This window comes from Chryseobacterium rhizosphaerae (assembly GCF_003385455.1).
Lineage (GTDB): Bacteria > Bacteroidota > Bacteroidia > Flavobacteriales > Weeksellaceae > Chryseobacterium > Chryseobacterium rhizosphaerae.
In genome coordinates this window covers 57,672-115,342 of the sequence record NZ_QNUF01000009.1, presented here as the reverse complement: position 1 = coordinate 115,342, position 57,671 = coordinate 57,672, and the positions used below count along the sequence as shown (strand labels likewise).

Below are 57,671 nucleotides of genomic sequence, written 5' to 3'. Positions count from 1 at the left end.
GCTCAAACCAAGCATGCCCGCGATATCCGTTCCGTGCCCAATTCCAGTTTTGGCTAAAGAGCCAAAGAATTCAAGAAAAACTTCTTTTACCTCTGCGATTGATCTTTCCCTTTTTATAATTCTGATAAATGCAGCCGCTGCATTCCAAGGTCCCATTGTATGTGAACTGGATGGGCCTATTCCTACTTTGATAATCTCAAAAACCGATATTGATTCCATAAATGGCTCTTCATTTTGCTTTTACAAAGATACGTGATAAATCTAATAAACAGCATAGCAGAATCGGGTATTAATAACTATTCATACCCATTAGAAATAAGATTTCACAATTATATTTTTTAAATTAGCAGTGAACAATAATTTCGTATGCCATCCTATTAAATTCACATTCTTTATCTTCATCATTCTAAATGGAAGCATTAATTAAAAATATTTCGCAGCATGTCAGATTAAGTCCGGAGGAAATTTCGGTTTTCAAAAACATCTGGACAGAAAGGACATTGGAAAAAGGTGAATTTCTTTTAAGAAATGGCGATATCTGCCGCTATGACAATTATGTTGTATCCGGTACTTTAAAAGCCTTCTGCATCAATCCTGAAAATGGCAACGAAGAAATCCTTTTTTTAGCGATTGACGATTGGTGGGCAACCGATATCTATAGCTTTTCCAGGCAAAAAGCCTCTATTTATAATATACAGGCGATAGAGAAAACAAAGCTGTTGCAGATCAGCCATGGCTCTTTTCAAAAACTGTTAGAGCAAATACCTTCACTGGAAAGATATTTTAGAATTATTTTAGAAGGATATCTTGGAACCCTGGAGAAAAGAATTGTATTTAATAATATGTATAAGGCTGAACAGAAATATCTTTATTTCCTGGAGTCCTATCCTGATATAGCTGCCAAAGTTCCACAGTATTTAATAGCTTCTTATTTAGGTGTCTCTGCAGAGTTTATCAGCAGAATTCGAAAAAAAAATAAATCCTCTTGAACTAGATCAATTTTTCCGGACTTAATAATCGAGAATTTTGAGGTATAAAATTTACCATTATGAAAGTATTGATTATTAATGCCAGTGTAAGAGGCAAAAGATCTTACAGCCGAAGGCTAACCGACCTGTTTGTTGAAAACTGGAAAACCAAACACCCCAATGATGTATTTACGTACAGAGAAACCGGAATTGGGCACATCCCCAATATTAATGAATCCTGGATTGCAGGAGCATTTAAAAAGCCCTCAGACAGGACGGAGGAAAGCCAAAAAGAACTGCAACTGAGCGATGAGCTTGTAAAAGAGCTTAAAGAAAATGACATCTATGTGATTGGCACTCCCATGTACAACTGGTCTATTCCCTCCGGCTTAAAAGCCTATATAGATCAGGTCATGCGAATCAATGAGACCTGGAAATTCAGGTCAGGTTTTCCAGACGGTGACTATGTAGGTCTTCTGGAAAATAAGAAAGTATTTATACTCTCAAGCAGAGGAGATACAGGGTATGGAGAAAATGAGAAGAATGGCCATATGAATTTCCAGACCACCTATTTAAAACATATTTTAGGAATAATGGGAATAAAAGATATCACCGTTATCTCATTAGATAATGAAGAATTTGGTGGTGAAATATTCGAGGAGTCAAAAAAAAGGATCTTTAAGGCTATTACCTCCATTGCATAAAATCTCAAAACAGTATTTTGAAATTCTATTTAAATCAGGGTATTCCGGAAGCAACCGTGTTATACCCTGTTTTTTTCTGTTACTAATTGAGACTCTCATCGTGCTGGGAAAGATCAAGCCCCATATTTTCAGACTCTTCGGAAACCCTTAATGTAATCATGGCATCTGTAATTTTATATAAAAGCAGTGATCCGAAAAATGTAAAAGCAGAAACCAGAACCAAAGCTGCCATATGATGAAGAAATACTTCTACTCCACCATGAAGAAGACTGGCGTTTTCCCCGTGAGCAAAAATAGCTGTCAGGATCATCCCCATAATTCCTCCTACCCCATGACAGGCGAAAACATCCAAGGTATCATCTACTTTCTTCAAAGCTTTCCAGTTGACCATCACGTTAGAAACGATTGCTGAAATAAATCCTATAAAAAGACTCTCCTGAATACTGACAAAACCACATCCGGGAGTGATCGCCACCAATCCTACTACTGCTCCAATGCAAGCTCCCAATGCAGAAATACTCCGTCCATTGATTCTATCAAAAAATATCCAGGTCATCATGGCAGAAGCGGAAGCAATGGTCGTTGTTCCAAAGGCAGTAGCTGCAGAGGCGGAAGCACTCAATGCCGATCCTGCATTAAACCCAAACCAGCCAAACCACAGCATTCCCGTTCCCAAAAGAACATAGGGAATATTTGAAGGTTCATGATGCGGATTTTTTCTCCGCCCTAATACTAAAGCTCCGGCAAGCGCTGCAAATCCGGCACTCATATGCACTACCGTACCTCCGGCAAAGTCTTTCACTCCAAAATACTTATTCAGAAGCCCATCAGGATGCCATACCATGTGGCAGAGCGGTGTATAAATAAAAATACAGAAAAGAACTATAAATAAAAGGTAAGAAATAAAACGAACCCTCTCAGCAAAAGACCCTGTAATGATAGCGGGAGTAATAACAGCGAACTTCATCTGAAACAATGCAAAAAGCACAAAAGGAATGGTAGAAGCCATCATTTTGTGTGGTAATCCTCCCACTCCGTTAAAAAACATATAGCTTAAAGGGTTTCCTATAATCCCGTAATGATTTCCATTAATACTGAATCCCAAAGACTCGCCAAAAGACAAAGAAAATCCTACCACCACCCATAAAATAGAAATAACGCCTAAAGCAATAAAACTCTGCAGCATGGTGGAAATCACATTTTTCTTTCCTACCATTCCTCCGTAAAAGAAAGAAAGTCCGGGAGTCATCAGCAAGACCAGTCCGGCAGCAGCAAGAATCCAGGCAACATCTGCCCCTACAATTTTATCTTCACTCAGAAATGCTCCGGTATCAGAAATCTCTGCACCCGGATTCCAAAACAATCCTCCGAATGCAACAAGACTAATCACCAAAAATGAAATGATCCATTTTAATCCTACTTTCATAAAATTTATATTTAACCCTATCAAATTTAAATATAAATTCCATAAAGAACACATTTTAAATCAAAACACCCCTATAAAAAAACTATTTACGAAATAACATTGATCATTTTTTCAGAAAACACCTTAGTCAGTATTTTCGAAACTTCTTTATGCTTAGTGACCGGAAAAAGATGTGAACCGCCTTTGATTACATAATCCGGCTTTGAATACCGTATTGGGAAAACAATATCTTTATCTCCCAATATCTGAATAACATTAGGATTTTCTTCAAACTTCCATTCGGAAACTTTTTCTACAGACCATTTTAAATAATAAGGATCCCGCACTTTGAAATACTCCAGAATTTTAGGATTTCTGGGATCAAACAGCTTTCTTATGACAGAATATACCTGAGCCGCTCTGTTATTGAACAGTCCCACCGGAAGGATTCTTGGAATCCTGGTCACCTCACCCGTCTTTATAAATTTGGATTTTTCTTTATCTGATTTTATACTTCCCAGGATAACTACTTTCTCGGCAGGCTTCAACTGGTTAATCTCCTGCACAATAATTCCTCCAAAAGAATAGCCCAACAAACAGAATGGTTCTGAATCATCCACTTTCTCTGCCATCCTTTTTACATAGTCCTGAAAAGGTTCATTACTTTCGGGAATAAGCCAATCTATAAAAACCAGTTCACAGTTTTTGGGAAACTCCAATTTTTCAAGTACCTTAAAGTCTGCTCCAAGACCGCTTACAATATAAATTTTCATAAGACTAATTTATAAAAAAAACAGGAAAGGAAATTAGCGTTTGAAGGGAAAAAAGCTAAAGATATTGCTGTTGAATTTAAACTACAAAAGCTTTAAACATTCAAATTGTTATAAGAGAAAAAGGAACATAATTTTTTCAATCTCCTATTTCACAAGTATTACAATTGAAGAAGGAAGTTAAAACGATCTATATAGTCTGTCATTCCGTAGGAATCCAAGCCCGGAAAAATAAAATTGTGCTTAGATTCCTACGGAGTGACAAATATTGTGTCACAATTTCAAAAAAATTTTAAAATAAGACTTCAGTTTTTAGTGATGAGCTCATTGCATAAGAAGTACACCACAGCTTTTCGGGATCTAATATTTTTATGAATATCAAGATTAAAGAGCAAAATATTCCCTTCTCTAACACTTATCCGATCAGCAGATTTGACGGAATGTTTTCAACACTAATTGTATACCCTACATTCCATAAAAAAAGAGCAATTCATTACCTGAACTGCTCTTTTTATCAATATTATATTTAATCTTATTTCTTTTTCTTTACCGGAACTCTATTTTCGTTATCCAACTGTTCTGTAGAAACTCTGAACTGGATATCCATTTCGTTCTTGATGAAATAGTCTTTTAGTGAAGACTGGTAGAATACTTTAAAGTCTCTTCTGTTTAATGAGAACTTAGCAGACTCAACAACTACGGTAAACTGGGTAACATATACATTAGCAGGAAAAGTGATGGTTTTTCTTACTCCTTTAATGGTCACATCACCATATACTGTAGAATTGTATTCACTGTTGGCTAGCGGAATAATTTTAGTCAAATGAAATTTGGCTACCGGGAATTTTTTAACTTCAAAGAAGTTTGAACTTTTAAGGTCGTCTGTAAGCTTGATTTGGTCCTCATCGGAAACATCTCCGGCCATCATACTTCTCATATCTATCACAAACTCTCCGTCTACCAAAACAGTATGGTCAAAGTTAAATTTTCCACTTTTCAGTTTCACTGTTCCTGAATGGGAAGAGGCTTCAGTTTTTACAACCTTATATCCCCACCATCTGATCTCTGATGAAGTCACTTTTGAAACTTTATCAAATTTCTTTTGAGCGGAAACCAATGACATGCCTACACACACCATAGCAAACAATAGTAATCTTTTCATTCTTTTTTATTTACAATTCAACAAAAATAAAAAAAAGTGTAGAACTTCTACACTTTTAACAATCTTTTTTTGATTAATTTATTGAGCAGTAACCTTAACCTGCATATCGATATCATCTTTCACAAAAACATCCTGCATTGTAGATTTGTAAGCTACATCAAATTTTTGTCTGTCGAAAGAGAATTTATTGGATACTAAACTTACCACTCCTTTGCTGTAAGAGATCTTTGCAGGGAATGTAACCGGGTTTGTTTTTCCTTTTACAGTAAGATTTCCTGTTACCAAAGAACTGTAGATTTTATCGTTATTTTTCTTAATACCTGTAATTTTGAAACTAGCAGTCGGGAATTTTTCAACTTCAAAGAAGTCACCGTTTTTAAGGTGTCCGTTTAGTTTTTGCTGGTATTCTCCGGAAAGATCAGTTGCATTGATGGAAGTCATATCTAATACGAAGCTTCCTCCTACCAATTGATTTCCTTTCATTACCATATCTCCTGACTTTACTTTTACAGTACCGTCGTGAGAACTAGCCTCAGATTTTGCTACTTTATATCCCCACCAGTGAATATCAGACGCTACTACTTTTTTTGACTGTCCGAAAGCTAAACCACCAGCTAAAACGGCTAATAAAAATATTTTTTTCATTGAATAAAATTATTTACTTATTTAATAACACAAAGGTAGCCATCTTCTCTGATAGATAGCGTTGATGTAAATCAAGAAAAGTAATTATTTTTATGAATAATATCATCCCATAAAAAAACTCCGAATTTCTTCGGAGTCTTTTATTTATTGTTGGTAGTAAGCGGTATAAAGCGCTACCCCTTTTAATGCTGTATGATTTTGCTTGACCAGGTAGATTGGAATATTTTTCAACATGCCTTCCATTTTATCACTGATCTTGAATTTTTCATAGAATTTATCTTTATCGATGTATTCTCTTACCATCTGAGGAATATCTCCGGAGATCAGTAATCCTCCCGTCGCCTTCACCTTTAATGTAAGGTTATTCGCTTCTCTTGCCAAAAACTCAATGAAAGTATCTAAAGCAATTCTACAGATCAATACATTATCTTCTACTGCAGCTTTATAAAGTTCTTCTGCAAAATTACCTCCTGAAAGACGTTCTCCCAACCATTCCGGTTCCGGGTGTCTTTTTACATCTCTTAAGAATCTGTAGATATTAAACAATCCTGATTTAGATAATACATTTTCCCAGCTTACAATTCCGTAGATATTATTTAGGAATTGATAAAACTCAACTTCTACGTTGGTTCTTGGTGAAAATTCAGAATGTCCTCCTTCTGTAGCGAAAGGTCTTAGATATTTTCCGTCAAAGAAATATCCGGCTTCCCCCAACCCGTTTCCAGGGGCAAGGATGGCAACATTTCCTTTTTCAAGATGTCCGCTTGTATAGATAGCTTCCAGGTCATCATCCTCAAGAAGACCCATTCCGTAAGCAGAAGCTTCCAGGTCATTCAGCATATCTGCTTTTTCAAACCCGAAATCTCTTTTATATTCTTCAATATCTAAATTCCAGCCTAATCTTGCCGGGCTGCTTTTTCCGTCAAGTACAGGACCTGGAACGGCCACTCCCAGACGTTTTACATTTTCCAGCTGATTATCCTGAATAAACTTCTTTAAAATATCATTAAAAGAAGCATACTCTTTGGTGGAATACGTTTGTTGGATTTTTATCTCAAGACCTCCATTACTGGAAACAAAATAGCCTAAGATCGTCATGTCTTCACGGAGACTTGCTCCTATGATAGAGACATTATCATTATTACTGTTCTCTACTCCTGGTAAATAAAGTGGAAATTTTGGATTCAGAATCATAACCTCAAATTTTACCAAATATAATAATTGTTTTCGTAAATCCTGCAGACAAAAAAAAACCTTTTCACAAAAAGTGAAAAGGTTTGGTTAATAATTGTTTATATTAAATCTAACTACTTTCCTAATGGAATATTATAACCGAAGCCTACTCCGATATTTCCCACATTATAGTCCTGACCTGGTAAATCTCCTTTAGTTCCTACAAAAACCTTCTGGTATTGTACGAAGAAGTTCCAGTCTCTGTTGTGGTATCCGATCTCAGGCTTAAGGTAAAAACCTCCGCTTGCTCTTTCTACATTTGTATTGGAAGCTACTGTTTTATCTCCAACTAAGAATCCGTATCCTAAATCAGTCCCGAAATAGAAACCTGTTTGTTTTGGATAAATTCTAATTAAAGCAGCCACAGGAATTACTCCTACATCATTATTCTTATATCCGTTATTATCTTTTCCGAAATAATGGCTATATCCTGATGCAATACCCAATCCAAAACCAGGAGTAATAAGGTTCTGGTAAGCTACATCTACTCCTACAGCAGCCGAAAGGTTATCTGAAGGAACTGCTAAACCAACATTTGCGCCCACTTTGATCATATTATTCATTTTTGAACTTTGTGCGCTTGCTATTCCTGCTGTTAAAATTCCAGCCAGTAATATTGCTTGTTTAAACATTTTCATAACTCTAATTTTTAAATTTTACTAAGCAAGTAAGATGTAAAAATCATGCCAACCAGGACCTTACCTTTTATTTTAACCTCAATAAAATCATAAAATAATGATTATCAGTAGATTATTTTTAACAAAATTTAAATGTTTGTTTAACAAAAATTATCAAAAACTAATCTTAAAATGTGAATTAAGGATAATAAATCAGAAGTCTGAGAGCTGAAAAAAGAAAGCATTGAAATCTACGAGTAATACCAGCTTATGTTATCATTTATTTTTTCAAATAAAAACTTCCGGTTGGCAGCCATCTTACAATATTAACAATCCTTAACCCGTTGTTATTTTAACCTTATCTCTTCTAAAGCATCAAAAAACAAACGCTCTTACAATGGCTGATTCACTGATAAAAAATAAACATCTTCTATGGCGTGCAGGTTTCGGGATCGGAATCAATCAAATTGACAGTTTAAAGAATAAAAACAGTACAATGTTGATTGATGAGCTATGTAAAGAAGATCATTTTACTGAAATCACCTATGATACTCCTGATATTGATCCGGCAGCAGACTATATGAGCAGTACAGCTCCTGCCGAAAAGAAAAAACAGATGCAGAAAATCAACAGGGAACAGAATAATGAACTGAATCTTCATTTTCTGGATAAAATGGCGAACAGCAAAGAACAGATGAGAGAAAAGATGGCTTTTTTCTGGCATGGTCATTTTGCTTCCAGGGTAGTCAATCCAAAGTTCAACAGACAGCTTTTAAATACCATACGGAAACATGCATTGGGAAACTTTAAAGACCTTCTTTTTGAGGTAAGTAAGGCTCCGGCCATGCTGAGCTTTCTCAACAATCAACAAAACAAAAAAGATCATCCCAACGAAAACTTTGCCCGTGAAGTGATGGAGCTGTTTACAATGGGAAGAGGAAACTATACTGAAAAAGATGTAAGAGAGGGAGCCAGAGCTTTTACCGGATGGGGATATGATAAAGAGGGGAATTTTAAAGAAAGAAAAAACTTTCACGATGAAGAGGTGAAGACTTTTTTAGGAAAAACAGGCAATTTCAATGGGGATGATGCCTTACATATGATATTAGAACATAAAGCTACCTCCAGGTTTATCACCACCAAAATTTATAAATTCTTCGTTAATGAAAAGGTCGATAGCGATAGGATAGATAAACTAAGTGCCGGCTTTTACAGCTCCGGGTATGACATTAAAAAGCTTATGAGGGAGATCTTTTCAAGTTCATGGTTTTATGATCAGAGCAATATAGGAAACAGGATAAAATCACCTATCGAACTCATGGCTGGAATCATGCGGCTTCTTCCTATGCACATCCAAAATCCTGAAAACCTCATCGTTTATCAGAAATTACTGGGACAAATGCTGCTCTACCCTCCCAATGTGGCAGGATGGCCAAATGGAAAAGCATGGATCGACAGTTCAACACTGATGCTGAGACTTCAGGTTCCACAGATTTGGTCAGGTTTAAGACCTTTGGAATACAGTCCACGTCAGGACGATGATATCGACATGGGTATGAAATCCCGGGAGACTGCTTTAAACAAGTCTTTTAAAAAACCGAATATCACCATAGACTGGGAGCGGGTAGAAAAAATTTTTGCTCAGAAAAACTGTGAAGATTATCTGATTCAGAATGCTCAAAGTCTGGATATGAACTCAGTCAGAAATTTCTCTGATAAAAGTATAAAAATGATGGTTATCAATCTGATGTCAACCCCTGAATATCAGTTAATGTAGTTTTTAAGGTAGCAGGTTGCAGATTTTAAGTAATAGATCCACAACCTTTGATACTACCTGTACAACTTAAATTCAAAAGTTATGTTAATCAAAAGACGAGAATTCCTGAAAATAAGTTCGTTAGCCTCAGCTTCCCTGCTAATGCCCGGCTTTCTAAAGTCTATGGCTCTGGATAATGCCCTGAACCCCCACCAGAATATCCTGATCGTACTGCAGCTGACAGGAGGTAATGATGGATTAAATACAATTATTCCTGTAAAAAATGATATTTATTTTCGGGAAAGAAAAACCCTTGCCATTCAGGATGCTGTATCTCTTACGGATGAAGCAGGAATTAATCCGTCCCTCTCCTATTTTAAAGAGCTATTCGACAATGGTGAGCTTTCCGTCATGAACAATGTGGGGTATCCTGATCCTGATAAATCCCATTTCCGGAGTATGGATATCTGGCAGTCTGCCAGCAGGAGTGATGAATTTCTGGAAACAGGTTGGATTGGCCGCTTTTTGGATGAAGAATGTTATCGTTGTGAGCATCCCACCCAAGCACTTGAAGTAGATGATATGTTAAGCCTTGCTCTTAAAGGTGACCATAATAAAGCATTTGCCTTTAAAGACCCTAAAAGACTTTATCAGACCAGCCAGGAAAAGTATTTCAAGTCTCTTTATGACCATCACCATGAAGATGAAACCGTATCTTACCTTTATCAGACACTGGGATCTACTATCAATAATGCGGATTATATTTTTGAAAAAAGCAAAGCAAAGACAACAGAGCAAATCTACCCTAATTCACAATTGGGAAAGGATTTTAAAACAGTATCATCTTTAATTAAATCTGACATTAATACGCAGGTGTATTACCTTTCGATCGGAAGTTTTGATACGCATGTCAATCAGAATGACAGACAGAAGAAATTATTCACTGATATCAATGATGCGGTAAAGTCTTTTGTTGCAGATATGAAAGCTAACGGATTATTTCACAATATTTTACTTCTAACATTCTCAGAATTCGGACGCCGTGTTGCCCAAAATGCGAGTAACGGAACTGATCACGGAACAGCTAATCAGATGTTTTTCATCAGTGGAGGTTTAAAAAAGAAAGGACTGCTGAATGCCCTTCCCGATCTCCAGAACCTAAATGAGGGTGATCTTATCTATACAGAAGATTTCAGAAAGGTATATGCCACTATTCTGAAGAACTGGCTTAATGCAGACTCTTCTAAAGTCCTGGGCTGGAAAAACGGAGTCTATGATTTTATATAGGATGCTTAGAATTCCTCTCCTCCCGAGAGGTGGCGAAAATTAAAGAATTTTTGACGATGGGTAGAAATCATCATAAAAAAAGAGGCTGTACGTTATACGACAGCCTCTTTCAACAATTTTAAATTCTAACTACTTTTTGTTTATGCAGTAATCTGCTTTGGTTCTTTCTCTTTCTGATCATCTTTTTTATCAAGTTTCTCAGATATTTTTTTTACGATATATTCTATCGCAATGGGTGCTATAATTGCAATTAATGCTTTAAATATTCTTGATTTCATAATGTGATGTTCTTTTTACGTTAATGCAATTTCCAAGCCAAGATAAAAATCTGCTGATGAGTTTTTTCAAATTCGTTTCTTTTTATTTCTCATCCATTGTTTCACTTTCTCATGGGTAACAGATGAAATACCGACACCATGTATTTAGTTTTCATCAGGAACAACAAGGTTTTGATAATTCTTACCTGCAGCCCTAAACTTTTCCTCCATTCTTAGTCTCAGTTTTCTGGGTTTATGAACAATCAGAGCCTCTCCAAATCCCAGCAGCAGCCTTTCCAGTTCAAAATTGATCTGAACACAGATTTTAAACAGGGTTCCCTCCTGATCTTCACGGATCACTTCCTGGCTTTTATGCAGGGGTTTTGTTTTTACGTAGGGGGCATTTCCGGAATCTACCCAGAAAACAACAGTCCTCGGAGCTATTGAATCTGAAACGGTAACGCCTACGATATCTTTAAAATATTCATCTCCATCCAGATCTTTATCAATATACTGAAGGGCATCATCTGTTTCAATACGCTCCATTCTGTCCAGTGCCAGATTATACATTTTCTGTTTATAAAGACAGATCAGAAACCAACGGTTATTAAATTCTTTCAACAGCTGCGGATGAACAGTATATATATTGGATTCTCTTGCCGTAAAACTTTTATAGAGAATTTTCAACACCTTTTTATTGGCAATACTTTCATAAAGAATATCAATATGCTCCAATCCTTTCAGCTGTTCATTTTTATCCAGATGGATAATAGATTTCTGAGTGGTGGAATGGATGGAATCTTCCAGTTTCTGAATAACACCATTCATCTCTTTAAACATAGAAAAATCTTTGAATTGCTTTAGGATTTGAACGGCATTATTCATTGCCTTCAAATCACTTTCGTTTACTGAAATATTATGAATACTGTATTCAGGGTCGCTGTAACGGTAGTATTTTCTCTCATAGACCTCAATAGGAGCCTCATACCCGAATTTTTCACTGCGCATATTTTGCAGATCAAGCTGCACGGTTCGCTTACTTACATAGGATTCTTTACCTTCAAATTCAAATAATGCTTCAGAACATTCATCAATAAGATCTTCCAAAGTATATTTCCGGTATTTGTTCTTAAGACATTTATCTAATGTTTTATAACGGATTAAAGCATTTTTATTAGATGACATACGTATCGTGTTTAATTGGAGCAATAGGCAAATCTGCTGATTTGTAAATTTGCCTTTTTGCTATTTTCATCAAAATTATTTCTCTTTCAACGCGTCTCCGTCAAAAGTAATCCCCTCCCAGCCAAATTTCATAAAGTTTCTGATATTCTGGTGATCAGTAGCATGAGGCTTTTTCAAAACATCATCCCTGTAAAATTCTCCAAAAAGAGGAAGGGTCTGCTCTTTGGTCAACCCATAATATAAGGCGTAGCTGAAGACCTTACAAGATCCGTTATTCTGCCCGGCCTGATTAGTGGTATCACCATTTTTAAAAGCCGTGGGGGTAAAATCATACTTTCCGTCGATATATTCAATAACATCACTGAACTGAATAGTTTCCGGAAAATGCTGTAGTTGTTCTAATAGTTCCATACATATTAATCTTTTAATTATATAATCCGTTGGCCAATTTGTTTATTCCAGATCAGCCCTTTAAGTTTTGTAAAAATAATTAAAAAAAAATAATCTACGCAAAACTATTGCGCAATAATGATATTACTTTGCATTATCAAAATGAGAAAACAAATGGAATTTAATGGAAATCACTTAATCGAATTAGGATATAGACCGGCTCAATGGTTTAAAGAGGCCATCACTTATATCAACGAAAATAATCTGGATGAAATTCAGATCAGTGAATATCTGGAACAGTTCAGACAACTACCCATTATACCGCTTCATGAAACAGCTAAAGATTTCATAATCAATATCCGGGCAGAACATGAAAGTGAAAATGATAATGTGGAAAAAGTAATCAAAACCATGAAAGTTCTGATGAAAACTCCAACATTAATCAATGGCGCTTTAATGCCTGATGCCTGCCCTACAGGTCCTGAAGGTCAGATCCCGGTAGGAGGTGTGGTGGTTGCCAAAAATGCCATTCATCCGGGATTCCATAGCGCTGATATCTGTTGTTCTGTTATGCTGACGGATTTTGGTAAAACCAATCCGAAAGAGGTTTTGGATGCAGCCCATTCTATCACACACTTCGGATATGGAGGGAGACCAAGAGGAGAACAGATGCCGATGTCTCAGGAACTGATGGAAGCTTTCAGAGAAAATGAATTTCTAAATGATGAAAAGCTGATCAGCATTGCCCGTTCTCATATGGGAACCCAGGGAGATGGAAACCATTTCCTGTTTGTAGGAATCTCCAAAAATACAGGAAATACCATGCTGGTGACTCACCATGGTTCCAGAGCACCGGGAGCTGCGCTCTATGATAAAGGAATGAAGGTGGCCAACCGTTTCAGACAGGATATTTCTCCTGAAACATTAAGAGAAAATGCATGGATTCCTTATGATACTGAAGAAGGAAAATCCTATTGGGAAGCCCTTCAATTGATAAGACAGTGGACAAAGGAAAACCATACCTCCATTCATGATGCAGTGCTGAATAAGTTGGAGGTGGAAAAAGAGAACAGATATTGGAATGAGCATAATTTCGTATTCAGAGATGGTGATTTATTTTACCATGCTAAAGGAGCTACTCCACTGGATGATAAATTTATGCCCGATATCACAGGACCAAGATTGATTCCGCTCAATATGGCGGAACCGGTATTAATCGTTCAGGGAAAAACTACTGAAAGAAACTTAGGTTTTGCTCCGCATGGGGCGGGAAGGAACTTCAGCAGAAGTCAGCATAAAAGATCTATGGCCCATAAAACAACTGAGGAAATCTTCAATGAGGAAACAGAAGGATTGGATATCCGTTTCTACTCCAATGAGATTGATATCTCTGAATTGCCTAGTGCTTATAAAAGTGCTAAAAACGTAAGAGCACAGATTGAAGAATATGGTCTTTGTGAGGTCCTTGATGAAGTAATGCCTTACGGATGTATTATGGCTGGTGACGTTCAGAAAAACGCACCCTGGAAGAAAAAGAAAAAATATAGAAAAGCATAATTTCTAATTTGACAGGTAAGACTTACTACTATTTAAACCTTATAGGTTTTAAAAACCTATAAGGTTTAGGAAAACTAATAACTAAATTTTATAGTCGTAAAAAACTAATAACCCAACCTTAAGGGTGTAAAAGCCCCTAAGGTTTATGAAAACTTTTTTCATAACGGCAGGAGCAGTAGCTCAGATGGTAGAGCAACAAATTACTTTTCGCTGCAGGCAACTAAAGTTCCTATAAATCTCCAAGATTGTGGGTCACAGGTTCGAGTCCTGTCTGCTCCTCAAAACAATGAAAATGTTTATATTAACGTATTAGTCATTTTCATAATTAAAAAAATTAAAGGCAAAGAAAGTTCCTATTATTTTAGATTTACTTTCCGCCTTTTTACAAATTATAGGTAAAAGGAGTTCCTATATCATTTTTCTTTAAAAAAATTACTCCTCACTTATTAATTTTTATATCATGAAAACACTTCAATTATTCAATGCCGTACTGGCTCAAAAATCTGATCAAATCCCTTTTGTTTCCAATGCTGGCTTTGTGATTGAGCCTGATGCACTTTGGGCAAAAAAAAAGATTATCGCCTATTATTCAAAGGAAAAACTAAAAGGTAATGATCTTAATAAGACCTTCCATAAATCATGGGAGAAAATAAAGAACAGCACAAGACTGGAACTGTTCATGGATCAGATTAGACACTATATTTCCACCTACGGAAGTAATTTTCAGGATGAAATCTATATCCCTGATGAGATATTGAATATTCCTGAACTCAAGCTTAGTCTTAAAGTAATTAAGGCTTATTCCATTGATGAAATGACGGAGAAATGTCTGTCATTACTGAGATCAGGTATCGCTTTAAAAGAAGAAACTATTAATGATCTGTTATTTATTTTAACAGAAGAACTGGATTATGAATTCACGGGAAAGGAAAACATCAGAAATAAGGAGGCTATTGTAAAAATTGCAGACCTTTATCAGATCTATCCGGAGAATCCTGTAGAATTTTTGAGATATGTCATCTTTAAAACAACAGCCAGCAGCCTTCTGATTAAAAATAATGAGCTGATTGAAAATATCAAGCTAAGCAAATTTGATCCATCCGACTTGTTTGAAACATTTGGATTAGAAAAGCTTGCAGAGGTTTTTAATAGATTTAAGCCTTTATTTTTAGCGTATAAAAATAAAAACAAGGGGGCTAGAGCAACAGTTAATAAAATTTCCAAGTTGTCAAAAACTCACCATAAGCCTTTAATTTCTAACCCATTGAATGATGCTACAAACACATTACTGGAAGAAACTGATGTGCATTGGTTGGATAATGCCAGTCCTTTTGCCTTATTTAAAGCTTTATCAGCCTGCTACCAGAGAATGTATGGCCAGGATACTTTTGTCTACAGAATAAGAAACGGAAAGTCTTGGGTAAAAACAGGGAAGAACAGTGCCGCGAATGAATTGAATTATGAATTTATATTAAGTTATTTACAGTCAAAATTTGATCTTTCCGGAAAGAAGTTTTATTTCCCTGAGAATGTAGAATTCGGGCTTCCCACTTCTGAAAAAATGTTTGTAGGAAATATTCCGACAGGAACGAGATTCTCCGGTGAAAATCTTGCAGTAGGAATCTACTGGGAAAATGCCTGGGGAGCTTATGACCTTGACCTTTCCGGATTGAATATAGCTGGAAAGACTGGATGGAATGCCGCCTATAACCAAGGGGATGGAAATCTGATGTATTCGGGAGATATGACCTCTGCACCTCAGGGTGCCGTTGAATATCTGTATGCCAACAGAGGGCTGAATACCCCGACCTTAATCATGAACAATGTGTATTCCGGAGATGCTGAATGTGATTATAAAATTGTAGTTGGAAAAGGAGATAATATCTCAAGAGACTATATGATGGATCCCAACAAAGTATTTGCTGAAGCCAAATGTAAGTCGGTTCAGAGACAGACTATTCTGGGAATGCTTCTTCCGAAAGGGGAAAAACAATGCTTCGTACTTCTGAATTTTGGAGCGGGCCATTCTCATGTTTCAGGAAACTCTGAGATTGCTGTACTGGCAACGAATGCACTTTATCAGCAGTGGTATGAGCCAATGTCTTTCAATGAGCTTATAAAAGAGCTGGGAGCAACAGTGGCTGATGAAAAGTCAGACGCAGATTTTGATTTCTCACTGGAAAACCTGGAAAAGGATAGTTTCACAAAAATTTTTAAATAAATAATATAGCCATTTGATTACAACCGAATGGCTTTTTTGTTGGATAATAAAGGACAAGGACTTATTTCCTGTACCGTGTACCGGACTTAAACATTCATCTTTTTAATGGAAAAGTATTCATCATTCTTCTGAATAATTACTTTCTTTCCGTAGTCAATCCGGATACTGAACATATTTTCTAAGGGAAAGTCTAAAACCGACTGAAGAATAAGACGGATTACCCCGGCATGCGCAATAACTAAGGCTTTATTTATATTTTGTTCTGTTATCAGCTGACTCCAAAAGCTGCGTACACGATTTTGCATTTCAAGAAGATTTTCTCCATCTGTAGGTTTTACATGAATAAAATCCTGATACCAGGGATTAATTTCCTCTTCAGGAATATCCGTCCATTTTTTCATTTCCCAGCTTCCGAAATTCATTTCCCGAAGCCTTTCATCGGTTGTATAATCAAAACCAAAATAATCAGCTAAAAGACAGCAACGTTGTGCCGGGCTTGAAATAACCAGGTCGAAATCACAATCCATATCGAGATTTTTTAAATCTTCAAGATAATCTTTTCTTAAAGGTATTTCAGCCCATCCATAACACCGGTTTTCCGGATTTTCCACTGCCGTATGTCTGATCAGATGAATTTCCATGCGATTATTGTTCCTAAATAAAATAAAACCTCACTTACCTGCTGTACTGAACCCAAACAATCTCCGGTATATCCTCCGATATGCTTTTTAAAATACCATCCCATACAGATTTTACCCAAATATGCCAAAGCAAAAGCAACAATCAGGCGCCAGTCCGGAATTAAGGCAAAAGAGATTAGAACACTAATTAAACCTACTAATAAGGCTGTCCCGTCTAAGGGTTTATTCGCTAAGGGTTTCGATTTGCTGACATCAATATCAGTCACATACTGGTGGGTATAAATCATTGTTCCTGAAATAAAACGGCTTGATGAGTGTGCCAAAATAATAATACCCAGCGTTTTAAAAAGATCAATAGCCCCCAAAGCCTGAATACTGAGGAACTTCAAAGCAAACAGCAGAATAATTCCAATAGTCCCATACGCTCCCACCCTGCTGTCTTTCATGATGGTAAGGATTTTTTCTTTTCCATATCCGCCACCGAAACTGTCACACATATCTGTGAAACCATCTTCATGAAAAGCTCCGGTAAGTAAAACACTGGTGATCATCATCAAAACGATCCCTATTTCCAGATTAAAAAGCTGAGCAGAAAGATACAGGATCACAGCATTGATAAGTCCTACCAACAGCCCGATCCACGCAAAATATTTCTGAGATTTATTCATGATCTCACTGGAATACGGAATGGTAAACGGAACAGGAATCCTGGTGAAAAACATCAGCGCCGTTGCCAGATAGATCAGTTCGTTCTTTATTGTTTTCATTTATTTTTTATTTGAAACATGGGCATCTTCAAAACTAGACATCTCATTCAGAAAATTCACAGCACCCTGAATCAGAGGATAAGCCAAGGCACAGCCTGTTCCTTCCCCCAAACGAAGATTAAAATTCAATAATGCCTTTTGTCCCAGCAGATCCAGAAGCTGAAGATGGGCATTCTCGTCACTTACATGACAGAAAATACAGTTGTTCAGGATATCCGGGTTCTTCTTCCATGCAGTAGCAACTGCTACGGTTGCAATAAACCCATCCACCATAATCAGCATATTCTGACGGAAAGCTTCTTCCATTGCACCAATCATTTGTGCTATTTCAAGCCCTCCGAAAGTCTGTGCTATTTCATCTGCCGTCTTAGTATGGGTATGCTTGTCTATAGCTGCTGATAAAATATTGATCTTATTCTGTAACTGATCGTCATTCAAACCGGTTCCCCGTCCTATGCAATTTATCACCGGTAGATCAAACAGCTTACTCATCATCAGTGAAGAGGCTGAAGTATTCCCGATGCCCATTTCTCCAAACCCAATAATATTACAGCCTGTGATGGCAATCTCCTCAACCTCTGATTTTCCGTTTTTCAAAGCTTGCTGATATTCTTCAGAAGTCATGGCAGGCTCTTCCAGTATGTTACGGCTGGATTTTCTGACTTTTTTGTCTATCAAATTCAAGTCTGAAGGAAAATCAAAATTAACCCCTGCATCTACAATCTTAATATCAATTCCATTTTGCCTGCAAAACACATTAATTGCCGCTCCTCCACCCAAAAAGTTCATCACCATCTGATAGGTGACCTCCTGTGGATAAGCGCTCACTCCAGCTTTAGCAATCCCATGATCGGCAGCAAATACCACCATATGAGGATGTGATAACCGGGGAGAAGTTGTTTTTTGAGCCATTCCTATTTTATGAGCCAACTGTTCAAGATGTCCTAACGCACCCAAAGGTTTTGTTTTAAAATCAATTTTATGCTGTAATTCGTTTGATAACATGAATGTATATTAATTATGTTAAATAGAGAAAATGCAATATTAGTGAAATGGGGAGTATTTTGTACAATGCCAAATATAAAAAGTAAAATGGATTGGAGATTTGAGACTTAGAAACAAGAGACGTATAGACAGAACACTTAGAGATTATCTTATACTTTGCGTTACCAGCTCAATAATAGCGTTTCGCACCCTCTCACTCTCAAACTCTCAAACACTCCTACTTTATTATTCTCAAACTTAATAAAACTACGCAAGTACATTACGCACCACCTTGCTTACTTTGCCTTATAAATAAAAGACAATGACACCAACAATACTTAAAAAGATAAGAGAAATAGAAGCAGAAAAGGGCGTAGAAGTCCTTTTGGCTGTAGAATCCGGAAGCAGAGCCTGGGGTTTTGCCTCTCCGGACAGCGATTATGATATACGCTTTATCTACAAACATGAAAAAGACTGGTACCTTTCCCCTTGGGATAAGGATGAAACTATAGAATTTATGACAGAGGATGATCTGGATGGTTCCGGATGGGATCTACGGAAAACCTTTCATCTTTTGCTGAAGTCAAATGCCGCTTTACTGAGCTGGTTTTACTCTCCTATTGTGTATAAAGAGAACAAGAGATTTGTAGATCTGTTCAGCCCTCTGGCAGATGCCTGCTTTTCTCCGATAGCAATTTCTTATCATTATCTAAGCATGAGTAAAAAATATCTGGAAGCCTGCAGAAACGATAAAGTAAAACTGAAAAGTTATTTCTATTGCCTGAGAACCACCTTAACCGGAAAATGGATCACAGAAAAAGGAACCGTTCCTCCTGTATTGTTCAGTGACCTGCTGGTTTTGGTAGATGGCTATACAAAACGGAAAATAGAGGACCTTGTTGCTTTAAAAGCTACAAAAGGGGAAGCTTATGATCATCCGAATGATTGGGAACTGTTTGGATTTTTAGAAAATATGATCGCTGAAAATGAGGAAAGATCTAAAAGTTTAATCGGTGGAAAAGCAGATAAAAGTGAGATGGAAAGGGTTTTTAGGAAGATATTAGATTAAGCCGGGACCTGGAAGATCCAGCAATGCAATGGCTGCTTTTGAAGGTTATATATTAAAATTTGATTAAATAAATTTTAAGTTTCCCTTCTTACTCAGGAAACTATAGTTTTCCTACACCTGGATTTTCCCTCCTAAAAAAGGGCTATGTAAGCTGTTTACTCCAAAATAAATTGGGGACAATTCGTTCAGCAAACAGCTTACATCTCTTCTTACCCTTCATTGTAAATCAACAATTTATTGATAACTTTATGTATCGTTTTGCAGTCCTTTACGTTCTACATCTCGCGCAACCTAAGCTATTTTTAAAAACATGACAAAGAATTCACAGAATGGAAAACAAAAACTTCACCCCGGTAGAGCAATCTTTCTTAAATGATCTTTCAAAAAACAGTAAAACCAATATCCCTTATATTGCTGTTGACAATTTTCCTAATTTAGGAATGCTTACAGCCCTTCGATTCCTGGAATGGGCGGCTGAAAATCCCAATGGCGTCATCAGTCTTCCTACCGGAAAAACACCGGAATATTTTATTTACTGGACCAAGCATATTCTTGAAAACTGGGAAAATGAAAACATTATTGAACTTAGAAAAAAGCATCATTTATCAGCCAATCAAAAACCATCACTGGCGGAACTTCATTTTGTTCAGATCGATGAATTTTACCCTATAAAATCTTCCCAGGCCAACAGCTTTTATCACTACGTAAACAAATATTATATTGAAGGTCTTGGATTGAAAAGAGAAAATGCCCTTCTGATCAACTGTGATGAGATTCCTTTAGCTCACGGCAAAAGTTTTGAGGAAGTTTTCCCCAGTCATAAAGTAGATTTGGAACTGAGATACCGTGAGGCACAAAATCCTTTAGAAAAACTGCAAAAAGAATCTATTTTCCTAATTGACAACTGGTGTTCGGAATATGAACAAAAGATTCGTAAGCTGGGAGGTATTGGATTTTTTCTGGGAGGAATAGGTCCTGATGGACATATTGCCTTTAACATTAAAGGTTCTGACCCTTATTCAACAACCCGATTGACTTCAACCAATTTCGAAACACAGGCAGTTGCAGCCGGAGATCTTGGGGGAATTGAAATTTCCAGAGAACGGCTGGTTATCACCATTGGTCTGGAAACAATCACTTATAATAAAGATGCTGTAGCCATTATTTTCGCAGCAGGAGAAGCAAAAGCACCGATGATAAAAAATGCATTGGAACTTCCTCCTTCCAATTTATATCCGGCTTCTGTTCTTTCCTCTCTCCCGAATGGCAGATTTTATATTACATTAGGAGCTGCCAGTACATTGAATGACTTCATTGCCGATTATTATCAGTCCGGAAACTGGTCACAGGAAAAAACTGATAAATCAGTCATGATGCTGACTCAAAAGCTAAACAAATATGCTGAGCATCTTACCCTGGAAGATCTTCAGTCTGATCCATATACCCAGTTAATTCCGGATCTTAATGAAGACTCCGTTCAGTCAGTGATCACGTCCATTGAAAGTAAAATAAAAAAAGGAACAGAAGCCCTTACCCATGAAATTTTTTATCATACGGGTCCCCATCATGATGATATTTCTTTAGGACTTTTGCCTTATATCCATTATCAATCCAGAAATGAAACCAATGAATCTCATTACTCAGTCCTTACATCAGGCTTTACAGCAGTGACCAATAAATTCCTGACAGAAATTCTCATGGCTACCCTTCTCTTTACTGAAAAAGGAGAAATAGAAATGCTTAATTATCCGGATTTCTTTGAAGTTGGATATAAAAATAAAAAGGATAAAGATGTCTATCATTACCTTATCAATATTGCTTCTGAAAATGCTGACGAAAGGTCAAGGGCTGTATCTCACAGGATGGTAAGAAATATAGTTGAACTCTGGAATTTAAAAACAAAACAAGACCTGGAGGAGAAAATAATCGAAGTAATTGCTATCATCAACTCCAGCTATGATGGACAAAATCCGGAACAAAAGATTCAGACACTGAAAGGAATGATTCGGGAATATGAAGAAGAATTAGTGTGGGCCCACTTCGGGGTAAGAACAAAAAACGTTCATCATTTAAGACTTGGATTTTATACAGGCGCTATTTTTACGGAGAAACCCAAAAGAGAAAGAGATGTATATCCTATATTGCAACAGCTGAAAACCATTAATCCTACCGTTATAAGTTTAGCATTCGATCCTGAAGGAAGTGGTCCTGACACCCATTACAAAGTTTTACAGGCAATTGCTGCTGCTGTAAAGGAGTGGAGTAAAGAAAAAGACCTTTCCCAACTCAAAATATGGGGCTATAGAAATGTTTGGTATCAGTTCAATGCAGCCGATGTCACCCATATTTTCCCGGTATCCCTTAATGCAATGAGTACAATGGATGAAAGTTTTACCAACAGCTATCTAAGCCAGGTAAACGCCTCCTTTCCAAGCTACAGATACAACGGAAAGTTCAGCCATCTTTCTATACAAACCTGGGTAGAACAGCTTCAGGCTGCTCAGTTAATTTTAGGAAAGCCTTATTTTTATGATAACGAAAGTCCACGTCTCCGGGCAACACATGGCCTTCTTTTCTTTAAAGAAATGAATGTGGAAGAATTTCTGCAATCTGCGCGTGAACTGGAGCAATCCACAGAAGGAGTATTTTAATAACCGATTTTATAAGTCGCTCTTCTACTTTCTTCAAAAAATACGAAGAAAGGGAGAATTAAATAAAAAAGAAATATAAATGGCATGAGGTTAATCCTCGTCCCAAAAGATAATCAATGACCATACAAGATCTAAAAACCAATAACCTCATTCTCTTTGAAGCCATCTCCGGAAGTCGTGCTTTCGGCCTGGCTACGGAAACCTCAGATACGGATATCCGTGGAGTATATTATTTACCGAAAAAAGATTTCTTTGGGCTAAACTATATTCCACAGATTTCCAATGAAACCAATGACATCACCTATTATGAACTCGGGAGATTTGTAGAATTGCTGCAGAAAAACAATCCTAATACCCTGGAAATTCTGGCAAGCCCGGAAGACTGTATCCTTTATAAAAACCCACTAATAGATCTGCTGAAAACAGAAGACTTTCTGTCCAAACTATGCAAAGACACCTTTGCCGGATATGCTATTTCACAGATTAAAAAAGCCAAAGGTCTCAACAAAAAGATTTTAAATCCTATAGATAAAGAAAGAAAATCTGTGATGGATTTCTGTTGTATCCTTGATGGACAAGGCTCTGTTCCTTTAAAGAAATGGCTGCATGAATTTTCATCACCTGGAGACGTCTCCGGAGGGCGGACTGGTCTTTTACAGGAAAGGTGTGGATTGGTCAGTATTGATCATACCAAAGGAATATATGCCTTATTTTATGATGAATCAGGAACATTAGGATATAAGGGAATTATGCATCAGGAAGAAGCCAATCAGGTTTCCGTATCGTCTGTGCCGAAGGATGAAAAGCCAACCGCTTATCTCTTCTGTAATCTGGACGCTTATTCTACGTACTGTAAGGAGTACAGGGAATATTGGAAATGGGTTTCTGAGCGTAATGAAGACCGCTATAACGTCAATCAAAATCATGGGCAGAATTATGACAGCAAAAACATGATGCATACCATCCGTTTGCTACAGTCGTGTGAACATATTTTTAAAACCAATACACTTCATATCCGCGTAGAAAACCGGGATGAATTATTAAATATCAAAGCAGGAAACCTATTATACGACATGGTTATACAAAAAGCAGAAGATCTGATAGAATCGATAGAACAGCATTACACCACATCCAGTCTCCCTGCTTCTCCCGATCTGGAAAAAACAACAGAGGTTTTAATAATGCTCAGAGAGAAACTATATTCATAATGTGGAAAGCCAGAGATTAGAGACACGAGACGGAGAGACAGGAGACATAGAGACGGGAGATGTAGAGATAAGAGATGGGAGACCCATTTATCCTTAAATTTAGAACTCAATTGTTCATCACTTTTAGGGGGCCCTAACTCTCCCACTCTCAAATTCTCTCACTCTCAAACTCTCCCACACCCAAGCTCTCCAACCTTAAGGCGTGCTTAATCTCACTTCTTCTTCGAGGCTTTAGCGATTGTATTATAATCAAGACAGATTTTTATCCAATACTCAAAATCATCAGGTTTTTGAAAACCAATGGGTTCTACGTAGCAGTAATCTTTGAGCTGTTTACCTCTCATAATCATGGGAAGAAAACCTTTTTTTTCCGAAACCTCATCTTCCAATTCAGGGTTATAGCGGCACATTAGGTTGTCATGGCTGATATTGATACACATCTTTCCATTGACAAGAAATGCTAATCCGCTGAACATTTTCTTTTCCTCAACTTCTATATCAGGAACCTTTGAAAGCCGTTCGCGAACTCTGTCTGCCAGTTCAATATTGTAAGCCATAATTTTTTATTTTTTACTGTTTAAAATTAAATAAAAACAGCATTCAATACCGTATTTTTTACTTCTATTTCATGGTAGATAGATTAAGAAATAAAATTTTATTTAAATTAATTATTGTTTTACGATAATTAATTATATATTTGTAATACTAATTAATGATCGTGTCATGAACCAGACCAAAATTATTTCAAGAATTTTATTTTATATCTGCACTCTGCTTTCTGCCGGATATTTAATCACTTTTGTCTACTCCGTTCTATGTCTGGTAACAGGATTCTCTATTACTCCTTATAAAGATGGACAATATCTTCATATCAATTATCCGTTTACCGAAAAACCCTTTCTGAATATTGAGAACAACTATCCGTATATCATCTTTTCTTTTCTAGCTGTTTTAATTTCCTACGGAATCTTTTTCTGGCTTTCCGCAAAAGTTTTCAAAGTGTTTTTTCAGCCCAAACTGTTTACAAAAGATCATATACAACAGCTTAAGAGATTTTACCTGTATAATATTTTCATCCCTCTCCCATTGGTAATTGCTGCCAGTTTCTTTGTGGAGGTAGAAAGTATAATCTGGGGACTGGTGTTTATTCACTTTATGCTAGGAATTTTCTGTCTGTTTCTTGCGAATATCTTTAAGCAAGGACTACATTTGCAAAACGAACAAGACCTATTTATTTAAAATGCCAATTATAGTCAACTTAGATGTCATGCTAGCCAAACGAAAAATGCAGAGTAAAGAATTGGCAGAAAAACTGGGAATCACTCCCGTAAACCTTTCTATCCTAAAAACAGGAAAGGCCAAAGGCGTGCGTTTCGATACCCTGGAAGCCATCTGTAAAATCCTGGAATGCCAGCCGGGAGATATTCTTGAATATAAGGACTAGGATTTGAGTGAGAGAGTTTGAGGGTTGGAGTGTGGTAGAGTTTGAGATTGGGAGCTCCTACTATTGAGTTGCCAGTCTAAAGTATAAGATAATCTCTAAGTCTCCCGTCTCTTGTCTCTTGTCTTTCCTCTCTTGTCTTTCCTCTCCTGTCCCAAAATCTATCATTACTCTTAGCCACAGTCTATAAATCATCATTATTTACCATTATTAAAAGCAGCCTGAAAAAAGACTGCCTGTGATTCTATTACCCAAACACAACACTATGAATACTCTATCTATCAACAACCTTAGCCTTACTTACAAAAATGGTTTCCAAGCCATTAAGGACATCTCATTGGAGATCGGAAATGGGATGTTCGGTTTGCTGGGCCCAAACGGAGCCGGAAAATCGTCCTTAATGAAAACCATTGTAGGATTGCAGAAACCCAGTTCCGGAACCCTGTTTTTTAATGAAGTGAATATTGCTGAAAATCCCGGTTATATAAAACAGAACCTGGGATTTCTTCCTCAGGATTTTGGAGTATATCCAAAAGTCTCTGCTTATGATCTCCTGGAGCATATCGCAGTACTCAAAGGTATTACAGACAAAACGAAAGGTAAAACCCAGATTCTAAATCTGCTGGAAAAAGTAAATCTTTCGGATTTCCGGAACAAAGAAGTTCATACTTTTTCCGGTGGGATGAAGCAGCGTTTTGGGGTTGCCCAGGCTCTGTTGGGTGATCCTAAGATTATTATCGTAGACGAGCCCACTGCCGGTTTAGATCCTGAAGAACGAAACCGTTTCAATGCTTTACTAAACGACATCAGCCAGGAGGTCATCGTTATTCTGTCGACCCATCTGGTAGAAGATGTCAGAAATCTCTGTTCGGAGATGGCCGTGATGAACCATGGACAGATCCTTCGAAAAGGAAATCCCGGACAATTAATGGCAGCGCTGGAAAACAGAATCTGGTCAAAGCCCATTGATAAAAATGATCTTGAAACTTATGATGCCAGCTATGAGATCATCAGCAGGCAGCTGATAGAAAGAGAGCTTCATATCACTGTTTTTTCTGAAGAGTCTCCCAAAGATTTCAGTCCTGTAACTCCTTTACTTGAGCATGTTTACTTCCATACGCTAACCCAAAAACCTTAGTCATGAACAGCCTTTTTTTATTTGAAGCCAAGCGCAATATCAAGCACTGGCTTACATACCTTATTGCCTTAATCTTGGTTTTTATAGGTATTTTCTGTGGTAATCAGTTTAATCTTTCAGTAGGAGAAGGTATTTATCTCAATTCGCCTTATACAATTGGATTCATGTCCGGAATGCTGAGTCTTTCTATTATTTTCTTTGCCACCGTTTATGCATTACAGCTGCTTTTTAGAGATTGGGATACAAAATTCGACCTTGTTCTCTTTTCTTTCCCAATATCAAAATCCACCTATCTTAAGGGTAAATTTCTAACCTACTTTTTACAGACTTTTTTAAGTTTCTGTTTCCTAATGACCGGTTTCCTTACAGGTCAGATGCTGCGTACGGGAAGTGAAATGCAGAATGAATTCAATATAGGGTATTATCTCTACCCATTATTTATCTTCGGATTTATCAACAGCCTTCTGATATGCAGTTTTCTGTTTTTGATATCTCTTAGTCTCCGGAAAAAACTGATTGTTGTGATTGGAGGGTTGTTTCTGTACGTATTTTATATGATTGTTTTATTGTTTTCCAATTCACCATTTATGGCAGGAAGTATTCCCCAGTCTTTGGAAGCACAGCAGATTTCTGCATGGCTGGATCCGTTTGGTCTTTCCTCTTACTTTCTGGAAGCCCGGACCTTTACAGTCCATCAGAAAAACACACAGTTGGTATCCTTTACGGGATATTTACTCCTCAACAGACTGTCATTTCTTATCATATCCATAGGTTTTCTATTTCTTAGCCTCAGGTTATTTTCTTTCTCAAAAATTTCTAAGCACAAGGCAAAAAAGACGGTCAGAGAGCCTGATTCGCCCCATAAGACATTAGCCTTACAATATTCTTCCGTTTTGCCCAATTTTGGAAAAACAGCTTCTGTTAAGGCAACGTTGTCCTTTGCCCGGATTGATATAATTTATCTGTTTAAAAGCATAACCGTTCCGGCTGTATCCATCCTTTTACTATTCTTTGTCGGGATGGAAATGTATGCCGAAATAGAGAAAGGAATACGCCTTCCCCAAAAATATGCCGGTTCCGGGCTTATGGCCACTACCATTTCAGAGAACTTTCCACTGTTCGGACTGCTTATTTCTGCCTATTTCATTAATGATCTTTACTGGAGAAGCCGTTCCTCATGGTTCTTTTTGATTGAAAACACTACTTTTTATTCCAAAAATAAGCTGCTGGGACATCTTCTTTCCATCAGTTTTCTGTTAGTTTTCTTTACAGGAATTTTGATTATTCAGGGAATCATTTTCCAGGCTGCCTATCAGTATTTCCATATCGACTGGCATGCTTATCTACCGGTCTTTCTTTTCAATACATTTCCCTTAATTCTTTTTTCCTGCCTTATTCTTCTTATTAATGATACCATCAGGAATAAATTTGTAGCGTTGGGAGTATCTGTTCTTGTGGTTTTTATATTGGCAGGTCCGGTTTCCGGAAAAATACTGACGTACCCTCTTTTCAGAATATTTTCAGATTTTAAAGGTACTTACAGTGATTTCAATGGCTATGGAATTTATGAATTAGCTTTTGCACAAAGGCTTTTATTCGGAATGGGTGTAATGGCTACCTTATGGATGCTCAATCAGTGGATTCAATTGAAAAAAACAGTACCCGGCCAGGTCATTTTCACTTCTATTGTCCTTTTCTCAGGAATATATGCAGGGACCTATTTTATGAAGGGCTATCCTCCCAAAGAGAAGGATAAAGAAATTTCAAACTCGGTACAGTATGAAAAAAATTTCAACAAGTATGAACATCTTCCACAGCCTGATATCACGGATATTACTACGGAAATCCAACTGCATCCCTCAAAAAATTCATATCAGATCATTGGAAAATACATTCTAAAAAACCAAACCAGCCAACCTATCAGCAAAGTACTGATTAATTTCAATCATGATTTAAAACTGGAAAATGCAGTTTTAAAATCAGGTTCCGAAGCTATGAAAATCACTGAAAATAATACTGAAATAATACTGAGACAGACCATGCAGCCTAATGAAACAGCAGTTCTTGATTTTACACTGTCTTACCAATGGGTGGCCGTCAATGGTCATCAGTCATTCAATGCGATTATAGAAAATGGTTCATTCATGAGGATCAGCAGATATTTCCCGTCGGTAGGCTATCAGAAAGATAATGAAATTGAAGATCTGAAAATACGGCAAGACAACCATCTTGGGAAACTGGCTGCATTGAAAAATCCGGAAGCTCCGGGTGTATCCAAAAAAGATTTTATCAATCTGGACATGACCGTTTCTACGGAGAAGGATCAAACCGCTATAGGAACCGGAGATTTGGTAAAGAAATGGGCAAAAGCAGGCCGTAATTATTTTCAATATAAAGCAGAAAACATTCCTTTCAGGTTTGCTGTTTCTTCAGCAGAATATCAGATAAAAAGTATCCATTACAAAGGAATTAGTATCAATATTTTTTATCATCCGAAACATTTTGAAAATGTAGATCATCTTCTGAAAAACAGTATAATTACTTTGGATTACTGTCAGCAGAATTTTGGAAAGTATCCTTTTAAAACCATCAATTTTGCAGAAGTTTCGTCTTTTACCAGGGGTTTTGCTGCTACAGCCTATCCATCCTCTGTTTTTATGCCTGAGGATATGGTTTTTCACGCCAATATCCACGCTGACCAGCATCAGGATGTTATCAACGAACTTGCAGGACACGAACTTTCCCATCTGTGGTGGGGAAACAGCCAGATCAATCCTGATGACAGAGAAGGTGCTGTCATGCTTACTGAAACTCTTGCCATGTACACCGAAATGATGCTCTACAAAAAAATGCATGGTAAAGCAGAGATGATGAAAAGGATCCATGTTCATCAGCAGATCTATGATAATGAAAAAGGACTGTTTGAAAATATCCCCATCTATAAAGCGACCGGAGATGCAGCTCACATATCTTATTCTAAAGGTGCAGTTGCCATGGTAAAGCTAAGTGACCTGATAGGTGAAGAAAAGGTGAATGCAGCCCTACACAACTTTTTAAAAAATAACAGCTATCCTAAAAAACCTACTTCAATGGATCTTATCAATGAGTTTTATAAAGTAGCCCCCAATGAACATTTGAAAAAACAGATTGATCTATTATTTAAAACTATATAAAAAACAAGAGTACGCTGGAATTCTCTTTCAAAAATGTATGTTAACTAATCTTTGGTGATGCGAGGAATCTAACGCTTGGGCTACACTACACAAAGACGCAAGGAATATAGGATAAAAGACTGTTTTAAGACACAATGATTTTACCTGCGATAAAATTGAATACTGTTACAAATTATTTATTTGTGCATTTAAATACAGCATATTAGCTGTAAATATTCCATATTCTTCCGCCTTGAAAATTTGCAGCATACACTGAATTCCAATAAACACAGCAGGTATAACAATGTCTATACAAAGCAAAAGATCCCTCAAATTGAGGGATCTTTTTATATCTAAGAAATATATCTTAAGCTTCTGTTGAAGGAGTCTGGTTTTCTACAGGAGCATCACCTTGTGGTCTTCCTTGTCCTTCTGGTCTTGGTCTTCCTTCCGGTCTACCTTGCCCCTCTGGTCTACCTTGTCCTTCCGGTCTTGGTTTACCCTCTGGTCTTGCAGGTCTTGGTAAAAGAACTTTACGGGAAAGTTTCATTTTCTTACGGTCATCATAACCCATAAATTTCACTTCCACTTCATCTCCTTCCGCATATGGAACTTTGTCTAAACGAGCCCATTCGATTTCAGAAATGTGAAGAAGACCTTCTGTACCTTTCGCAATAGCTACGAAAGCACCGAAATCCATTACTTTTACTACTTTTCCATTGTATACTTCACCTACAACCGGTACGAAAGTAATTTCGTTGATCTTAGCCACAGCAGCATTGATTTTCTCTCTGTCTGTTCCTGCGATCTCGATACGTCCGATTTCTCCTACTTCTTCAATAGCGATAACCGTATCCGTATCTTTCTGCATTTGCTGAATGATTTTTCCTCCAGGCCCGATTACAGCACCAATGAAGTCTTTAGAGATCTCCATTACCACCATTTTCGGAGCGTGTGGTTTCACATCTGCTCTTGGCTCAGAAATAGTTTCAGTAATTTTATTTAAGATATGTAATCTTCCGTCTTTAGCCTGCATCAAAGCTTTTTCCATGATATCCATAGAAAGACCCTGAATTTTGATATCCATCTGACAAGCAGTGATACCGTCTGCAGTACCTGTTACTTTGAAGTCCATATCTCCAAGGTGATCTTCATCTCCTAAGATATCAGAAAGTACAGTAAATTTACCTGATTTTGCATCTGTGATCAATCCCATTGCAATACCGGAAACAGGTTTTGTAATCTTTACCCCTGCATCCATTAATGCCAATGTTCCTGCACAAACTGTTGCCATTGAAGACGAACCGTTTGATTCTAAGATATCAGAAACAATTCTGATGGTATATGGATTTTCTTCAGGAATAACTGCCTGTAATGCTCTTTGAGCAAGGTTACCGTGTCCTACTTCTCTTCTTGAAGTTCCTCTTAAAGGTCTTGCTTCTCCTGTAGAGAATGGAGGGAAGTTATAATGTAAAAAGAATTTTTCGTCGTGTTGCGTGATTACGCTGTCTACCATGTTTGCATCTTTTACAGAACCTAACGTTACTGCTGTTAAAGACTGAGTTTCACCTCTTGTAAACACTGCAGAACCATGAGCTCCCGGAAGGTAGTCAATTTCTGACCAGATCGGACGGATCGTCTGAGGATCACGACCGTCAAGACGGATATTGTCTTCAAGGATCATCTGACGCATTGCTTCTTTCTCTACATCATGATAATATACTTTTACGAAAGGAGTTACTCTTTCTAATTCTTCTGCATCATCTGCATATTGAGCAAGGAATTCTTCACGAAGTGCTTTGAATTTTTCTCCTCTCTCTTCTTTACCAGATGGAGTTCTTGCCACCTCATATACTTTATCGTAAGTTTCTTTCCAAACTTTTTCACGAATTTCTTCATCGTGATTTTCGTGAGAATATTCTCTTTTTGGGAAAGCTTTTCCTACTTTTTCTGCTAATCTTTCCTGAGCTTCAATTTGCTTTTTAATTTCAGCATGACCAAAATTAATAGCTTCTAACATTTCCTGCTCAGAAATTTCCTTCATCTCCCCTTCTACCATTACGATTGAGTCTTTTGTAGCTCCAACCATGATATCCAATTCAGAACTCTTCAGTTCTTCATAACTTGGGTTGATAGAAAGTTTTCCGTCGAATCTTACCACTCTTACTTCAGACATTGGTCCGTTGAAAGGAATATCAGTAATAGCAATAGCTGCAGAAGCTGCTAAACCAGCTAAATCATCAGGAATAGTTTTTCCATCATAAGAAATTAAAGAAATCATTACCTGAACTTCAGCGTGGAAATCTTCAGGGAAAAGCGGACGTAGTACTCTGTCTACTAAACGCATTGTTAAAATTTCCTGATCTGAAGGTCTTGCTTCTCTACGGAAGAAATTTCCAGGAATTCTTCCACCTGCATAGAATTTTTCTCTATAATCTACTGTTAATGGTAAAAAATCTACACCAGGATTTGCTTCTTTATTGGCTACAACAGTTGCTAAAAGCATTGTTCCACCCATTTTTACTACCACAGATCCATCAGCCTGCTTAGCCAATTTCCCTGTTTCAATAGTGATTTCTCTGCCATCAGCAAGAGTAATCAGCTCTGTAAACGCTTGAGGTATACTCATAAATTTGTCTTCTTAATACTCCGTATTGAGTATGAATTAATATTTAAACTCTTTAAATTTTCGTCTGCAAAGGTACTATATAATAATGAAATATTAAATTTTCAAATGAATAAATAACACGTCAAGTCTTGACGTTGTGACTAATTACTTTTGCTTCAGACTTAAAAATTCCTGTTGGAATCTTATCTGTTATATTAACCTTAAAAACAAAATTATGATTTTTACTGATGTATTTTTCTCGGCAAGCAATTCTAATACTGACAATCTGGTACAGTTGGTGGACAGCCAGACCAATGAAGATGTTAATTTCAAACGCATCACCTCATGGATAGATGGAACTGCAATGGATGACACCAAGGTAGACCATATTATCTATAGAAAGAAAATGGTTGGCGGAAATCCTTTTTATTATGTAAGAACTGACGTGACAGCAGGAGATCTGGATGTGAGAATATTTGGAGTAAAAGCTGATGATATCAACGATGACACCTCTGCATTACAGGCAGCCTTCAATGCGGCATGCAAATTGGGGCTTAATATTCTACTTCCAGCCGGAATCATGAAAACAACACAGGGGCTTCTCTTAGATTTTTCGTGGCAGGGAACAGTTAAAAACCGTATCCGTATCATTGGGAAAGGATTAGGAAATTCGGTTATTAAAAATTACGGACCTACCTCTGTTCCATTATTCATCAAAGGGCCTTCAGATCCTTCTAGACCACCTTATTTTTCTGTCAGCGACCTTACCATCACGAAACCAGAAGGAGAAACCAGATATGGAGTTGGGTTACTGATTCAGAATTTCATTGGGGCAGAGGTTAACAATATTGAGATTTCAAATTATGATATCGGTTTCCAATTAGTTAATGTCTGCAATGCCCAGATTTCTTTTTTAATTTCTAAATACTGTAATTATGGGATGTACAATGAGAGAACGAAAAATCCTGAAGGATTCACTTATCCCAATCTGCTTAATTTTCAAAACTGTACTTTTTTAGGCAATGTTAAGTTTGGAGCTGTCATTATTTCCGGACACGCAGTAAAATTTGATTCCTGTGGTTTTGAAGGTAATGTCGGAGTAGGTCTCCAATTTACATTTGCTGGTTATAATGGCCGTGAAGCCCTAAGTTTGATTAATAATTACTTTGAAGGCAACACCAACCACGATATCTATTTTGAGACTTCTTCAATGACCGCTTTATCATTAATTTCCAATACGTTTAATAAAAGCATCATAGGTCGGGTAAGTGATGTGGTTGTAAATAATTTATCTAATGACCAGGTACACATGAGCTCATTAAGTAATTCTTTCGGTCATTCTGCCACCTATATTCCCTCTGCATCTTCCAAAAATATTTTATACATGGGAGATCCGTCAAAATTCTATTTACTCAATAACGATATGCATCAGTCAAGTTTAGAAAGCTAATTGATCCTTTATCAATCATAGTAAACAGCCTCTTTGGGGGCTGTTTTTTTTATTTTGTATAGGATTCTTTAATTTTTTATTGTCCCAAAAAAAGAAAATAGTATTTTTATCGTTCCTAAAGTATATATCTCATTATAAAAAATAGTAAAATCATTGCAGAAATATAGGCTGATCCCTATATTTGCCCTACTTCACAAAAATTAAAATGCTGTAGGCAAAAAACAAGGATCAATCCTTTCCAAATGACAGAGCTTCAAAGCTCTTTCTATATTAAATAAATGTTTATGAATAATAAAGAAGTACAACTACAAAGCAGGAATTTTACGGTTCCGTTGATTACCATCACCCTGCTTTTTTTTATGTGGGGATTCATTACCTGTATGAATGATATCCTGATCCCTTATCTGAAACAACTTTTTAAACTTACCTTTTTCGAGTCCATGCTGGTACAGTTCTGTTTCTTCGGAGCTTACTTTATCGGATCACTGATTTATTTTCTGATTTCTATCTACAAAGGAGATCCTATTAATAAAGCAGGGTATAAAAAAGGAATCCTATTCGGTATTTTCCTTGCGGCTTTCGGATGTATATTATTTTATCCGGCGGCTACTTTTTCTTATTATCCTCTCTTTTTGGGGGCTTTATTTATCCTGGGATTAGGATTTACTGTATTACAAATCACGGCCAATGCTTATGTTTCTTTACTTGGTAGTGAAGAATCGGCATCCAGCCGTCTGAATATGACTCAGGCATTCAATGCCTTCGGGACAACAATTGCTCCTGTGTTAGGAGGACACTTGATATTTGAATTTTTCTCTGCAGCGGATGGTTCGTTCAGTGCAGTGGCAACCAGAATTCCTTATCTGATCTTTGCGGGTATCCTTTTACTTGTTGCTTTACTTATTTCAAGAGTAAAATTACCCTCTTTCCAGACCCAGGAAGAAGAAATTGAAAAAGGGCTGGGAGCTCTCCAGTTTAATCATTTGAAGTTTGGAGTTTTTGCCATGTTCTGCTATGTAGGAGGTGAAGTTGCCGTAGGAAGTTTTATCATCAGCTTTTTGGAACAGCCTCAGATTATGGGCTTCAATGAGATCATCAGTAAAAATTATCTCTCTCTTTATTGGGGAGGTGCTATGATTGGCCGTTTCCTGGGGGCTATTTCTTTAAACCAATCCTTAAGTCAGGGAAAAAAAGCCATCTATATGCTTGGGGCAGCAGGAGCTGTTTTCCTTGTTATTTTCAGTATTGTGGATCTTAGCTTTTCCCAGATCAGCTTTTTCCTGGTATTTATCGTACTTAATTTTATAGCTTTCTTTATTGGTAAATCAGCTCCGGCAAGAACACTATCTATTTTTGCGGCTATCAACGTAGTATTGCTTATTTCTGCCATGGTAAATCATGGTGAAATGGCCATGTACAGTATCTTAGGAATTGGTATCTTCAATTCCATTATGTTCTCCAATATTTACACATTGGCTATTTCCGGATTAGGAAAATACACCAGCCAGGGGTCATCTCTTGTTGTAATGGCCATCTTAGGAGGCGCTATTGTTCCTATTTTCCAGGGATATCTTGCAGATCAATTCGGGGTGCAGCATTCATTTATTATTCCTGTATTCTGCTATCTGGTGATCCTGATCTTTGGTGCTTATTGTACTAAATTTTTAGGACACGTAGAAACCACTGAAGCTAAATCCGGTCATTAAAGATTAATTATTTTCAACTATAAAAGCGAAATATCCTGGGATATTTCGCTTTATTTTTGGTTCAATCTCAGCATGTAACGTTCTTCAGAAAAAGGATACCTATCTTATATATTTTACTTCCATGAAAATACAGTTAAAGCTTGAAAATATGGCATTTTTAGTATTAGGAATACTTGCTTTTGCCCGAACAGAATATTCCTGGTGGTGGTTTATAGGATTATTTCTGGCACCGGATATTTCTATGCTGGGATATGCTGTAAACAATAAAGTTGGCGCCTTTTTCTACAATCTGTTCCATCATTTGGGTATTGCTATTATGGTATATCTGGCAGGAACAGTATTAGCACTTCCCTATTTGCAGATGATTGGAGCTATTTTATTTTCACATTCTGCCTTCGACAGGATATTAGGTTATGGATTGAAATATCCGGATAGTTTTCAGAATACACATTTGGGGAAAATCGGGAAGAAATCTGACTAAAGGTTAATTTTTAGGACTCCTTCGTAATATATATTCATCGTGATATCCATAAAAATCGTAGATTTTGAAAAACCTAAGTGTACCTCGTATGCACAAAGATTGTCACTTAAAATAAACTTAAGTGTTTAAAAATTCTGTGCCTTTTGGCGACGTCAAATCTTTGTCATTCCACAGGAATCTAAATGATGTAAAGAAAAATAGGTTGTAGAGATTCCTACGGAATGACAAACAGACTGTTGAATAACTTTAGGATAAAAAAGTGGTAGTGTTGACCACCCCGTCAAAAATTCTTTGAATTTTCGCCACCCCTCCGGAGGAGGGGAATGTTACCTCTTCCATTGTAATATCGGTGAAAATAGCGGATTTTCAAAACTTAGGTGTACTTCTTATGCACAAAGATTGTCACCTAAAATAAACTTAAGTGTTTAAAAATTCTGTGCTTTTGGCGACGTCAAATCTTTGATTTGTGGTTAAAGCCTAACCTTTGTCATTCCGCAGGAATCTAAATGATGTAAAGAAAAATACGATGTAGAGATTCCTACGGAATGACAAACAGACTGTTGAATAACTTTAGGATAAAAAAATGGTAGTGTTGACCACCCCGTCAAAAATTCTTTGAATTTTCGCCACCCCTCCGGAGGAGGGGAATGTTACCTCTTCCATTGTAATATCGGTGAAAATAGCGGATTTTCAAAACTTAGGTGTACTTCTTATGCACAAAGATTGTCACCTAAAATAAACTTAAGTGTTTGAAAATTCTGTGCTTTTGGCGACGTCAAATCTTTAATTTGTGGTTAAAGCCTACCTTTGGCATTCCGCAGAAATCTAAATGATGTAAAGAAAAATACGATGTAGAGATTCCTACGGAATGACCAACAGACTGTTGAATAACTTTAGGATAAAAATGGTAGTGTTGACCACCCCGTCAAAAATTCTTTGAATTTTCGCCACCCCTCCGGAGGAGGGGAATTCTTACCTCTGCTCATGTGTTTTGCAGGATTATTCTTTCAATACATTTTTTGACACCAAACAAAAAAAAACAACCTCTTTCGAAGTTGCTTTTTTTGTTGAAAATCTTTACAGATTATTTTCTTAAACCTAGTTCAGCAATGATAGCTCTGTATCTTGTAATATCTTTTTTCTTAAGATAATCCAATAAGCTTTTTCTTTTACCTACCAATTTCACCAAAGATCTTTCAGTATTGAAGTCATGACGATTAGCCTTCAAATGCTGAGATAAGTGATTGATTCTAAATGTAAAAAGAGCCACTTGTCCTTCAGCGCTTCCTGTGTCTTGTGCAGATTTTCCATGTTTTGCGAAAATTTCTGCTTTTTTTTCTGTTGTTAAGTACATTCCAATATTGTTTAATGATTATTATGTAACGGGTGCAAAATTACGACTATTTTTTGATTCTGCAAACATTATTGATTTCATAAATCAAAATTGATAGAAAAAAATGTTAAAAATTTCTTAATAAATTATACGGAATCCAACGAAAAGGCAGTAATTTTGCATTCGAATTACAAATGAGAAAAATTATACTTCTTACAACAGTTACTACTTTCTTATTAATTGGCATTACTTCAGTACAAGCACAGAAAAATGCTGATGATAAAATAAAGAAAGTTCTTTACTTCAATCCCGAGGTAGAGCCTGATATTGATGAAATAAAAGAGCCTACCAATAATGCCTTCTTTGATGTTGTTTCTGACAGTTTCAGCGGGAGAAGAAATAAAATGCTCAGAGCAGAGGTTCAGATTCCTTTTGATAGTATCGATAAACAGACGATCATGGATTATTGCGTCAATAATGATGCAGATTTTGCCATTATTTCTAAGGTAAGATATTTCAAAGTAGGTATTGGAAAATATGTTTTCTCTAATCAGGTAGTGGTCAGTATGAAACTTTTTGCATCCGATGGAAATCTGATTACGGAGAGTGACTATGATACCTACCGAAAAAATATGCGTCTGCTGGGGTCTACTGTAAATTCTGTAAAGATAGGAACAGAAGGTGCTATAAGAGACATTCTTAAGAAACTAAGAAAACTGAAACCGACTGAAGCGGAGCTTTAGTGCAACAGTAGAAATAAAATTCCTGTAAGCACATCATTGATTGCCTATTTCATACTTCTTACTTATCAAAACTTTCCCTTTCTCCGATCTTTCCTCAGGATCAGGAGCAAATTTCAACAATATATGCAGACCCCTAATTTCAAGAGGGTCTTTTTTATGCAGAAATAAAAAAAATCCAACAACACGCTGGTTACCAGTAAAATATTTTCACCATTTGATGAATAATTTAAAATTTTTTACTATTTTAGTCTGACATAAAATCTAAATCATATGAAAAATCTAAAAAAACTTAGTAGAGAAGCCGCTAAGCAGATTAACGGCGGAGCTATCAGAAAATGTAGCAATACAGTACCTTGTACTATCGGATGGTGTTGTGACGGTGTTTGTACACCCATTATGTGTCCTATCGAATAAGATTCAGTTCAGAAGCACATTAAAACCTAGCCTATATGAAAAATCTAAAAAAGCTTAGCAGAGAAACCGCTAAGCAGATTAACGGCGGAGCCACCGAAAGATGTAGCGAACACAACCCATGTTCTGTAGGATGGTGTTGTAACGGGATCTGTTCACCACACATCTGTATAGAGTTTTAAGATAGTATTGAATACCATTCAATAGAACTGCATTTTGACACCTGTTTTACGGGTGTCTTTTTTATGTACAAATGGAAAATATAAAATAAAACACTGATTTTCAATAAAATATTTTCACTAAATGATGAATAATTAGAAAAAAAAATATTATTTTAGTTACACATTAAAACTAAATCATATGAAAAATTTAAAGAAACTTAGTAGGGAAGCTACAAAGCAAATCAAAGGTGGAGATCTGAAAAAATGTACAGAACACTCACAATGTATTTTTGGGATGTGCTGCAAAGGAGTTTGTATGGAACATATATGTTTTGAAGATTAAAAAAGGACTTTTATCCTTAATTATTAAAATCAATACCCATGAAAACTCAAAATTTAAAAAAGCTGAGCAGAAAGGAACAAACAGAGATCAATGGCAGTGGAATCATCAAAAAATGCAGTGACAGTTCACAATGTGATCCGTTTCAATGTTGTACAGGTGGGGTCTGTCTGTTTTCACCTACTCCGGAATGTGAACCAATTTGATTCAACAATATTGGAATTTAAAATTTAATTTTTTGACATCTGCCCTAGGCAGGTGTTTTTTTATAAGGCTATATTTTAACCAGGTTCAAATACCCTTATTTTAAATTAAACAATCTTTATGGTAACTACTCCAGGAACACTTATCATAAAAAATGAACCGGACAAGAAAAAACTATGATAAAAAATGCCTGTCATACAGATGTTCTTTTGTGCTTTTCTCATAGCTTACACTTTAATAAATCCTTAATTTTCCCAGTTTATGGCTCAGTCTTAAAAATTTGAATTATTTTTGCATATCCAAAAAATTTCACGTTTTGAACTCTAGATACCAACTTATTTTCAATCCCGCCGATATTGCCGAAACTCTCAGCGAACTTCCAGCTGACGAGAGGCTACTCGCGTTTTTGAAGGTTCCGAAGGAGTACAAAGCAGAAGTATTCTCCCATCTTGATCCTGATTTCCAGGAAGATACTATCAGAAGTATCGGAAGTGACGAAGTTTCAGAAATCCTGAATGCAATGACTCCCGATGACAGGACTGCCCTTTTTGAGGACTTTCCGGATGAGCTTATCAAGTATTCAATCAATCATCTTAATCCGCAGGAAAGAAGAATTGCATTGAAGCTTCTAGGGTATAATTCTGATTCTATTGCCCGTCTGATGACCCCTTATTATATTCAAATCCGTAAGGAATGGACAGTAAAGCGATGTCTTCAGCAGATCAAAAAAGTGGGAAAAAAGGTAGAAACAATGAACTATCTGTATGTGGTGGATGAAAGAAACCGTCTGATAGATGACCTTGCTATCGGTACTCTCCTTCTTGCTGAGGAAGATACTTTGGTTTCTGATATTACAGATAATCATTTTGTAGCCATTATGACGACGACTTCGAAAGAAGACGCAGTAACTTACTTCGAGAAATATGACCGGGGTGCTCTTCCTATCATTACGGAAGCCGGTGTTTTGGTTGGTATTGTAACGATTGATGATATTCTTGACCAAATTGAACAGCAAAATACCGAGGATATCCAGAAATTTGGGGGATTGGACGCATTAGATCTTCCCTATATCCAGACTTCATGGACAGAAATGATCAAGAAAAGGGCTACCTGGCTGATTATTCTTTTCGTTTCAGAAATGTTAACAGCCTCAGCGATGGGATATTTTGATAAAGAAATTGAAAAAGCTGTTGTTCTTGCATTATTTGTACCGTTAATTATCTCCAGTGGTGGGAACTCCGGATCACAGGCTGCTACACTGATTATCCGTGCTATGGCACTTCAGGAAATCGGATTGAAAGACTGGTGGTATGTCATGAAAAAGGAGATTATTTCGGGGATTTGCCTGGGTCTTATTCTGGGGATTATCGGTTTTGTCAGGATTATGCTTTGGCAAAAAATCGGGCTCTTCAACTATGGTGAATATTGGGCTTATGTAGGACTCAGTGTATCTGTTTCTCTGATCGCCATTGTATTATGGGGAACTTTATCCGGGTCTATGATTCCATTTGTCTTAAAAAAATTAAATCTGGATCCAGCAACTTCTTCCGCTCCTTTTGTAGCAACATTGGTAGATGTAACGGGACTTATCATTTATTTTACGGTAGCCGGACTTTTCTTAACCGGAAAACTTTTGTAATTTTAGGCATCATCTAACATGCCCATATGAAAATTGTTTCTCTCGTACCCTCTATTACGGAGGCTTTATTTGACTTAGGACTAACTGAAAAGGAAATTATCGGAAGGACAAAATTTTGCATCCATCCCCAGGATAAAGTAAAAAATGTAACGATAATTGGAGGCACAAAAAACATCAATATTGACAAAATAAAAGCTCTGCAACCGGATCTTATCCTTGCCAACAAAGAGGAAAACATCAAAGAACAGGTGGAAGCTTTAATGGCTGAATTCAAAGTAATTGTAACCAATGTTGAAACAATTGAAGACAATTACTATCTTCTGAAAAATCTTGGAAAAATCCTGAATAAAGAAGAAAGGGCGCAGCTTTTTAATCTTAAGATCTATGACATTCTCAATCAGTCAAAGCTGGAAAACAAGGTAAAAGCAGCCTATCTCATCTGGAAAAACCCCTATATGACCGTTGGTTCTGATACTTTTATTCATAAAATTTTATCAGAAATAGGTTTTGAAAATATTTTCAAAGATAAAACCCGGTATCCTGAAATTACTGCTGAAGACCTTGCTGAAGCTGATGTCATTATGCTTTCTTCCGAGCCATTTCCGTTTAAAGAGAAACATATTGAGGAATTAAAAATGGTTTATCCCGATAAAAAAATAATGATTGTTGATGGCGAAGCATTTTCGTGGTATGGAACCCATATTGCAAAGTGTGAGAATTACTTTAAAGACTTCCTGGCAGAGATACACTTGATGCAGATTTAATTTTTTTTACCACAAATCGAAGATTCGACGTCGCCAAGAGACGCAAAATTTTTAAACACTTAAGTTTATTTTTAGTGAAAAGCTTTGCGCATAAGAAGTACACTTAAGCTTTTGAAAATCTGCGATTTTCACCGATATCATAATGTATATTACAATGGAAGAGGTAACATTCCTCTCCTTCGGAGGGGTGGCGAAAATTCAAAGAATTTTTGACGGGGTGGTTAAAGCCTGTTATGTCATTCCGTAGGAATCTCTACAACCTATTTTTCTTTACATCATTTAGATTCCTACGGAATGACAAAGATTTCACTTTAACCACAAGTCGAAGATTCGACGTCGCCAAGAGGCGCAAAATTTTTAAACACTTAAGTTTATTTTTAGTGAAAAGCTTTGCGCATAAGAAGTACACTTAAGCTTTTGAAAATCTGCGATTTTCACCGATATCATAATGTATATTACAATGGAAGAGGTAACATTCCTCTCCTTCGGAGGGGTGGCGAAAATTCTTTGAATTTTTGACGGGGTGGTTAAAAGCCTGCTTTGTCATTCCGTAGGAATCTCTACAACCTATTTTTCTGTACACCATTTAAATTCCTACGGAATGACAGAGATTATTTTTCAATTATCACGCCTTTAAAATAATGTACCTTCCAGCATTCTGATCCAAAAAAACTCCAACTATAAAAAGCTGGAGTCTGTATTTTATCATGAATTGATTTTCAATTATAAAACCTTGGAAACTTCGTTACAAAGCCATTCTAATAATTCACGGTCCTCAGTAGTAAAAGGATCAACTTTATGGGAATCAATATCAATCTGGCCAACGTTTTTCCCGTCTTTAAATATAGGAACAACAATTTCCGCTTTGGTATCAATTGAACAGCTTAAATAATTGCTTTCTTCCTGAACATCAGGAACAACAAATGTTTCATTGGAAACAGCTACCTGACCGCAAATTCCTTTTCCATAAGGAATAATGGTATGATCTGTAGGAGCTCCCACATAGGGGCCTAAGATCAGCTCATCTTTATCTCCATTTTTAAAATAGAACCCTGTCCAGTTAAAATAAGAGATTTCCTGATCCAACAGGTGACAAACTTTCTGAAGTTTTTCTTCTGTATTATGTTTAGGACTTTCAAGAATTGAGGAAAGTCTTTTCTTTAATTCTGACATTTTATTTATTTTTAAGAGAATTGTTTTAAGGAAAGTTCTTCTTTGTAACCAAACATTCCACGTTCTTTAATCATTTCAGCTACGCCTTCCGGAACCTGAGTTTCCCAACCTTTAACACAGCATGCTATTTTTCTTAATATTTCTCTCGAATAGATTTCCAAAAACTCAGGATTATAGTTGGTAATGTCTACAATACGGTTGTTATGTTTAAAATATTTGTAGAGTTCTTTAAGGTTTTCTTCTACTTTAAGGTTGGAAGAATCCAGCAACTGATGGGTTTCAGGATCTTTATATGGATACAGGTAAACTCTCATTCCGTTTCGGAAAAACTTCCCGAATGCTTCAAGAATTCCCCCTGAAAGGTTTTTATAATATTTCTCATCAAATACCATTAACAGGTTATTTACTCCCATTGCCACACCAATATCTCCACTTGTATAGGATGCAAAATAATCAATTAGTCTGTAATATTCAGAGAAGTTGGAGATGATAACAGTATAACCCAGCTTACCGAGAATATCTACTCTATCCAGGAAATCCCTTTCATCAATATCCCCATCTGCCCTAAGGTTTGAAATGGTAATCTCAATAAGTACTTCTGTTTCTTCATGGGTACAGATAGCGTCTTTGAAAAACATATCCATCCCGTTCTGAAGCATATCTATATTCACTTTGGTAACCGGTCTGAAACTTCCTCTTACTGCAAAAATATTTTTCTTGTACAATACATCTGCCGGAAGCATATTACTCCCCTGGGAATTGAAGATGACAGCATCAGTCATTCCGTTTTTCACCAACTGTAATGACATCAGTCTGTTATCTACATAGGCAAAAGCCGGCCCACTGAAATCAATCATATCGATTTCCAGGTTGTCTTTTGCGACATCGTCATATAGAGACTCTACCAATGTTCTTGGATTGTCAAAGTAGTTAAAAGCTCCGAAAATAAGGTTTACCCCCAGATTCCCTAAGGTTTCCTGTTGTAAGGTAGCATCATTTTCGTTAAACTTTACGTGAATAACAATCTCGTTATAATCCTCATTTTCTTTGGTTTGAAAACGAATTCCTACCCAACCATGGCCTTTTACTGTTTTGTCAAAATTAATGGTGGTTACAGTATTCGCGTAAGAGAAAAATTTTCTATCAGGATTATTATCGCGTGAAATTCTTTCTTCAATTAACGCTACTTCATAGCGAAGCATTTTTCGAAGTCTGTTTTGGGTAACATACCTGTTTTTAACCTCTTTACCATAGATCGCATCACTAAAATCTTTGTCATAAGCAGACATGGCCTTAGCAATCGTACCTGAAGCTCCTCCTGCTCTAAAAAAGTGACGAACAGTCTCCTGCCCTGCTCCAATTTCTGCGAAAGTACCATAAATAGTAGGATCTAGATTAATTGTTAATGCTTTTTGTTTAGGAGTTAGTTTCTGATACATTAGGACGTGAAATTTTTTGTAAATTTACCAAAATTAAACCAACCTCAAAACAAAATGAAGTTGAAATTTTTAGGAACCGGTACTTCCCAAGGTGTACCCGTTATAGGATGTACATGTGAAGTGTGTACTTCCAAAAATCCCAAAGACCAACGTTTTCGCTCTTCAGTAATGGTTACTACGGAGGAAAATAAAAAAATACTGATCGATTGCGGTCCGGATTTCAGGCAGCAAATGCTTATTAATCATGAGCATAACGTAGATATAGCACTGATTACCCACGAACATAATGATCATGTCATTGGACTTGATGATATGCGTCCGTTGATTTTTAAAAGTGGAAAAGATGTTCCCCTTTATTGCTATCAGAGAGTGGCCCATGAAATAAGAAACCGTTTTCCTTATGCCTTTAGTGACGTAAGGTATCCGGGTGCTCCTGCTTTTGAGCTTCATGAGATTGAAAATAAGCCGTTCCGGGTGTTGGATACGGAAATTACTCCTGTAGAGGTCATTCATTTTAAAATTACGGTGTTTGGGTATAAGTTCAAAAATCTTGCTTATATAACGGATGCCGGTTTTATTTCGGACAAGGAAAAGGAAAAACTGAAGAATTTAGATGTTCTGATTTTAAACTGCATCAGAAAATTTGACCCTCATCCTGCCCACTTTATCCTTCCGGATGTTATCAGGCTGTTTGAAGAGCTACAACCTAAGAAATTATTTCTCACTCACATCAGTCATCATCTGGGGCTGCATGACGTTGAAGATAAGCAGCTTCCAGCCGGAATCCACCTTGCCTACGATGGTTTGGAGATTAATTTTTAAAAAAATATTCCAAAAAGCTTTTGAACATTAAAAAAAGTTTCTATATTTGCACACCGATTTAAAACAAGCCCAGTTGGCGGAATTGGTAGACGCGCTAGACTCAAACTCTAGTATCGAAAGATGTACCAGTTCGATTCTGGTACTGGGTACAAAAAGCCTCTGAAATCAAATGATTTCAGAGGCTTTTGATTTTTATAAGTTTATATCAAACGTAAAAAAATGGCAACAATACCGATATTGCTGCCTTTCTTTATTTTATTATTTTACCATGGTCTGTCCGGCTTTGTTGGATCAATTGTTGGATCTTCTCCAACCGGCCCTGTCGGATCCTGTGGATTCAGGGTGTTATCATTTGAATTAACTGCACTTTGAACAGATGCTGTATTATCCGGATTATTTATTTTTAAGGTCTGAGAGCTCGCTTTAACCGATTCTATGGCTTTTTTTCTCGCTTCCTCATCTCTATCGTTGTTACATGATAATACGACTGTAGTGATTGCCGCTGTTAAAATAATTAGTTTTTTATTCATAAGATGGTCATTTTTTAATCCAAAACAAAAATACTCATTTATAAACCACATATGCAATTTTATATCACATTCTCATGAATTGCTGATATGCTTTTATACCAGAAGGATTACAACTCACCTCTTTTTTTATTTTGATGATATGATGTTGGAAATATTGCCAGAAGTAAGCTTCAATTCTTTGAACGGAATTTTTTTATAGGATATCTGCTTACTTTCATATCGGGTTTCTTTTCCCAATCCTACCTGAAGTGAAGTTACTTTTTCGTCGTATCTATGATTATTGACGTCCATTCGAATGTCAGTATCAGTAATCAATCTGCTCTCTGAATTGGTATGTTTTGTATATTTAAAAATTCCTTTATTAGAAGATATCAGTTTTTTTTCTATTTCCCGATCTCCTTCTACAGATTCTTTTAAAACATAGCTTGGTATTCCTGTCTTAGTATACGAGAACTTTATATTCCATTTGTCCAGATAGTCACTTGCCTGGGTTCTGAAAGATTCCATATAAGCTTTTGTTATTTTGAAATCCTTATGCTTGTATTTTTCATATGATGAAATATATTTTAAATCTTCCAGTGCATACCCTGCTAAAAAATCTTCCAGGAAGTCAATCAGATCGGGGATGTTTAAATTATCGCCAACACTTTTCTGTACATATTTATAGTAAGAATCATTTAAGTAAAAGACATCCTTATCTCCGATTAAAACTGTCTTTTCATTATTATTGAATGTAATCTTAAACTTTGTACTGTAGCTTTCATTTTTATAAGTCAACAAAAGACTATTCTGATTTTTTGCCAAAGCACATATATTGGGTACTTTCTTTTCTGATACCGGAGAATCATTAAACTCATAGAAAGCAATACTATCATTTTTAGGGCTGGAGATATAAATAAGGTTACCTGTACTTATTTTATCCTTTTTGTCAATTCTTTTATCATCTACGTATTCTCCCTTATCAATAGTTTTATTAACAATATGAGTAACGGTATAAGATTTTGGTGTTTGTGCAAAAGCGTTTATATGAAACGCCACCAGAATAAGTAATGTATGTATTAATTTTTTTGTCATTTCGTTCTGTCCAGTACATACCTTGGAACTTTCTTCAAATCCTTCTTTTGAGACTTCATTAAAGAAAGATATATTTTATAATTTTCTATGGCTTTTCCTTTTTGTCCGATATTCCAATAGCTATTTGCAATATTAAAGTATGATATTAATATTTAAAACTTTATTCCAAATCTTTATTTCCTGAGCTTGGGTTATAAACCCATTAGTATAAAAATCATTGGATAGGTTAACTAAATTTTTTAAATAACCATTATGTTTTAATATTGTGTCAATCGTCTTCTATACTGTGGTACTATAAATTTTTCAATCTCTTTCCATGTAAAATAAACAGAGTGTTCCGGATAGCCACTATTTGTTCTACTTTTCTCATCATAAAAAATGAGGTTTATTCCTATTATTTTCCCTTCTATACTTGTATCTATTTTGTATTGATTGAGATTCTTTATTGGAACGAATGCGTTGTTATCTGTCTTTAATTTTTTACCACATATCTGTAGGAGCATTTTTTTGTTCATGAATAATTTTTCTCCAACTTCTGTATCATTCATTTCATCAAAGAAATAATAGATCGTATACTCCCATGGGGAGCCATAAGACTGAATATGTACAGATACGTTTAGTAAACCGTTTTTATTGAGAAATATTTTATATTCTTCAAATCCAAATTGGTAGTCACGTAAAGAATTTGTTGAAATTAAGTTTTTTAAAGTGTCTTTTTTTGCATTCAATCTTTTTTCTGGGCTATCAAAAAAAACACCATTAAAAAGATCATAGCTTTTTTGAATTTTCTTGTAAATTACTGTATTTTTAGTTTCTATTTTTAATTCCTGTAATTCAAAACATTCTTTGGAAATACATATCGAATCTTTTAAAACATAAACATTTTGAGCATATGAAAATATGCTAAACAAAAAAACAAATAATATATTTAGCGGATATTTTATCATTCTATTCTTTCCCCAACATACTTTGGTACTTTCTTCAAGTCCTTTTTTTGAGACTTCATTAAAGAAAGATATTCCTGATAATTAATACTTGCTTTTACTTTTTCACCTGCTATCCAATAACTATCAGCTAAATTTAAATACGCCACTGTTCTATGGGGACATTTTTTAATTATTTCATTTAATATAGTGATAGCAAATTGATTTCCGTTTTTAGTTTGAGCTAAATAATAGGCAAGATTATTATATTGATCAATATTATCCTTTTGTATTGGTACTTCACTAATCATGTTCTCAATATCAGACAAAGTAGAAGAAACGATAAAACCTGAAAGTTTTTTTTCATAAGATAATAATGAATATAAGCTTTCAAAGTAACTTTTTTTGACCAAATGGATATACATTTCATCGCATTCTTTAAAATGTGTATACTGGTTCATTGAATTGCCAGAGTTTTGAATGGAGATTGTGTCATTTGAATACATAGCTGCTATACCATCATTAAAATCAAGATAGGTTACAGTATCTTCTTTAGAGATTTTGACAGTCCCTTTATACTTTTTTATTTTTCCTATACTAAAAATAAAACCGTTATCATGGGCTATTTTTAGATTGAGCTTACACTTAGGTTCTACTGATGAATACACACCAATAATATTTTGAGAATAGGCAAAGTGGGAAATAAAAAAAATTAAAAATATAAATGATCTAATCATCAAATTTTTCAATTTTGGCTTTATTTTTTTTACCCCACTTGAGATTTTTAATATCGCTTGTTTCATATTTATATTGACCTATTGATTTTAATTTATTTGTTGTACAATCCTGTTCGATTTTCATTAATTTAATAATGGATTTTACATTACTCTTCCTATGATCAAAGCCGTTTAATCCACCATTAATCCTAACAGAAATAAAAATAAGATCATCTTTATCCGCATAACTACCAAGTTGTCTATCATCCCAGAACCAAGCTGCAGAATCACAGGTGTAGGTTAAGTTATTTGCTACAACTTCTGGCGTATCAATCAATTCTTTTTTACCAATATGTTTAAAATATTTTTCATAAGTATCTTTCCATGTTAATTGTATTAATCCCTTCCCTTTATATTTTGGTCCATACCCTTTAACATCATGACCATGCTTTATACATTCATTATATCTATTATAAGCTCTCTGTATTTGTTTAATTTCCTGAGCATTAAATTTTTTTTGAAGTTCTGCACTTAGCTTTTTATCCTTCTTATAATTCACATAAGGTTTAAAGCTCTCATAACCTTCCTGATGAGTAGAATGATCATAATCCCATCCTGAAGCATATTCCATTGTTGTGTTAAGCCTATCAGACTCTGTTTCAATCTGGGCTAGAAAATGAGCTTTTCTAAGACATGTGTTGATATTATTATCTTTCATCGCCTTATTCAGAGCATCTGTAAAAGCCTTGTACGTTTTCATTTCATCAGGTAAAGGACAGTTTTTTGCAGTAAATAATTTCTTAGATTTATAGAAAGATTTTATATCGTCTTCTGTAAATTCTTTGTTACAAAAACATTTTTTTTCATCTTTTTGTTCAGGCACCGGTGCACCCTTTGGATCAATACTTTCAGGTATATTTACCTGTCCGGAATCTACAAATTCCACTTTTCCTGTTTCCGGAGGTGTTCCGGGTATAGCTCCTACTCCGGGTAAAAACGATTTCTTCAACAGCACTTCATTGTCTTGTACTTTAGCACTTCCAAAATTTTGCCATTCTGTGGGTTTCGTCAAAATAAACCCATCATCAAAGATAAAATTTGGTGTTTGTTTGTCCACGATGGTCCCGGTAAGTTTGTCCTGCGTAGTTGGTACATCATTCAGTACTTTAAATGTTCCCAAATGGGCATTAAATTTTATTTTTGCTCCGTCTATGGCCAGCAATAATCCTTCTTCTTTCTTATCTTTCTCCTCATTTTCGGCGCGCTTTTCTTCCATTTTCTGGCTGTTGGCAGCTTTCATCTGATCGGGAGTCTGTGCCGGAGCCTGATCTTGAGTTTCCGGGATGGTATTTTCGCCATCGTTATTTAACCTATCCATACTAATGAATGTTTTAAATGGGTATTGTCTTTTTTAACTTCTGTAAAGCCTTCCTCATAAAGATCGCCTTTGAAAACAAATAAGCCTCTGAAATAGCTGATTTCAGTTTGTTCTAAGTTTTCAGAAGAAATAGTCAGCATCATTTTTTCACCATCCATTACAGGAGTCATAATTTCCGTATATCCCTGAGGAGATATTCTTTTTCTTTTGGTATCGAATGACTGCAATAAGCCATTAAAAAGCAGGCCAAACATATGATAACTTCCTAAAAATTCAATCAATTCATTTTCATTTTCCAACAAGCGGCTCACCCGGCTGAAATAGCTGTCTACCGCCTCTCCTTTATGGGTCTGTGATAATTCAGTTTGAATTTTCACCCACCTCATCTGTAGAAAAAACAAATTGTCTACCGCTGTAATATTCCCTTCTTCATCTACCCTGCATTCTATTTCGTCAAACAAATAGCTGACCTTTTTAAAAAATTGCCCCATTGCTTCATCGTCATCCGAGAAGTCGAAATCAACAACTAAAATCTGGAACTGATGTTCTTCTTTCATTTTCTCCAGATAATAGATCTCCACCTGTCTGACGTATTTTTTTTCTGTGGAATAGAATTCGTTTTTCTGCTCTGTAACAATCGTTTCCAGGCGGTATATTTTCTGATGAAGGTTTTGCAGTATATTACTCATTATTCCGGATATATTACTCTTTGATAATCATTATTGGGATCCATTCCCATCCAGTCCCTATTCGCCGACCAATGAAGGTATTTATTGCGTATAATTCTTAATAAGGTCTGTGGATGGTAGGAAGTAACTGTCACTTCTTCCAATGTTGTCGTTTTGATTTTATTACCGTTTTCATCTACCGTCTCATCAGGAGATTGTTCCTGTACCGGTTCCGGGTCTAGCAGTCTCTGCAATGCTCTTTCCTGTTTTTCTTTTTCAACCTGTTCATCTGGTTTGAAATTCCACTTCCCTTCATTTTCAAATACATAACCATGTAAAAGATCTTTTGCATGAGGAAGATATTGATCATTTTCTATAGAATAGGTAGTTTCTGTTTTCATCATCAATTGATTATCATACAGGTTTTTGCCATGCTCTTCCATAAAATGCAGAGGAATATAGCTGTATTCTTTTCTCAGAAATCGGGTTCCGGTTATTTTACGATAGACACTTCCCGCTGTAATAAAATTCAGAAAGCTATTATTGATTTCAATCTGTTCTTCATCGTACCAATGTTCATCAATCAGTTGTTGTCTGCGTTTATTTAAGAACCATACGGGTTTATGGTTAGAAGTTTCTATTTCATCCACTTTTTCCATTCCGTTTTCATAAGCACCGCCTATATCACAATGAACCCCCGGAAACTCCTTTTCGATACTGCCCGGGAATCTGGTTAATGAAAAGTTTTCCCGATGCTCATTGGCTGCCGTAAAATGAACCGCTTTGAAATAAGATCCTGGATTCAATAACTGTAACTGCTCTACATCATCTCCGAAATTGTACGCAGAACCTAAGGTAGAATGCTTCATCCCTTCCCATCCGACACGTCTCATGCCGCCCATATCACCAAATTCCTCATAAGAAGAAACAGTATCATAAACCCCGATAAAACGAACATCCAGTTCTAAGTCTTCAAGTTGTTGTTCTGATAAAATTCTCTTACTTAAAAGATAGTATCCTAAAAATCCAAATTTTGGGAGTTTACCATCTTTAATATATCGAGGATCTACCTCCGTATCATCTTTATCTATCCAAATATCTCCATATTCCGGAACGGTAATAGGGCCCTCAGAAGAATCCATCTGAGTATATCCTATGATCTTTCTGGATTTTTTTATCTCAATATCTTTTGTTCTTTTTCTTCCATTGATTTCGTAAGCAAAATTCCTCGCAGCAGCAGCTCCGCGGCTGAATCCGAAAGTATCAATGGTAATTTTAGTCAATCCTTTTTTATCACGTTGTTGCTTTTTTAAAACACCGATTCTATCAGCAACCATTTCACATCCTTTCCTTACTTTTCCCCGCACTCCGGTTTTACCGGATCCGTACTGAAACCCATCATCTACATCCCTACTGTTATCAAGTGTACCAATACCCTCCACATAAACCCCATAATTATACTGCTCGCTACATTTATACATTCTTGCTACATTGGTATAGTCATTACTAAAACTATTATCAACTCCCTGGCTATCCAGCCAAGATCGGTGACTCCCTTTAAGATAGCGCTCATACTCGGAGTCATTATCAGATACTTCTTTATTTTTAAGTTTTTTATATTCTTTTTCCTGTTGGGCCCTCGTGTCTTCAATGGCCTTTTCTTTCTTCAGTATTTCCTCCTCGGTATCAGTGCTTTCTATTTTATTCTTTCCATCCCTGTACTTCGCTCTCAATTCAGAATTTTTTAAATTGTTTAAAGTACCATCGAAAAACACCCCTATTTCAAGGTGCAGCTCATTGAGAGGAATTTTAGCATTACCCGTGTTATATACAAAAGTCTTTCCCATCGTTTTTGTTTTAGAAAACTTCTATTTTATCTGCTTTTATGAAAGCTTCTTTACCATTTTCACCTTTTAGCATTATCGTAAAGTAGCTATTAGACTCATTAACCTTTACAATAATATTAGCTTTAGTTGAATTAGGATCATTTCCAAACACAGTCTTATAGGCTTCAAAAGCTGACTTTTCATTCAGATCACAATCTGCTCCATATTTTTTATTATCAGCACCCATAAAGTCGAAACCAATACTTCTGGGTATTGCTCTTAACTCATTCCCAACCAAAGAGATTTTCGATGCATCAAGCTGTTCCCATTCGCCATTAATTGCTGATATTCCAATATCTGTCAATGGGTTGAGTTTAGCATTTTCCGGTAATTCGAAAACCGGTTTCCAGCTGTATCGTATTCTGTAGGTATCCCATAAACCAAATGGAATAGATTTTCCTTTATTTTTTTCTCTTACCTCAACAGGGATAACCTTGCCATTATTAAATACTTCATCAAGGTAATCTTTCCTCCAAAAACGGTTCTCATGGCTGTCCAGCTTAGCAATTTCCGATTCAGGAATCGTCACTTTTTTCCCTTGATATCGGCCTACTTCCTTCTGAACCCCAACACCGACTACCCAGACTACAACCACACCCCCCGGAGCCATTCCTACAGCAATATTGTTATAATTTAAATGCTCAATTTCACCACTTCCATTCGTTACTTTTACCTGATAGCCTTTACTGAAATACTCTTTAATCTTAGCGGTATCAATAGCAGTATCAATCATGTAAAACTGGTTCTCCATATAAGACATCCAGATAAAATCCAAACGGGAGGGAAGACTTTTAAAACCATTCCCCATCCCATGATTAATTGAACCCCAGGGGCGGCTCCCGGGAGCGATACCAAAGCTTAATCCTACCCATTCTCCCCCTTCGCATTCCATTCCCCCTTTGTATACTTCCATCGGATATCCTAAAGGGGCAGAAGTTCCCTCAGTCCATTCATATTTTGTCATAGTTTCAGTTTTTTTATGGTCTTTTTTTTCCTGACACGAGATCTGGGTAAAAAATAAAAAGCTTAATAGATATTTTATTAGTTTATTCATTATTAATACCTTACATTTTTTTAAATAATTTACTCTTAATTGTTGTTACCTAATGAGTCTTATGACATCAACGGAAGGATAATCACTAAAATTAACGATATCACAAGAAAACATATACAAAAAGAGTAAAAACAAAATAAAACAAAATCATTTATTTCGTTTTGTTTACGTTTAGAAGCAATTACAAACGGCAGAGCAAATAATACCGGAAAAAAAGCAAAAATCAACCAAAGGGCAACCCATCCATAATCTCCGTGACTATACTCTGTAGTCAGATCCATAAAACCTAATTCAATAATGACAAGAGCCACTACCGATAAGACCGATGAAAAGAAAGAGATCAGCGCTTTTTTAAACATTTTTTATCCTTTATTCACCTTAGCATCTATCTTACCCAGCATTTTCGCCACTCCTGAGCTCTGTAACAAAATATCGCCATTTTTTGCTTTATGGGTGGTGGTAGAAGTTGTTTCTTTTAGATCCCCCGTTACATTAATGGTTTTATTTTCATTGACCGTCTGTTTATAATTTTTTGAGGTAAATCTGTGATCATTGATAATAGTAGTTGTATGATCATTTCCCACACTGGTCTTCATATCTTTTCCTACATTAATATTAAGATTCTCTCCTGCATTGAACGTCATATTTTTAGGGGCAGTGACCACAATATTACCTTTTCCATCCATAAAATAATTATTTCCGCTAGGGTCGATAATATTGACACTCCCTTCTGCATCATTCATTAAAATCCTGATTCCGCTTCTGGTCTGTATAGATTTCAAATGATTATTGACACCGCCACCCATAGCTGTTCCTCCATGAAACATTCCTCCCATCACGAAAGGACGGTCAGGGTGATTATGTACAAAACCAACCATCACCTGATCGCCTACTTCAGGTACAGCCACATACCCCCTGTTTTGGGTAATCTGATCTGTTCCTCCTGCATCAGGAGCCATCATTCGGATGAAATTGGTCGTATCATTAAGCTGCCAGTCAAATCTTACAGTTACCCTTCCCTGTTCCTGCGGGTCTGTATTGGATATGACGGTGGCAATCTGAGGTTGCGCCACAGGAACAGTAAAATCAGGTTTCGGGATAAATCCAGTATCTGAGGCTATTGCTTCAAATCTTCCTGTATAGCGTCCTAAAGCATCTACCTCATGAATCACTTCCGTCATCATGAGCTTTGTAAAATAGGACGTCTGATTAGTATCTGTTTTTCGCATATTGATATCGGCAACGCATCCCGGATATAAAAAAGGAATAGTTGTTCCTCCTGAAACCGTAAAGACTTCTACCGCCTTACTTCCGGCTGTACTGGTTTGGGAAATAACAACATCCATATCGGTTGCTGCTTTTATGGGAGCTACCTGTAATGCCGGAGTTTTGAATATTCCATCATTATTCTGGTAAGCCGTTTTTGCTAAATTTCCTACATGTTTTATAGGAGTTTCTCCTGAAGAGAGTTTAGCATTTGAGCTGCTGTTATATCCATAAAAACTGGGTTTGATGTGAACTGCCTTTAATTCAACATTCACATCAGAAACATTGCTTCCATACACCAGTTCCAATGCTTTATTCTGAGGTGGCATATTTCCGAAGTGCAGTACTTCGCCATCATAATAGAACTGTTCGCCATAGGCTTCAGCCATTCTGCAGAGGTAATTATAATGAGTTTCGTTATACTGAGCACTGTAGAGGATCTGGGAAGAAGCTTTGGCATTTACTTTTACATCAAACTTAGTATTTTCTATTCCCTGTTTGATAACTTCCTCTGCAATGATTCCCATATTAACAGGCTGACCTCCTCCAAAACTTTGTGTATGGGGAGCTGCATCCAGCAGAATGGTAGGGCTATGGCCTTTCAAAACAATATTTCCAAGATTATGATTTTCCTGGCTGAAACCCACTTTTGTGATCACTCCTACAAAGGTCCTTTCCGGACTTCCTTCCACATCTTTATATTTAAAAACTATTGTTAAACGTTTTCCTAAAAACTGTTGAGCTTCTTCCAGATCATGGTTTTGTCTTCCATCCAGGGTATCATGAGCTAAAGTCAGTTCAAAATCATGATGTTTTTTTACACTTTGCTGTAAACGAAAATGCTTAAAGTGCTTGATGATTTTGCCTTCTATTACAATATCCAGTTTAACCACACGGTTGATTCCGGGAATATGATTCTCGGAAATCTTATCTGAATTCGAGGTATTTTTATTCATATTATGTAAGGTGTTTTCGGGGAATTTATTTAATAAAAAAAATTAAAAAACAAATGACCTTTTCATAAAGTTATGAATTTTTCACAATATAAAATTCACACTATCAGCTTTATGTTTAAAATTATAGAATTTTTAAAAAAGGTAAAGCTGCTTGTCCATTTATGATGTCCCGATGGAAATAATTACAGACAAAAAAACAGAACAGCATCTTTGTAGCACCATTCTGTTTTATGTTGAGTTAATTTTAAGAGATCAGATTCTTATGCTGTAGGCCAAGCCCCATTATAAGCTGAATTACCAAGATCAATTTGTTCTGCACTTACAACAAAACTGATGTACATACTGTTTTCATCTACGGCATCGAAATCTACTTCGTGCTGGATGACATACCCGTTAGTCCATTTTAATGTTGTCAGTGTTCCTTCTTCGTGAGATTTGTTGAAAGTCACTTCCCCTACTGTAGGTTTGTATTTTCCGTTAAGAAGACTTTCAAGAATATCAGATTTCTCCGTAGCTTCTACTGTAATTTTAATAAGAGCATTAGAAGGATCAGATGCTACTCTACCGGACACGTCTGTAGCACGGGCTACCGTATAATTAAGTTTTAATAACTTTTGTCCTTCACCGTTGTTGAATTTTAGAATTCCTCTTGAATTTCTTTCTGCCATGATCGTAAATTTTAATCGTTAATATTTTGTGATTTGTGGTTGGTTATATCACCAAAATTAGAAGTATTTACCAGACTGAAAGAATATTTAAGTGTAAATCTGGAAAAGTGTAGTATTTCTACGACTAACACTTGTTAGGTTTTTTATTATTTGTAAATCAAAAGATTAGCTTTCAAAAAAAGTAAAATTCCTATAATAAAAGCAAATAAGATGAACCCTGTTGAGCTCATCTTATTTTCTTTATAAAGATCTTCAAACACGCTGTCCGTCGTGAATTCCTGCTCTTTATTTTTGCTTATTTTAATTTCATTTTTCGTGCTCAGCAGATCAAAAAAATATGGATTTATGCTACACTCACGCCAAAAAACCGGCCTACCAATGCTGTAATTCCCATTGCTACTGTCCCCCAGAAACAAATTCTGAGCATGGCAATTTTAATATCTGAACCGCCTGTTTTGGCAGAAATTGCTCCTAGCAACATAAGGAATATAATGGAGAAACCATATTGAAAATAGATCATCTGTTTGATAGGAGCCAGTAAAGAGACCATAAAAGGCAATAAAGCTCCCACTGCAAAAGATCCAAACGAAGCAACAGCTGCCTGTAAAGGTTTTGCCTGTGTGATTTCATTGATTCCCAATTCATCCCGGGCATGAGCGCCTAGTGCATCATGTGCTGTGAGCTCTATAGCAACCTGCATTGCTGTTTCCTGGGTACATCCTCTTCTTTCATACACTTTAGCTAATTCTCTAAGTTCTATTTCAGGCATTTCTTCAAGTTCACGTTTTTCACGGATTAAATCTGCTTTTTCCGTATCTTCCTGTGAACTTACAGACACATATTCACCGGCAGCCATAGACATGGCCCCTGCAATCATGCCTGCTAAAGCGGCCAGGATAATGATATGACGCTCCGGTTCTGCGGCTGCAACCCCAATAACAATACTTGTAGTGGACAGCAATCCGTCATTAGCTCCCAAAACAGCTGCCCTAAGCCAGCCTACCCTGTTTACATAATGTTTTTCCAACTGATGATGCATACTAATTTCTGTCTTAATTGTGCAATTAAAGGTATAAAATGTTTCTTCAAGAATCATTTTAAATTAGTGTATAGCCTGTTGATTTATTTCAAAGCCGAAAGAGGGTATTCACTTTTAAATCTGTTAAAATCTTCGACGGTATATTCAGGGCATGCCCCTTCCTGTGATGTAATAAAAGCTCCGAGCGATACAGCCTGTATCATTGTTTCATCCACAGAACTTCCTTTTTCCAGTTTTTTTGATAAAAACCCGGCTAAAAAAGAGTCACCACTTCCAACAGTATCTTTTATGGTAACCGGGATGGTAGGATAGAGATAAAAATCGTCCTTATCAGCATACAGAGCTCCTTTACTTCCTTTAGAAATAATAATTTCCTGGAGGTCAAACTGATCCTGTAAATAATGTATACTGTCTTCTTCATTGGTATATGTTTTACCTAAAAAATCCAACATCATGCGCAATTCTGCTTTGTTAAACTTTGCAAGATTTGCTTTGTGCAGCAGATCCTTAATTATGCTAATCTCATAATATGGCTCTCTAAGGTTAATATCAAAAACATTGTAAGAACTAAGCTCCAGTAAATGGAATAATGTGTTTTTGGATTTCTCATTTCGCGCTGCCAGTGTTCCAAACACCAAAACATCCGTTTTATTGAGGATTTCCTCATCAGCATTGGTCGTATCAATAAAATCCCAGGCAACATTTTCTACAATATCATAATGTGCATCATTATTCTCATCCATTGAAGCAATAAAGGTACTGGTAGCGTACTCTGTGTTTATCTGGATGTGTTCTGTGGAAATGTTCCAGTTTTTCATTTTCTGTAACAGATCATGCCCAAGCTGATCATCACCAACACTGCTGATCATATGGGTCTCAACACCCATCCGGGAAAGATGGTATGCTACATTAAAAGGGGCTCCCCCTACTCTTTTCTGTTCTCCTGGAAAAATATCCCAAAGAACTTCTCCAAAGCAGACTGCTTTATTTTTTTTATCTTCCATTATTTTAAAATAATAAATGTATTGTTA

The 57,671-nt window shown here is 36.3% G+C and carries 55 protein-coding genes and 2 tRNA genes (1 of these 57 only partly in view); 26 read left to right on the top strand and 31 right to left on the bottom strand.

Annotated features, from left to right (window positions below; genetic code table 11):
* A protein-coding gene (locus DRF57_RS10140; protein ID WP_115918323.1) for an L-serine ammonia-lyase crosses the window boundary here: on the bottom strand, positions 1 to 219 show its start. 1,200 nt of this gene lie to the left of the window's left edge; only the first 219 of its 1,419 coding nucleotides appear in the window; the start codon lies at positions 217 to 219; its stop codon lies off the left edge, out of view.
* Between the two features lie 191 nt (positions 220 to 410).
* On the opposite strand from DRF57_RS10140, the gene DRF57_RS10135 reads away from it, so the two are divergent.
* Together DRF57_RS10135 and DRF57_RS10130 are read left to right on the top strand one after the other, a co-directional pair.
* Positions 411 to 989, top strand: a complete 579-nt coding sequence (locus tag DRF57_RS10135; protein WP_115918321.1) for a Crp/Fnr family transcriptional regulator — start codon at positions 411 to 413, stop codon at positions 987 to 989.
* Between the two features lie 59 nt (positions 990 to 1,048).
* Positions 1,049 to 1,672 (top strand): FMN-dependent NADH-azoreductase, encoded by a 624-nt coding sequence (locus DRF57_RS10130; protein ID WP_206607189.1) that lies wholly within the window; start codon positions 1,049 to 1,051, stop codon positions 1,670 to 1,672.
* Positions 1,673 to 1,754: 82 nt separating this feature from the next.
* On the opposite strand, the gene DRF57_RS10125 is transcribed toward DRF57_RS10130, so the two are convergent.
* The 6 genes from DRF57_RS10125 to DRF57_RS10100 all read right to left on the bottom strand — a co-directional run bounded on the left by DRF57_RS10125 (position 1,755) and on the right by DRF57_RS10100 (position 7,525).
* A complete protein-coding gene (locus DRF57_RS10125) occupies positions 1,755 to 3,098 on the bottom strand; it encodes an ammonium transporter (RefSeq protein ID WP_115918380.1) in 1,344 nt (447 codons plus the stop codon).
* 86 nt (positions 3,099 to 3,184) lie between these two features.
* The gene (locus DRF57_RS10120) at positions 3,185 to 3,850 is read right to left on the bottom strand and encodes an alpha/beta hydrolase (RefSeq protein WP_115918317.1); all 666 of its coding nucleotides are present in this window, start codon (positions 3,848 to 3,850) and stop codon (positions 3,185 to 3,187) included.
* Between the two features lie 529 nt (positions 3,851 to 4,379).
* Positions 4,380 to 5,009 (bottom strand): YceI family protein, encoded by a 630-nt coding sequence (locus DRF57_RS10115; RefSeq protein ID WP_047487761.1) that lies wholly within the window; start codon positions 5,007 to 5,009, stop codon positions 4,380 to 4,382.
* 78 nt (positions 5,010 to 5,087) lie between these two features.
* Positions 5,088 to 5,654 carry a YceI family protein gene (locus DRF57_RS10110; protein WP_047487758.1) on the bottom strand — a complete coding sequence of 189 codons (567 nt, stop codon included), beginning with the start codon at positions 5,652 to 5,654 and terminating at the stop codon, positions 5,088 to 5,090.
* A gap of 144 nt (positions 5,655 to 5,798) precedes the next feature.
* Positions 5,799 to 6,848: a glucokinase gene (locus DRF57_RS10105; protein WP_047487946.1), complete on the bottom strand. Its 1,050-nt coding sequence runs from the start codon at positions 6,846 to 6,848 to the stop codon at positions 5,799 to 5,801.
* Between the two features lie 113 nt (positions 6,849 to 6,961).
* A complete protein-coding gene (locus tag DRF57_RS10100) occupies positions 6,962 to 7,525 on the bottom strand; it encodes a hypothetical protein (protein ID WP_084086163.1) in 564 nt (187 codons plus the stop codon).
* 376 nt (positions 7,526 to 7,901) lie between these two features.
* Between DRF57_RS10100 and DRF57_RS10095 the strand changes: the two genes are divergently transcribed.
* The gene (locus tag DRF57_RS10095; RefSeq protein ID WP_115918315.1) at positions 7,902 to 9,281 is read left to right on the top strand and encodes a DUF1800 domain-containing protein; all 1,380 of its coding nucleotides are present in this window, start codon (positions 7,902 to 7,904) and stop codon (positions 9,279 to 9,281) included.
* Between the two features lie 81 nt (positions 9,282 to 9,362).
* Complete coding sequence (locus DRF57_RS10090) at positions 9,363 to 10,547, top strand: DUF1501 domain-containing protein (protein ID WP_115918313.1); 1,185 nt, start codon at positions 9,363 to 9,365, stop codon at positions 10,545 to 10,547.
* A 140-nt stretch (positions 10,548 to 10,687) separates the two neighbouring features.
* Here DRF57_RS10090 and DRF57_RS23905 read toward each other — a convergent pair whose 3' ends face one another.
* The 3 genes from DRF57_RS23905 to DRF57_RS10080 form a co-directional block, all read right to left on the bottom strand.
* Complete coding sequence (locus DRF57_RS23905) at positions 10,688 to 10,825, bottom strand: hypothetical protein (RefSeq protein WP_162926152.1); 138 nt, start codon at positions 10,823 to 10,825, stop codon at positions 10,688 to 10,690.
* A 144-nt stretch (positions 10,826 to 10,969) separates the two neighbouring features.
* Positions 10,970 to 11,989, bottom strand: coding sequence for a helix-turn-helix transcriptional regulator (locus tag DRF57_RS10085; protein WP_115918311.1), 1,020 nt, complete (start codon positions 11,987 to 11,989; stop codon positions 10,970 to 10,972).
* Between the two features lie 75 nt (positions 11,990 to 12,064).
* Entirely contained in the window at positions 12,065 to 12,400 is a 336-nt protein-coding gene (locus DRF57_RS10080; protein WP_115918309.1) for a HopJ type III effector protein, read from the bottom strand.
* Between the two features lie 735 nt (positions 12,401 to 13,135).
* On the opposite strand from DRF57_RS10080, the gene DRF57_RS24210 reads away from it, so the two are divergent.
* The 3 genes from DRF57_RS24210 (at position 13,136) to DRF57_RS10070 (ending at position 16,157) form a co-directional block, all read left to right on the top strand.
* Complete coding sequence (locus DRF57_RS24210; protein WP_373866351.1) at positions 13,136 to 13,936, top strand: RtcB family protein; 801 nt, start codon at positions 13,136 to 13,138, stop codon at positions 13,934 to 13,936.
* A 169-nt stretch (positions 13,937 to 14,105) separates the two neighbouring features.
* Positions 14,106 to 14,215 (top strand) — tRNA-OTHER (locus DRF57_RS23620).
* 181 nt (positions 14,216 to 14,396) lie between these two features.
* Positions 14,397 to 16,157 (top strand): hypothetical protein, encoded by a 1,761-nt coding sequence (locus tag DRF57_RS10070; RefSeq protein ID WP_115918307.1) that lies wholly within the window; start codon positions 14,397 to 14,399, stop codon positions 16,155 to 16,157.
* An 86-nt stretch (positions 16,158 to 16,243) separates the two neighbouring features.
* On the opposite strand, the gene cobC is transcribed toward DRF57_RS10070, so the two are convergent.
* The 3 genes from cobC to cobT are packed head-to-tail and all read right to left on the bottom strand — an operon-like array spanning position 16,244 to position 18,570.
* Positions 16,244 to 16,798: an alpha-ribazole phosphatase family protein gene (gene cobC, locus DRF57_RS10065; RefSeq protein WP_115918305.1), complete on the bottom strand. Its 555-nt coding sequence runs from the start codon at positions 16,796 to 16,798 to the stop codon at positions 16,244 to 16,246.
* Entirely contained in the window at positions 16,783 to 17,565 is a 783-nt protein-coding gene (locus DRF57_RS10060; protein WP_115918303.1) for an adenosylcobinamide-GDP ribazoletransferase, read from the bottom strand. The genes cobC and DRF57_RS10060 overlap by 16 nt, the downstream gene beginning before the upstream one ends.
* Positions 17,566 to 18,570, bottom strand: a complete 1,005-nt coding sequence (gene cobT / locus DRF57_RS10055) for a nicotinate-nucleotide--dimethylbenzimidazole phosphoribosyltransferase (protein WP_115918301.1) — start codon at positions 18,568 to 18,570, stop codon at positions 17,566 to 17,568. It lies immediately after the preceding gene.
* A 301-nt stretch (positions 18,571 to 18,871) separates the two neighbouring features.
* On the opposite strand from cobT, the gene DRF57_RS10050 reads away from it, so the two are divergent.
* The 3 genes from DRF57_RS10050 (at position 18,872) to DRF57_RS10040 (ending at position 23,477) form a co-directional block, all read left to right on the top strand.
* The gene (locus DRF57_RS10050; protein ID WP_115918299.1) at positions 18,872 to 19,618 is read left to right on the top strand and encodes a nucleotidyltransferase domain-containing protein; all 747 of its coding nucleotides are present in this window, start codon (positions 18,872 to 18,874) and stop codon (positions 19,616 to 19,618) included.
* A gap of 329 nt (positions 19,619 to 19,947) precedes the next feature.
* A complete protein-coding gene (locus DRF57_RS10045; RefSeq protein ID WP_115918297.1) occupies positions 19,948 to 22,269 on the top strand; it encodes a glucosamine-6-phosphate isomerase in 2,322 nt (773 codons plus the stop codon).
* Between the two features lie 116 nt (positions 22,270 to 22,385).
* Positions 22,386 to 23,477, top strand: coding sequence for a nucleotidyltransferase domain-containing protein (locus DRF57_RS10040; RefSeq protein ID WP_115918295.1), 1,092 nt, complete (start codon positions 22,386 to 22,388; stop codon positions 23,475 to 23,477).
* Positions 23,478 to 23,689: 212 nt separating this feature from the next.
* Here DRF57_RS10040 and DRF57_RS10035 read toward each other — a convergent pair whose 3' ends face one another.
* Positions 23,690 to 24,034, bottom strand: a complete 345-nt coding sequence (locus DRF57_RS10035; protein ID WP_047487727.1) for a TfoX/Sxy family protein — start codon at positions 24,032 to 24,034, stop codon at positions 23,690 to 23,692.
* A gap of 166 nt (positions 24,035 to 24,200) precedes the next feature.
* On the opposite strand from DRF57_RS10035, the gene DRF57_RS10030 reads away from it, so the two are divergent.
* From DRF57_RS10030 to DRF57_RS10015, 4 genes are all read left to right on the top strand, one after another.
* Positions 24,201 to 24,716 carry a DUF2975 domain-containing protein gene (locus tag DRF57_RS10030; protein WP_115918293.1) on the top strand — a complete coding sequence of 172 codons (516 nt, stop codon included), beginning with the start codon at positions 24,201 to 24,203 and terminating at the stop codon, positions 24,714 to 24,716.
* Position 24,717: 1 nt separating this feature from the next.
* Positions 24,718 to 24,921, top strand: a complete 204-nt coding sequence (locus DRF57_RS10025) for a helix-turn-helix domain-containing protein (protein ID WP_047487719.1) — start codon at positions 24,718 to 24,720, stop codon at positions 24,919 to 24,921.
* A gap of 262 nt (positions 24,922 to 25,183) precedes the next feature.
* Positions 25,184 to 26,056, top strand: a complete 873-nt coding sequence (locus tag DRF57_RS10020; RefSeq protein ID WP_047487716.1) for an ABC transporter ATP-binding protein — start codon at positions 25,184 to 25,186, stop codon at positions 26,054 to 26,056.
* A gap of 2 nt (positions 26,057 to 26,058) precedes the next feature.
* Positions 26,059 to 29,229: an ABC transporter permease/M1 family aminopeptidase gene (locus DRF57_RS10015; RefSeq protein ID WP_115918291.1), complete on the top strand. Its 3,171-nt coding sequence runs from the start codon at positions 26,059 to 26,061 to the stop codon at positions 29,227 to 29,229.
* Positions 29,230 to 29,575: 346 nt separating this feature from the next.
* Here DRF57_RS10015 and DRF57_RS10010 read toward each other — a convergent pair whose 3' ends face one another.
* The gene (locus DRF57_RS10010) at positions 29,576 to 31,837 is read right to left on the bottom strand and encodes a polyribonucleotide nucleotidyltransferase (RefSeq protein WP_084086178.1); all 2,262 of its coding nucleotides are present in this window, start codon (positions 31,835 to 31,837) and stop codon (positions 29,576 to 29,578) included.
* Between the two features lie 214 nt (positions 31,838 to 32,051).
* On the opposite strand from DRF57_RS10010, the gene DRF57_RS10005 reads away from it, so the two are divergent.
* The 3 genes from DRF57_RS10005 (at position 32,052) to DRF57_RS09995 (ending at position 35,453) form a co-directional block, all read left to right on the top strand.
* A complete protein-coding gene (locus tag DRF57_RS10005; RefSeq protein ID WP_115918289.1) occupies positions 32,052 to 33,266 on the top strand; it encodes a hypothetical protein in 1,215 nt (404 codons plus the stop codon).
* Between the two features lie 284 nt (positions 33,267 to 33,550).
* A complete protein-coding gene (locus tag DRF57_RS10000) occupies positions 33,551 to 34,972 on the top strand; it encodes a sugar MFS transporter (protein WP_228450200.1) in 1,422 nt (473 codons plus the stop codon).
* A 121-nt stretch (positions 34,973 to 35,093) separates the two neighbouring features.
* Positions 35,094 to 35,453, top strand: a complete 360-nt coding sequence (locus tag DRF57_RS09995) for a DUF4260 domain-containing protein (protein ID WP_115918284.1) — start codon at positions 35,094 to 35,096, stop codon at positions 35,451 to 35,453.
* Positions 35,454 to 36,537: 1,084 nt separating this feature from the next.
* On the opposite strand, the gene rpsO is transcribed toward DRF57_RS09995, so the two are convergent.
* Entirely contained in the window at positions 36,538 to 36,807 is a 270-nt protein-coding gene (rpsO, locus tag DRF57_RS09990; protein ID WP_034704056.1) for a 30S ribosomal protein S15, read from the bottom strand.
* Between the two features lie 173 nt (positions 36,808 to 36,980).
* Between rpsO and DRF57_RS09985 the strand changes: the two genes are divergently transcribed.
* The 7 genes from DRF57_RS09985 to DRF57_RS09975 all read left to right on the top strand — a co-directional run bounded on the left by DRF57_RS09985 (position 36,981) and on the right by DRF57_RS09975 (position 41,048).
* Positions 36,981 to 37,529 carry a hypothetical protein gene (locus DRF57_RS09985; protein WP_047487699.1) on the top strand — a complete coding sequence of 183 codons (549 nt, stop codon included), beginning with the start codon at positions 36,981 to 36,983 and terminating at the stop codon, positions 37,527 to 37,529.
* 270 nt (positions 37,530 to 37,799) lie between these two features.
* On the top strand, positions 37,800 to 37,943 hold the full coding sequence (locus tag DRF57_RS23615) for a bacteriocin-like protein (protein ID WP_157969884.1): 144 nt from the start codon (positions 37,800 to 37,802) through the stop codon (positions 37,941 to 37,943).
* A 35-nt stretch (positions 37,944 to 37,978) separates the two neighbouring features.
* Complete coding sequence (locus tag DRF57_RS23610) at positions 37,979 to 38,122, top strand: bacteriocin-like protein (protein WP_156126038.1); 144 nt, start codon at positions 37,979 to 37,981, stop codon at positions 38,120 to 38,122.
* A 178-nt stretch (positions 38,123 to 38,300) separates the two neighbouring features.
* The gene (locus DRF57_RS24255; protein ID WP_410493783.1) at positions 38,301 to 38,444 is read left to right on the top strand and encodes a bacteriocin-like protein; all 144 of its coding nucleotides are present in this window, start codon (positions 38,301 to 38,303) and stop codon (positions 38,442 to 38,444) included.
* A gap of 38 nt (positions 38,445 to 38,482) precedes the next feature.
* Positions 38,483 to 38,647, top strand: coding sequence for a hypothetical protein (locus DRF57_RS23605; protein WP_156126037.1), 165 nt, complete (start codon positions 38,483 to 38,485; stop codon positions 38,645 to 38,647).
* Between the two features lie 314 nt (positions 38,648 to 38,961).
* Positions 38,962 to 40,284 (top strand): magnesium transporter, encoded by a 1,323-nt coding sequence (gene mgtE / locus DRF57_RS09980; RefSeq protein ID WP_047487697.1) that lies wholly within the window; start codon positions 38,962 to 38,964, stop codon positions 40,282 to 40,284.
* Between the two features lie 26 nt (positions 40,285 to 40,310).
* Complete coding sequence (locus DRF57_RS09975) at positions 40,311 to 41,048, top strand: ABC transporter substrate-binding protein (protein ID WP_115918282.1); 738 nt, start codon at positions 40,311 to 40,313, stop codon at positions 41,046 to 41,048.
* A gap of 723 nt (positions 41,049 to 41,771) precedes the next feature.
* On the opposite strand, the gene DRF57_RS09970 is transcribed toward DRF57_RS09975, so the two are convergent.
* Together DRF57_RS09970 and DRF57_RS09965 are read right to left on the bottom strand one after the other, a co-directional pair.
* A complete protein-coding gene (locus DRF57_RS09970; protein ID WP_115918280.1) occupies positions 41,772 to 42,221 on the bottom strand; it encodes a GAF domain-containing protein in 450 nt (149 codons plus the stop codon).
* A gap of 11 nt (positions 42,222 to 42,232) precedes the next feature.
* Positions 42,233 to 43,660 (bottom strand): hypothetical protein, encoded by a 1,428-nt coding sequence (locus tag DRF57_RS09965; protein WP_047487690.1) that lies wholly within the window; start codon positions 43,658 to 43,660, stop codon positions 42,233 to 42,235.
* Positions 43,661 to 43,714: 54 nt separating this feature from the next.
* Between DRF57_RS09965 and DRF57_RS09960 the strand changes: the two genes are divergently transcribed.
* On the top strand, positions 43,715 to 44,482 hold the full coding sequence (locus DRF57_RS09960; RefSeq protein ID WP_047487687.1) for an MBL fold metallo-hydrolase: 768 nt from the start codon (positions 43,715 to 43,717) through the stop codon (positions 44,480 to 44,482).
* Between the two features lie 67 nt (positions 44,483 to 44,549).
* Positions 44,550 to 44,631 (top strand) — tRNA-Leu (locus tag DRF57_RS09955).
* Between the two features lie 114 nt (positions 44,632 to 44,745).
* On the opposite strand, the gene DRF57_RS09950 is transcribed toward DRF57_RS09955, so the two are convergent.
* From DRF57_RS09950 to DRF57_RS09890, 13 genes are all read right to left on the bottom strand, one after another.
* Positions 44,746 to 45,012, bottom strand: a complete 267-nt coding sequence (locus DRF57_RS09950; RefSeq protein ID WP_123863309.1) for a hypothetical protein — start codon at positions 45,010 to 45,012, stop codon at positions 44,746 to 44,748.
* Positions 45,013 to 45,138: 126 nt separating this feature from the next.
* Positions 45,139 to 46,086, bottom strand: coding sequence for a hypothetical protein (locus tag DRF57_RS09945; protein ID WP_115918276.1), 948 nt, complete (start codon positions 46,084 to 46,086; stop codon positions 45,139 to 45,141).
* Positions 46,087 to 46,343: 257 nt separating this feature from the next.
* Complete coding sequence (locus tag DRF57_RS09940; RefSeq protein WP_115918274.1) at positions 46,344 to 47,033, bottom strand: hypothetical protein; 690 nt, start codon at positions 47,031 to 47,033, stop codon at positions 46,344 to 46,346.
* A complete protein-coding gene (locus DRF57_RS09935) occupies positions 47,030 to 47,812 on the bottom strand; it encodes a tetratricopeptide repeat protein (protein ID WP_115918272.1) in 783 nt (260 codons plus the stop codon). Before DRF57_RS09935 ends, DRF57_RS09940 begins: the two co-directional genes overlap by 4 nt.
* Positions 47,739 to 49,103, bottom strand: coding sequence for a glycoside hydrolase family 19 protein (locus DRF57_RS09930; RefSeq protein ID WP_115918270.1), 1,365 nt, complete (start codon positions 49,101 to 49,103; stop codon positions 47,739 to 47,741). Before DRF57_RS09930 ends, DRF57_RS09935 begins: the two co-directional genes overlap by 74 nt.
* Positions 49,091 to 49,792, bottom strand: a complete 702-nt coding sequence (locus DRF57_RS09925) for a hypothetical protein (RefSeq protein WP_115918268.1) — start codon at positions 49,790 to 49,792, stop codon at positions 49,091 to 49,093. Before DRF57_RS09925 ends, DRF57_RS09930 begins: the two co-directional genes overlap by 13 nt.
* On the bottom strand, positions 49,792 to 51,618 hold the full coding sequence (locus DRF57_RS09920; protein ID WP_115918266.1) for a phospholipase effector Tle1 domain-containing protein: 1,827 nt from the start codon (positions 51,616 to 51,618) through the stop codon (positions 49,792 to 49,794). Before DRF57_RS09920 ends, DRF57_RS09925 begins: the two co-directional genes overlap by 1 nt.
* A gap of 10 nt (positions 51,619 to 51,628) precedes the next feature.
* On the bottom strand, positions 51,629 to 52,711 hold the full coding sequence (locus DRF57_RS09915; protein ID WP_115918264.1) for a DUF2931 family protein: 1,083 nt from the start codon (positions 52,709 to 52,711) through the stop codon (positions 51,629 to 51,631).
* 59 nt (positions 52,712 to 52,770) lie between these two features.
* Positions 52,771 to 53,070 carry a hypothetical protein gene (locus tag DRF57_RS23980; protein ID WP_123863308.1) on the bottom strand — a complete coding sequence of 100 codons (300 nt, stop codon included), beginning with the start codon at positions 53,068 to 53,070 and terminating at the stop codon, positions 52,771 to 52,773.
* A gap of 3 nt (positions 53,071 to 53,073) precedes the next feature.
* Positions 53,074 to 54,933, bottom strand: coding sequence for a type VI secretion system Vgr family protein (locus DRF57_RS09905; RefSeq protein WP_115918260.1), 1,860 nt, complete (start codon positions 54,931 to 54,933; stop codon positions 53,074 to 53,076).
* A 260-nt stretch (positions 54,934 to 55,193) separates the two neighbouring features.
* The gene (gene tssD / locus DRF57_RS09900; protein ID WP_047487665.1) at positions 55,194 to 55,601 is read right to left on the bottom strand and encodes a type VI secretion system tube protein TssD; all 408 of its coding nucleotides are present in this window, start codon (positions 55,599 to 55,601) and stop codon (positions 55,194 to 55,196) included.
* 343 nt (positions 55,602 to 55,944) lie between these two features.
* Positions 55,945 to 56,640, bottom strand: coding sequence for a VIT1/CCC1 transporter family protein (locus tag DRF57_RS09895; RefSeq protein ID WP_047487920.1), 696 nt, complete (start codon positions 56,638 to 56,640; stop codon positions 55,945 to 55,947).
* An 83-nt stretch (positions 56,641 to 56,723) separates the two neighbouring features.
* On the bottom strand, positions 56,724 to 57,644 hold the full coding sequence (locus tag DRF57_RS09890; protein WP_115918258.1) for a carbohydrate kinase family protein: 921 nt from the start codon (positions 57,642 to 57,644) through the stop codon (positions 56,724 to 56,726).
* Between the last annotated feature and the right edge of the window lie 27 nt (positions 57,645 to 57,671).

Excerpts from the sequence above, each read along its gene's own strand:
- DRF57_RS10135 (WP_115918321.1), top strand. The coding sequence starts at position 411 with ATGGAAGCATTAATTAAAAATATTTCGCAGCATGTCAGATTAAGTCCG.
- DRF57_RS10130 (WP_206607189.1), top strand. The coding sequence starts at position 1,049 with ATGAAAGTATTGATTATTAATGCCAGTGTAAGAGGCAAAAGATCTTAC.
- DRF57_RS10125 (WP_115918380.1), bottom strand. The coding sequence starts at position 3,098 with ATGAAAGTAGGATTAAAATGGATCATTTCATTTTTGGTGATTAGTCTT.
- DRF57_RS10120 (WP_115918317.1), bottom strand. The coding sequence starts at position 3,850 with ATGAAAATTTATATTGTAAGCGGTCTTGGAGCAGACTTTAAGGTACTT.
- DRF57_RS10115 (WP_047487761.1), bottom strand. The coding sequence starts at position 5,009 with ATGAAAAGATTACTATTGTTTGCTATGGTGTGTGTAGGCATGTCATTG.
- DRF57_RS10110 (WP_047487758.1), bottom strand. The coding sequence starts at position 5,654 with ATGAAAAAAATATTTTTATTAGCCGTTTTAGCTGGTGGTTTAGCTTTC.
- DRF57_RS10105 (WP_047487946.1), bottom strand. The coding sequence starts at position 6,848 with ATGATTCTGAATCCAAAATTTCCACTTTATTTACCAGGAGTAGAGAAC.
- DRF57_RS10100 (WP_084086163.1), bottom strand. The coding sequence starts at position 7,525 with ATGAAAATGTTTAAACAAGCAATATTACTGGCTGGAATTTTAACAGCA.
- DRF57_RS10095 (WP_115918315.1), top strand. The coding sequence starts at position 7,902 with ATGGCTGATTCACTGATAAAAAATAAACATCTTCTATGGCGTGCAGGT.
- DRF57_RS10090 (WP_115918313.1), top strand. The coding sequence starts at position 9,363 with ATGTTAATCAAAAGACGAGAATTCCTGAAAATAAGTTCGTTAGCCTCA.
- DRF57_RS23905 (WP_162926152.1), bottom strand. The coding sequence starts at position 10,825 with ATGAAATCAAGAATATTTAAAGCATTAATTGCAATTATAGCACCCATT.
- DRF57_RS10085 (WP_115918311.1), bottom strand. The coding sequence starts at position 11,989 with ATGTCATCTAATAAAAATGCTTTAATCCGTTATAAAACATTAGATAAA.
- DRF57_RS10080 (WP_115918309.1), bottom strand. The coding sequence starts at position 12,400 with ATGGAACTATTAGAACAACTACAGCATTTTCCGGAAACTATTCAGTTC.
- DRF57_RS24210 (WP_373866351.1), top strand. The coding sequence starts at position 13,136 with ATGGGAACCCAGGGAGATGGAAACCATTTCCTGTTTGTAGGAATCTCC.
- DRF57_RS10070 (WP_115918307.1), top strand. The coding sequence starts at position 14,397 with ATGAAAACACTTCAATTATTCAATGCCGTACTGGCTCAAAAATCTGAT.
- cobC (WP_115918305.1), bottom strand. The coding sequence starts at position 16,798 with ATGGAAATTCATCTGATCAGACATACGGCAGTGGAAAATCCGGAAAAC.
- DRF57_RS10060 (WP_115918303.1), bottom strand. The coding sequence starts at position 17,565 with ATGAAAACAATAAAGAACGAACTGATCTATCTGGCAACGGCGCTGATG.
- cobT (WP_115918301.1), bottom strand. The coding sequence starts at position 18,570 with ATGTTATCAAACGAATTACAGCATAAAATTGATTTTAAAACAAAACCT.
- DRF57_RS10050 (WP_115918299.1), top strand. The coding sequence starts at position 18,872 with ATGACACCAACAATACTTAAAAAGATAAGAGAAATAGAAGCAGAAAAG.
- DRF57_RS10045 (WP_115918297.1), top strand. The coding sequence starts at position 19,948 with ATGGAAAACAAAAACTTCACCCCGGTAGAGCAATCTTTCTTAAATGAT.
- DRF57_RS10040 (WP_115918295.1), top strand. The coding sequence starts at position 22,386 with ATGACCATACAAGATCTAAAAACCAATAACCTCATTCTCTTTGAAGCC.
- DRF57_RS10035 (WP_047487727.1), bottom strand. The coding sequence starts at position 24,034 with ATGGCTTACAATATTGAACTGGCAGACAGAGTTCGCGAACGGCTTTCA.
- DRF57_RS10030 (WP_115918293.1), top strand. The coding sequence starts at position 24,201 with ATGAACCAGACCAAAATTATTTCAAGAATTTTATTTTATATCTGCACT.
- DRF57_RS10025 (WP_047487719.1), top strand. The coding sequence starts at position 24,718 with ATGCCAATTATAGTCAACTTAGATGTCATGCTAGCCAAACGAAAAATG.
- DRF57_RS10020 (WP_047487716.1), top strand. The coding sequence starts at position 25,184 with ATGAATACTCTATCTATCAACAACCTTAGCCTTACTTACAAAAATGGT.
- DRF57_RS10015 (WP_115918291.1), top strand. The coding sequence starts at position 26,059 with ATGAACAGCCTTTTTTTATTTGAAGCCAAGCGCAATATCAAGCACTGG.
- DRF57_RS10010 (WP_084086178.1), bottom strand. The coding sequence starts at position 31,837 with ATGAGTATACCTCAAGCGTTTACAGAGCTGATTACTCTTGCTGATGGC.
- DRF57_RS10005 (WP_115918289.1), top strand. The coding sequence starts at position 32,052 with ATGATTTTTACTGATGTATTTTTCTCGGCAAGCAATTCTAATACTGAC.
- DRF57_RS10000 (WP_228450200.1), top strand. The coding sequence starts at position 33,551 with ATGAATAATAAAGAAGTACAACTACAAAGCAGGAATTTTACGGTTCCG.
- DRF57_RS09995 (WP_115918284.1), top strand. The coding sequence starts at position 35,094 with ATGAAAATACAGTTAAAGCTTGAAAATATGGCATTTTTAGTATTAGGA.
- rpsO (WP_034704056.1), bottom strand. The coding sequence starts at position 36,807 with ATGTACTTAACAACAGAAAAAAAAGCAGAAATTTTCGCAAAACATGGA.
- DRF57_RS09985 (WP_047487699.1), top strand. The coding sequence starts at position 36,981 with ATGAGAAAAATTATACTTCTTACAACAGTTACTACTTTCTTATTAATT.
- DRF57_RS23615 (WP_157969884.1), top strand. The coding sequence starts at position 37,800 with ATGAAAAATCTAAAAAAACTTAGTAGAGAAGCCGCTAAGCAGATTAAC.
- DRF57_RS23610 (WP_156126038.1), top strand. The coding sequence starts at position 37,979 with ATGAAAAATCTAAAAAAGCTTAGCAGAGAAACCGCTAAGCAGATTAAC.
- DRF57_RS24255 (WP_410493783.1), top strand. The coding sequence starts at position 38,301 with ATGAAAAATTTAAAGAAACTTAGTAGGGAAGCTACAAAGCAAATCAAA.
- DRF57_RS23605 (WP_156126037.1), top strand. The coding sequence starts at position 38,483 with ATGAAAACTCAAAATTTAAAAAAGCTGAGCAGAAAGGAACAAACAGAG.
- DRF57_RS09975 (WP_115918282.1), top strand. The coding sequence starts at position 40,311 with ATGAAAATTGTTTCTCTCGTACCCTCTATTACGGAGGCTTTATTTGAC.
- DRF57_RS09970 (WP_115918280.1), bottom strand. The coding sequence starts at position 42,221 with ATGTCAGAATTAAAGAAAAGACTTTCCTCAATTCTTGAAAGTCCTAAA.
- DRF57_RS09965 (WP_047487690.1), bottom strand. The coding sequence starts at position 43,660 with ATGTATCAGAAACTAACTCCTAAACAAAAAGCATTAACAATTAATCTA.
- DRF57_RS09960 (WP_047487687.1), top strand. The coding sequence starts at position 43,715 with ATGAAGTTGAAATTTTTAGGAACCGGTACTTCCCAAGGTGTACCCGTT.
- DRF57_RS09950 (WP_123863309.1), bottom strand. The coding sequence starts at position 45,012 with ATGAATAAAAAACTAATTATTTTAACAGCGGCAATCACTACAGTCGTA.
- DRF57_RS09945 (WP_115918276.1), bottom strand. The coding sequence starts at position 46,086 with ATGACAAAAAAATTAATACATACATTACTTATTCTGGTGGCGTTTCAT.
- DRF57_RS09940 (WP_115918274.1), bottom strand. The coding sequence starts at position 47,033 with ATGATAAAATATCCGCTAAATATATTATTTGTTTTTTTGTTTAGCATA.
- DRF57_RS09935 (WP_115918272.1), bottom strand. The coding sequence starts at position 47,812 with ATGAAACAAGCGATATTAAAAATCTCAAGTGGGGTAAAAAAAATAAAG.
- DRF57_RS09930 (WP_115918270.1), bottom strand. The coding sequence starts at position 49,103 with ATGGATAGGTTAAATAACGATGGCGAAAATACCATCCCGGAAACTCAA.
- DRF57_RS09925 (WP_115918268.1), bottom strand. The coding sequence starts at position 49,792 with ATGAGTAATATACTGCAAAACCTTCATCAGAAAATATACCGCCTGGAA.
- DRF57_RS09920 (WP_115918266.1), bottom strand. The coding sequence starts at position 51,618 with ATGGGAAAGACTTTTGTATATAACACGGGTAATGCTAAAATTCCTCTC.
- DRF57_RS09915 (WP_115918264.1), bottom strand. The coding sequence starts at position 52,711 with ATGAATAAACTAATAAAATATCTATTAAGCTTTTTATTTTTTACCCAG.
- DRF57_RS23980 (WP_123863308.1), bottom strand. The coding sequence starts at position 53,070 with ATGTTTAAAAAAGCGCTGATCTCTTTCTTTTCATCGGTCTTATCGGTA.
- DRF57_RS09905 (WP_115918260.1), bottom strand. The coding sequence starts at position 54,933 with ATGAATAAAAATACCTCGAATTCAGATAAGATTTCCGAGAATCATATT.
- tssD (WP_047487665.1), bottom strand. The coding sequence starts at position 55,601 with ATGGCAGAAAGAAATTCAAGAGGAATTCTAAAATTCAACAACGGTGAA.
- DRF57_RS09895 (WP_047487920.1), bottom strand. The coding sequence starts at position 56,640 with ATGCATCATCAGTTGGAAAAACATTATGTAAACAGGGTAGGCTGGCTT.
- DRF57_RS09890 (WP_115918258.1), bottom strand. The coding sequence starts at position 57,644 with ATGGAAGATAAAAAAAATAAAGCAGTCTGCTTTGGAGAAGTTCTTTGG.